We start from the raw sequence: 57,671 nt of genomic DNA on the forward strand, positions 1-57,671 counted from the left end.
CCCCCAGCTTGTCAGCCAGCGCCTCGATGAGAGCAAATTGCTCTTTCGAACCAAGCGCCCTGCCCCCCGAAACCACCACCCGCGCCGCGCCCAGCTCCGGCCTCATCGAGCGCACAGCCCTGCGTTCGATCAGCCGGGTTCGGCACCTGAGCTCGGGTACCGGCACCCGCGCGCAGGGCGCCATGGTCGCACCGCGGATCGCCTTGGCAAACGCCGTCGGCCTGATGGTGAGCACCTTGATGGGCGCCGAGAGCTCGACCCTGGCAATGGCATTGCCCGCATAGATGGGACGCAGGAAGGTGTCGGCACTCTCGATGCCCGTGACCTCCGACAGCATCTCCACCCCGAGCCGGGCCGCCACCCGTGGCAACAGATCCTTGCCATGGCTGCTCGCCGCCATCAGGCAGTGCTGATAGTCCCGTGCCAGCTGACACAGCAGGTTGCCGACACCGTCATTGAGTCCCTCCGCCAGCATGGGGTGCTCGGCCAGCAGCACCCGGTCCACTCCTTGCAGCGCCGCCGCCTGCTCCGCCGCCTCGGTCAATCCCTGGCCCAGAAGGAGCAGGTGCACCTCGCCGCCAAGCTGGCCCGCCGCCGTGACCAGATGGGCGGCGCTGTCGGCCAACTGGCCCTGATGATGTTCGGCAATAACCAGTACGCTCATGGCAACACCTTAGCTTCGTTCGCGATCTGTTTTACTGCGCCAGCGCCACGTCCAAGCCTGGGCCAGCACCCGATATGTTCAACCATCAACAAGGTGCTCATGGCAGCACCTTGGCTTCGTACCTGAGCTTGTCCAGCAGTTCATCCACCGAGCCGACCCTTATCCCTGCGCTGCGCACGGGGGGCGCCATCACCCCGAGCAAGCGGCTCTGACCGGATGCGATCACGCCGAGTGTCGAGAAGGGCTGGCTTTCCAGCGGCTTGCGCTTGGCTTTCATGATGTTGGGCAAGGAGGCAAAGCGGGGCTCGTTCAGGCGCAAGTCCACGGTCACCACCGCGGGCAAGGCCATCCCCAGAGTTTCCAGACCGCCGTCTATCTCCCGGGTCACCTGCAATTCGCCATCGCTCAGCCGAAGCACGGAGGCGAAGGTGGCGAGCGGCCAATCAGTGAGGGCAGAGAGCATCTGGCCGACCTGATTGTTGTCGGAATCGATGGACTGTTTGCCGAGCAGCACCAGATCCGGTTGCTCCTGCTCGCACAACCGTTGCAAGGCGCGGGCCACCGTCAGCGGAGTCAGTTGCTCCTCAGCTGTACTCTTATCCGTGACGTAATGCAGCGCCCGATCCGCCCCCAGCGCCAGGGCATGGCGCAGTTGCTCGGCCGCCGCCTCCGGCCCGAAACTCACCACCACCAGTTCGCTCGCGATGCCGGCTTCGCGCAGCCTCACGCCCTCTTCCAGCGCGATCTCACAAAACGGGTTGATGCCCATCTTCACATTGGCGAGCTCCACATCGGAGCCATCGCTCTTGACCCGGATCTTGACGTTGAAATCAACGACCCGTTTAACCGCGACCAGCAGCTTCATGTCGGTCTTCCTCGTACCGGTTGAGTGAATCCATTTTGCACTCTCACACTTTATATGCTGACAAAACGCTTTACGTTTACGTAAACTACCATCACTACCCTAGGCCAAGTCGAGCGCAGAGGCAAGATGGAACGCGAAGCAATGGAATTTGATGTCATCATCGTCGGTGGCGGCCCGGCAGGCCTCAGCGCCGCCATCGCACTGAAACAACAGCATGCCGATCTCACGGTCTGCGTACTGGAAAAAGGGGCCGAGATTGGCGCCCATTTGCTCTCCGGCGCCCTGCTCGATCCCGTCGCCCTCAAGGAGTTACTGCCAGAACGCTGGCAGCAGGCGCCGCTCGGCGTACCGGTCAGCGACGATCGGGTACATCTGCTGCAAAGCGAGAGCCGCGCCCTGCAACTACCCCACTGGGCAGTGCCGCCGCGCATGCACAACGACGGCTGTCACATCGTCAGCCTCGGCAACCTGTGCCGCTGGCTCGCCCGGGAGGCCGAGTCACTCGGGGTCGAGATCTACCCCGGCTTCACCGCCAGCGAGCTCATCTTGGAGGACGGAAGGGTAAGAGGGGTAATAACGGGAGATCTTGGGCTGGACAAGGATGGAAGTCCCAAGGCGGATCACGTGCCCGGCATGGCGCTTTATGGCCGCTACACCTTGTTTGCCGAGGGCGCCCGTGGCCATCTTGGCAAGCAGTTGATCGCCGAATTCCAGCTGGAAAGCCAGACCCAACCCCAGCATTACGCCATCGGCTTCAAGGAGCTGTGGCAGGTACCCGCCGACCAGTCCCACCCCGGCCTGGTGCTGCATGGCAGCGGCTGGCCCCTCAATGAGGATGGTGGCAACAAGAGCCAGGGGGGCTTTTATCTCTATCATCTGGAAGGCAATCAGGTGGCGGTCGGCCTCATCGTCGACCTCAACTACCAGAATCCCTGGCTCAGCCCGTTCGACGAATTCCAGCGCCTCAAGCATCACCCGCTGATCGCACACACTTTGCAGGGAGGCGAGCGCATCAGTTATGGCGCTCGCGCCATTGCCAAGGGAGGCTGGCATTCACTGCCCTGCATGCACTTTCCCGGCGGCCTGCTCATCGGCTGCGATGCGGGCACCCTGGATTTCTCCCGCATCAAGGGCATTCACTGCGCCATGAAGTCAGCCATGCTGGCGGCGAAAACCGTCGCCATGAGCCTGCGCGGCGGCGATGAGGGAGGTCGGGATCTGGCCGAGTTTCAGGATGAACTGCAACAAAGCTGGCTGGCGCAGGAGCTGATCGCTGCCCGCAACTTCGGCGCGGCGCTGCACCGCTTCGGCCCCTGGCTCGGCGGCGCCTTCAACTGGCTGGAACAGCGACTCTGGGGCAAGGGCTCCCCCGTGACGCTCCTGGACAAGGAGCCGGACTATCGCCAGCTGCGCCTGGCCAGCCGCTGCCCGCCCATCTCCTACCCGAAACCCGATGGCAAGCTCAGCTTCGACAAGCTCTCCTCCGTCTATCTCGCCAACACCAGTCATGACGAGGATCAGCCCTGTCACTTGCGGCTGCAGGACGCGAGCATCCCGGTGGAGGTAAATCTGCCCACCTGGGCCGAGCCAGCCCAGCGTTATTGTCCGGCCGGGGTGTTCGAGATCCTGGAGTCTGAGGGACGGCCAAGGCTGCAGATCAACGCGGCCAACTGCATCCACTGCAAGACCTGCGACATCAAGGATCCCAGCCAGAACATCATCTGGACGCCGCCGCAGGGAGGCTCTGGGCCCAACTACCCCAATATGTGAGATATGAGATATAGGAAAATAAGCGACAGCGAGGCTGCTTCCTCCCCGCATGTCTTCTGAGCCCGGCCCCAAGGTAGTGCCGGGCCAGCGACCCCAAGGCGGAAGCGTCGCAACGCCACCGGATCCCGCCAGCCCGCTCCAGGATCCAGCCCTCGCAGGCTGGGTTCTGACCAGCCAGACAGCTGCTCCGACCTCGCCGCTTTTTTGAGCAAACAGGCTGAACCCCCGATGAATAGGCCCTGACAAGCGCGCCCTGCCCCTGTATAGTTCGCCGCATTCAGGTTGTCCATCGGCCTCGCTACGCTATTTCATGGGATCGCTTTCTGTGCGATCTAGGGCCGCATGAACCTGTGCAACCATCCCTGATGACCCACGACTTTTTAAGGGGGGACAGATGATCACCGCCTACATTCTCAATAACAAGGTGCTGGACATAGTGACGCTCGGGCCGGACGACATAGTCCCCGACAACACTGTCTGGCTGGATGCCTACAAGCCGGACACGGCGGAGCGAGAATGGTTGACGGGCCTGTTCCTGGAGGAGGTACCGGACAAGGAGGAGTTGGACGACATCGAAGCGTCCGCTCGTTTCTACTGGGACACCGATGGCCTGCACATCCACTCCCTGTTCCCCCAGCGGATCGGTCGCGACACCAAGGGTGTCCACGTCTCCTTTACCCTGCGCAACAACCTGTTGATCAGCATCCGTGAGGATGATATCGGCCTGGTTCGCCTGCTGCGCCACTATATGCGCCAGGACCGGCTGGAGGTGGAGAATGCCCTCGATATTCTGCTGGAAGTACAGAATCTGAAGGTGGAATATCTCTCTGATCTCATTGAAGACGGTTATAAAACCCTGGAAAACACCGCGGACCAGATTTTTGAACCGGATCAGATCAACGCCATGCTCAAGGAGCTGATGGCCCAGGAAGAGGCCAACGGCCAGATCCGTCTCTCCCTGCACGATACCCGCCGTGCCCTGCGCTTCCTCAAACGCAGCCTGCGCCAGCGCATGACCGGCGAGCAGAACAAGTGGATCGACGAGATGCTGCACGATGTGGAATCCCTGCTGCCCCACACCCAGTTCCTGTTCGACAAGATCAACTTCCAGCTGGAGGCCTCCATGGGGGTGACCAATCTGGAGCAGAACAAGGTGATCAAGATCTTCTCGGTTGCCGCGGTGATCTTCCTGCCACCGACCCTGATCGCCAGCATCTACGGCATGAACTTCGGCCGCATGCCGGAGCTCGCCTGGGAGTATGGCTATCAAATGTCGCTGGTATTGATGGTGATGTCGTCGCTCGGCACCGGTCTCTTCTTCAAGCGCAAGGGCTGGCTGTAACGAGCATACCGTCATACCAAAAAAGAATGTGGATTGGGGAGCTTGGGTTCCCCGATTAATTTCTGCCCAGCACCCAGCTTGTAAAGCACGACTCACCGCCCCATATCCCCTCTATCTTCAGCGCGATCCGGTTCCAGTAGCAGCCGGTATCAGTACAATCCGGCAACAGATGGGCTCCTATGACCCTTTATCCCGAACATCGATATGACGATCACGGCCAGTTGCGTCCACCGCTCTGGTTCTGGCCCATCGCCCTGCTGCTGACCCGCTCGGTCTGGTTGTTCCTGATGGCGGGAGTGACCCGCGAGAGTGGCAGCGAGATCCTGAGTCTCTTCTATCCGGACAAGATCAGCCTCTATATCAGCCTGCTGACCGACGTGCCCGCCATGTTGGCGCTGCTCGCCTGCGGCGGCACCCATCAGCAGGGCCGAAGCGTTCGCGCCTGGCTCAGACGCCACAGCCGCGGTCTGCTGCTCTGCTCCACCCTGAGCGGCCTGGTGATGCAGTTGCACAGCCTGAATCTGCAGAAGTGGTCGTTCAGCTGGCCCACCGCCCTGGTGCTGATCGGCAGTCTCTGGGCACTCTGGTATCTGCTCAAGAGCCGCCAGATCCGGGAATATGCCGTCGATAAGCCCCACGCCCAGCCTTGATCAACATCATGCCTGAATGCGTGATCATGGCCGCCATCCGGCACTAAGACCCCCTGCCAGCAGCTATTGGCGGCTGACCCGGATCTGCAGCGTCTGTCGCTCGCTGCCACTTGCCTGCCCGAGTTGCGACGGGTTCGAGAGTTGGGCCCCCTGACTGCTCTGGCTGGTGGAGAGCTCCCCCACCGTCAACCATTCACCTGGGGCGCCACTCACCTCGGTGGCGCTCTGGCCGGTCTTGATGTCACCCCGCTCCAGCCGCGCCTGTTCACTGCTGAGCTCTATCTGTACCCGATCGCCTATCAGAGTGGCGGTGGCGTAGAGGCCATTGATCAGCGGCACCATGCCCACCACTCGCCCACCCTGCCAGCGATAGAAGGTGACCGGCTGGTAGGAACCCATCTGCAGCAGCACCGGCCGCCCCGACAGGCCACGCACCTGCCAGTTGTCGTTCTGGCTGCGCTGATAATCTTGCGCCCCGCCTTCAATAAGCCACTGCCGTTTGGCATTGTCATTGCCAACACCGACCCCCAGCTGGCTGTTGCTTGAGGCCCCTTCCACCCGCCACTCGATGAGCAGGCTCTGGGGTGGCTGATTGAGCTGATTCAGGGTGGCCTCGGCCTCTTGCAACTGGGCGGGCGTGCCGCTCAGCACCAGCTGATTGCCCATGGCGCTGACCCCAAGATCCGGGTAGATCTCTTTCAAGGTTTGCACCATGGCTGGCGCCTCAAACACCGGGATCACCTTGACCTCGGCCCGCACGGACAGCGCCCAGAGCAGGCTGCACCACAATATCCAACTCCATCGCCAAACTTTCATCCTCATCTCCCCGCTACAAAACTTGTCTCATGACAGTGTGTCATCATCCCCCATGAATGTGCCATCACCGACGTGGTCCAACATTTCCTCCCTCTCTTTTTGCTGGCTTTTTTCTGGCCATTCTGGCGTTTATCACTCCTCACCAAACAAGACTCATAAGGAAATAAACCAACGCAAATAAAAATGGTTATCATTTGTTGTCACAATAAGATCGCTCGGATACAATTCGGACTCATTTTTTCGAGTCAGCCTCTGATGAAGCCAGATCCTGTCGTCTCCAGCACCCCCGCCACCATCCATCTGGCACTGCTGATCAACATGCTCTCCATGGGCAGCATGATGATGGTGATGCCCCTTGGCCCGGATTTGGTGGTCAACCTCGGCATGCAACCGGAGCAGACCGGTTACTTCAGTGGCGGTGCCACCCTGGGCGCCGCGCTCATGGGCATTATCACGGCGCCCTGGCTCGATCGCTTCAATCGCAAACCCGCCCTGCTGCTGCTGTTGACCCTGCGCTTCCTGTTGCTGATGGCCTGCGCCCTGGTGCAAGACAGTCAGCAACTGCTGGTGCTGTTCATTCTCTCTGGCTGCGTCGCTGGACCGCTCTCCGCCATCCTGATGGCAGCAGTGCTGGATCTGGTGCCACCGGCCGAGCGGGGACGCCGTCTCGCCTATGTGGGCATGGCATTTTCCCTCGCCGCCATCCTGATCGTGCCCGTCGCCCTGACCCTGGCCCAGTGGCTCGGCTGGCAGAGCCCCTTCCTGCTGTTTGGCGCAAGCGGCCTGCTGCTGGCCCTGCTGAGCAGCCGTCTGCTGCCTTCCCTGCCGGTCACTCGCTCCCCGCACGGCAGCGGCCTGCGCCAGTTGCTCGCCTCTCCCCTGTGTCAGGGTGCCCTCGGCATTCTCTGTTTGCAGATGTTCGGCCACTTCCTGCTGATCCCGCACTTTGCGAACTACTTCCAGTTCAACCTCGGCTTCCCCCGTGAGCAGATAGCCGCCCTCTACCTGTGCGGCGGCCTTGCCAGCATGGCCACCATGCGCCTGTGTGGCGGTTGGATTGACAAGGGCCGTGCCCAGGGCGCCATCCTGCTCACCAGCCTGGCGCTGGCGCTGGTCACCCTGCTCGGCTTTGCCCTGCCCGTCGGCATGCCCATCTATTTGCTGTTCACCCTGTTCATGGCGCTGAGTTCGGCCCGCGCCAGTACCACCCTCGCCATCACCGCGGGCATCCCGGCGCCCCATCAGCGCGCCGCCTTCATGTCATTCCAGGGCACGGTCACCAATGTGGCAGCCGGGCTCGGCAGCCTGCTGTCAGCCAGATACCTCGTCTCTGACCAGACCGGCGCCCTGCAGGGTTTCGCCAGTCTGGCCTGGCTCAATATCGCCTGTGGCCTGTTGGCCTGCGGTGGTGTCGGCTTCCTCATCAAGGGGCTGGCGCGGATAAAAAATAACAATAACCCCACGTCTGGCCCGGCCAGACAAGGAAGTCAGTGAGCAGCGGGCCGACAGAGCCCGAACCCATAATTTCGGTTTTTTCATGGAGCTTTAACAATGCAGTTGCAGCACGGCGTATTTAAATTAAACCCCATCCTGCTCTCCCTCGGGCTGATGGCCCTGCCGGGTCTGGCCCAGGCCGAATCGGTCAAGGCCAACGAGACAGTGGTGGTCACCGCCACCCAGACCAAGCACACCGAGTTCACGGCTCCGGCCAGCGTCTCCGTGGTGAGCCGCGCCGATCTGGACAAGATGAACGTCAACAACATCGGCGATGCACTCAAGCATGTGCCGGGCGTCAACATCGTTGCTACCAACCCCACCGGCCGTAACGAGATCAAGATCCGCGGCATGGGCGGCGACTACACCCTGCTGCTGATCAACGGCAAGCGGGTCAATGCCCGTGAGACCCTGGGCAGCGCCTACGGCAACGACTTTGACCTAAGCTCCATCCCCATGGCGGCCATCGAGCGCATCGAAGTGATCCGCGGCCCCGTCTCCTCCCTGTACGGTGCCGATGCCCTGGGCGGCGTGGTCAACGTGATCCTGCGCCAGGCCACCGAGAAGACCGAAGCGGGTGTCGGCTACACCCACAGCATGCCGACCAAGGGTGACGGCGGCGATGCCAACCAGGGCAGCGCCTATGTGTCCGGTGCCCTCATCGACAACAAGCTGCTCGGCAACATCGTGGTCGAAGGCTATCAGCGCGATCGCTGGAAGAGCGAGCAGAGCAACAACCCGGACGCCGATGCGCTGGAAAAACGCGAAGTGGTCAACGTGCTGACCGGCCTGAAGTGGCTGGTGGCCGACAATCAGGACGTCGAATTCGATCTGGGCTACAACCAGAACGACATGGACAGCTACTTCAACAACGTGCCCCGCGCCCCGACCGCGCCGGCCACCCCGCACAACGTGCAGAATCTGGATCGCCTGAGCCTGGGTGTTAGCCACAACGGTCGCTGGGAGCACTTCGACAGCCGGGTGCGTTACTACTTCGAGCAGATCGACCTGATGGACGATTCCCAGCTCAACGGCGGCGCCGCCGATGTTACCCAGACCAACAACACGGTCGACGGTCAGGTCAGTGGCTATCTGGGCGAGCACCTGCTCACCTCCGGTGCCGAGCTGCGCAAGACCGAGCTGGAGCACAGCCGCAACATCACCAATGGCAGCGTGGATGCCTCCCAGAGCGCAGTCTACTTGCAGGACGAATTCAGCTTCGGCGATCTGGCGCTGACCCTCTCCGGCCGTCTGGATCACCACGAGACCTATGGCAACGAGTTCAGCCCCCGTGCCTACGCCCTCTACACCCTGACCGACGAGTGGGTGATCAAAGGCGGCGCCGGCAAGGCGTTCAAGGCACCGACCCTGGCCCAGTCCAGCGAAGGCTTCTCCACCACCGCCTGCCGTGGCGCCTGCCAGGTGATCGGTAACCCGGATCTGAAACCGGAAACCGCCATCAGCTATGAGCTGGGTACCGCCTACGAGAGCGATCGCTTCGGCGCCGGCGTGACCGGTTTCCACAACGACATCGAGGACCTGATCCAGAGCGATCAGTGGGGCCCTGGCTACCGTCCGACCGTGATGACCTACCTCAACGTCAAGAAGGCCCGCATCAAAGGCCTGGAGCTGACCGGCTGGGTCGACGTGCTGGACGGCGTGCAGCTGACCGGTAACTGGACCATGCTCGACTCCGAAGACAAGAGCACGGGTGAAGACCTGGCCAAGACCCCGGATCACACCGGTAACCTCGGCCTGGATTGGCAGGCGACCGACGTGGTCAGCGCCAACTTGGCCTGGCAATACGTTGGCAGCCAGATCATCAAGGTGCCGGCGCGCAACGCCCAGGCGTTCAAGTCCGAGCACTACCAGACCCTGGACGTCAACACCAACTGGAAGGTCACACCAGCCCTGGATTTCAAGCTCGGTATCACCAACCTGACCAACACCCAGCGTGATCAAGTCGCCACCGACGCCGACTTCATCCTGGAAGGTCGTACCGTCTACGCCGGCGTAGATTACAAGCTGTAATATCCCGATCTGGGAGCCCTGGAAACAGGGCTCCCTTTTTGCGTTTCTACTACCCCGAATTGAAAGGAGTCATTGAGTGCTCAGATACCAAGCACAGCTGTTCTGGCTCGGAGTGCTGCTCCTCTTCCTGCTGATTTCGCTGTCACTGGCCACTGGCGCCGGTGTCTATGGTGGCCATGAGGTCGCCGGTTTCCTGCTGGGCGATCCCGTCCTCGTGGCCGATGAAAAGCTCGCCATGATAGTCAATACCTTGCGCGTGCCCCGCACCCTCGCCGCTCTGGTGGTGGGCGTCTGCCTCGCCTTGGCCGCCTCCATGCTGCAAAGTGCCACCCGCAATCCGCTGGCCGAACCCGGCCTGCTCGGGGTCAACGCCGGCGCCGTATTCGCGCTGGTCATCGGCCTCACCTATTTTGGCGTCGAATCCGCCTACGGTTATCTGCTCTGGTCCGGCATGGGCGCCCTGATGGGCAATATCATCGTGCTCGGCCTCGGCCTGATGGTGGGTCGCTCCAACCCGCTCAAGCTCATTCTGGTCGGCGTCGCCCTCTCCGCCACCTTCGGCGGCCTCTCCAATTTCCTGCTGCTCTCCAACAAAGTGGTGCTGGAACAGTTCCGCTTCTGGAACTTGGGGTCGCTCGCCGCCTCCAGCCTCGATGCGGTGCTGACGGTGCTGCCCTTCGCCCTGGCAGGGCTGCTGTTGACCCTGGCGCTCTGTCGCCAGCTCACCCTGATGCAGATGGGGGACAATCAGGCCCAGGCGCTCGGCATCCGACCGACCCGGGTGCGCATCGGGGTGCTCTTGGCCGCAACCCTGTTCACCGCCTGCGCCATCGCCATCGCCGGCCCCATCGGTTTCGTCGGCTTCCTGGCCGCCTACTGCGCTCGCCTGGTGGAGCCGGTGCGCCTGTCCATCCAGGTACGTTTCTCCGCCCTGTTCGGGGTGCTGTTCCTGCTCGGCGCCGACATACTGGCGCGCTGGCTGCTGCAACCGTTCGAGCTGCCCAATGGGGTGATCCTGGCGCTGATCGGTGCCCCCGTACTCATCCTGGTGGTGCGCAGCGGCGGTTTCCGCTCCCTGCTGGCCGTGAAATAAGGGCATCTCATGACACATGCAATCAACAAGACTCCCTCGCCCACCCTGCCAACCGGCACCTTCTGCCTGCGGATAGGCAAGCGGACCCTGCTGCTCGAGCGCCGCGCCTGGTTCATTACTCTCGCGCTGATGCTCGCTCTGGTGCTGCTCTCCCTGCTGGCGCTGACACTCGGCTCGGGCAAGATCACCATGCTGGGGGTCATCCAGACCCTGATGGGGGAAGGAAGTCGCCTCAGCGAGGTGACGGTATTCAAGATTAGGCTGCCGCGCATCGTCGCCGTGCTGGTGGCGGGCGCCGCCATGGGCCTCTCCGGCTGCCTGGTGCAGACCCTCATTCGCAACCGCCTCGCCACCCCGGACATGATAGGGGTCAACGAGGGGGCCTCCCTTGCCATCATCATCTTCTCCCTCTACCTCACTCTCGGCAGCTGGCCCTGGTGGGCGGCGCCGCTCGGTGCCCTGTTCGCCGCGGCCGTGCTCTACGCCCTGTGCAACAAGCCGGGTGAGCAGGGTTATCTGTTCGTGGTGATCGGCATCGGCGTCTCCGAGCTGATGAACGCCATCGGCCAGTTCGCCATGTCCACCCAGTCCCTGGTGCACCTCACCAGCCTCTACCTTTGGAACATGGGCAACTTCGTCGGCCAGGGCTACGCCACCGTGCTGCCGGTGGGCCTGCTGATCCTTCTGGTCTGCCCCTGGATAATCTATCTCTCCCGCGCCCTCGGCGTGCTGCGTCTGGGGCCCGTCACCGCCCAGAACCTCGGGGTGAACGTGAATCGGGTGCAGCTCGGGGTACTGGCCCAGGCCATCGTGGTCGCGGCGCTCGGCACCGCCATCGGCGGCCCCGTGGTGTTCATCGCCATGGCCGCCCCCATCCTCGCCTCCTGGCTCTCTCGGGATCGCATAGTGCCGCTCTGGATAGCGGCGCTGTCCGGCGCCCTGCTGCTGCTCGCGAGCGATACCCTGGTGCGGGTGCTGGCCAGCCCCCACGAGGTCGCCACCGGCATTATGACCCGTATTCTTGGCGGCATGCTGCTGCTGTTCGTGCTCATCAAAGACAGACAGAAGGCCGACTGACGATGCTTTTTATCCTTTTCACCTTCAGACAAGGGGCCGTTTGATGACGCTCACCGTAAACCGCCTTCGTTTCGGCTATCAGCACAAGCCCGTCTTCGATGACGTCTCCTTCACCATCCCCAAGGGCAAGCTGGTGGGGATTGTAGGCCCGAATGGCGGTGGCAAATCCACCCTGCTCAAGTTGCTGGCAGGCCAGGAGCAGCCCCAGAGCGGGGAGATTTTACTCAAGGGCAAGCCGCTGGCGAACTACGGCATGAAGGCGTTGGCCCGAGAACTCGCCTACCTGCCCCAGCGACCGCTGGTGCCCGCCGGCATCCGGGTCGAACAGCTGGTGCAATATGGCCGCCATCCCCACCAGGGCTGGTTCAATCAGTGGAGCGAGGAGGATGCGCGCATGGTGCACTGGGCCTGTGAGCGGATGCAGCTGGGCGCCATCTGGCAGCAAAGCGCCAGCTCCCTCTCCGGCGGTCAGGCACAGCGAGTCTGGCTCGCCATGGTGCTGGCTCAGGATGCGGACATCATCTTGCTGGACGAGCCCACCAGCGCGCTCGACATCGGTCACCAGACCGAGGTGATGGAGGCCATCCACCAGATCACCGCCGCCGGCAAGACGGTGCTTATCGTCATCCACGATCTAGCCACCGCCGCCCGCTACTGTGACGAGCTGATTGCGCTTGGCGATGGCGGCGTGCAGGCCATTGGGCCGGCGCGGGAGGTGGTGACCAAGCCGCTCATCGACCGCCTCTACCAGACCGACGTCGATATCCTGCACGCCCCCGGCGACGGCGCCCCGGTGATAGTACCGCGCAGGCGCACCGAGGCGGATTCGCAAACGGATAACCCTGTGGCCAGACAGCAGGCCTGAATGAAAAAACCGCCCATCCGGCGGTTTTTTACTGTCTCATCCCTTAGTCCGTCAAAGTGCCAGCAGGGTGAGCAGGCCCCCAGGCAGCCGCTGCCAGTGCAGGGTGCAGTGCCAGCCGGCGGGCAAGTCAGGGGCAAGCGCCGTCTTCAAGCTCAGGCTGAGAGTTTCGGCCCCCATGGCCGACCAGCGGGCGTCGAGAAAATCGAAATAGCGCCCGACCCTGGGGTAGAGCGACTTGAACAGGCTCTCCTTGGCGGAGAACACCAGGGTCAGCCCCTCTGCCACGCTCAGATCGGCGGCGGTGGCGCTCTCTGCCAGTCGTTCCCACTCCTCCTTATCGACGATGCCGGGCCAGAGCTGCGCCGCCTGGTCGGCATCGAGCCAGGCCTCCAGATCCAGCCCCAGCCCACCTTCTCTCGGGCGCACCGCGCACAGGGCCACCCCCTTCCCCAGTAACTGGCTGTGGCTGATACTGCCCTCCATGCCAGCTGGCCAACATGGCTCCCGGTGCTGGCCTATGGCTACTGTCTGCGCTCCCAAACCGAAGGGGCCAAGGGCATGACGGGCCGCCAGCCGTCCCGCCAGAAACTCCCCCTGACGTTTGGCCACGGCCCCGCGCAGATTGGCGGGAAGGCTGATGCCATGGCCATCCAGGCTGGCCGAGGTGAAGGCGGCAGGATCGAAACAGACCCGGTGAATGGGCAACTGCGCCAGCCCTGCCAACGTCAGCACGTCGGTTTGCAGTATGAAGTCCGTGGCGGGGGAAATCGGGGAGAGGGGCGCTGGCATCAGAAAATCTCGCAATGGGGAGCCCATGGTAACAAAGCGCCGCCCTGGCACAAATACAAATGACAACGTTTCTCACTTAACTTGTGATAGCATAGCCCCGCCCATTTGGGGCCGATAGCAGACAGATCATTCAGGCAACGCGCGTTGGCAGTCAATCATGCCCGTAAACAGCGCCGCCGATTTCACCCATAAGGATGTAACGATGACGATCCCCTCCCCCTTGGTAGCCGCGCTGGTGCTGGCTAGTCTGGTCGGCTTTCAGGCCCAAGCCCGGACTGACACCCGTCAGGTGACCGATGCCGACGGCAAGACCCTGAGCGTGCCCGCCCACCCCAAGCGGGTGGTGGTGCTGAGTGAAATCGATCTCGACACCGCCCTGACTCTGGGCGTGCAACCGATCGGTACCGTCAACGGTCGCGGCCAGGCCACCCTGCCCCGCTACCTGCTGGACAAGGCGGGCAAAGACATCGCCATCGTCGGGGATCTTGACAATCCCAACCTGGAGCGGTTGATCGATCTGGAGCCGGATCTCATCCTGACCAATCAGACCAAGCCCGAGCTACTGACCCTGCTCAAGGAAATCGCCCCCACCGTGGTCACCGGCAACTGGGGCCAGCCCTGGAAAGAGGTGTTCAGCCGCAGCGCGGCGGTGCTGAACAAGGAAGCCGAAGGCAAGGCCTTCCTCGCCCAGTATGATGCCCGCCTGCAAGAGGCCCGCAGCCGGCTTGCCAAGCATCAGGGCGAGCAGCTCAGCATAGTGCGCTGGAATCCGAAGGGACCGAGCTACATGCACGGCGGCACCTTCGCCAGCAGCGTGGTGATGGAGATGGGGCTGGCGCGCCCGTCGCACCAGATGGGTGACAAGAGCCCCCACTCCCCGGCCCTGAGCCTGGAGTCCCTCAACCTGCTGGACGGTGACTGGCTGGTGATCGGCACCCTGAGCGCCAGCGGCGATGCGGTGGATGCCATGAAGCAGGCCGAGCAGACCCCCGCCTTCCAGCAACTGAATGCCATCAAGGCCAAGCGCTTCGGCGCGGTGGACGGGTCGCTGTGGACCTCCACCGGCGGGCCTCAGGCCGCCCTCAAGGTGATCGACGATGTGGAGCAGCTGATGAGCAAGCCAGATGCGGCCCCCCTCACCCGCTGAGTTCCCTTGTTCACCCGAATAGCAAAAGCCCGCAGGATGCGGGCTTTTTTATTGGCGGGAATTGACGGGATCATCTCCTGGCAAAGGAATAACGGGCCGAGATCCCGTTATCCACAGACGAAACAAGCCAAAACGGAATGATTAACCACTAAGTTTCGAACAATCAGCGTAATTAAGCTGAAAAATACATTAAAACCAGATTAACTATTCACCGCATTTTACTCAGGCAGTGGCAACGCCTTTCTGTCGAGTTTGCCGCTGCCGGTCTTGGGCAGGGCGTCGAGCAGCAGGATCCGCGCCGGCACCATGTAGTGGGGCAGGCTGGCCTGCAGGCCCTTGCGCAGGGCAAGCCGATTGAGGACCACCCCGGCTTTGGCCTCCACATAGCCCACCAGCATGGCATCGTCCCCCTCGCCGATGAGGCGCACCGCCGCCTCCTGCACCCCGGGCTGGCGGCGAAGGCCCGCCTCGACTTCGCCGAGTTCGATGCGAAAACCGCGCAGCTTTATCTGATCGTCGCGCCGCCCCAGGTAGAGGAAGCTGTCGCTGCCAAGCTTGCGTACCCGATCGCCAGTGCGATAGAGGCGGTGGTTATCGAGGCGCAGGAAGGCCGCCGTGGTGAGGGCAGGTTTGCGCCAGTAACCCTCGCACAGGGCCGGGCTCTCGATGCAAAGCTCCCCCTCTTCCCCTTCGCCCACCGATTGCCCCGCCGCGTCCAGCACCCAGTGCCGGTAGCCGGGCAGGCTGTTACCGACGGTGATGCGCCCCCCGGCCGGCGGCATGCGCACCTCGCTCACCAGCGACCAGACGGTGGCCTCGGTCGGACCGTAACAGTTCCACAGCCGCTGGGTGCGGTTGCACAGCTGCTCGGCCAGCCCCAGATCCAGAGCCTCGCCGCCGCACAGGGCGGTGAGGCTGTCATCCCCCTGCCAACCCGCTTTGAGCAACATGCGCCAGCAGGCCGGGGTCGCCTGCAGCCAGTTAATCGTCCTGTCCGCCGCCAGCAGCGCCATCATCCCCAGCGGATCCTTGTTGTGCTGATTGCCAGCCACCGTCAGGCGGCCCCCGCTCCAGAGCGGCCCCAGCATCTCCAGCAGGGAGATGTCGAAGGCCGGGGTGGTGATAAACAGCCAGTGGCAACCCGGGGTCAGCCCGAGCCGCTCGCGGATCCCGTCGAGGAAGCAGAGCAGGGCGCGCCGACTGATGACCACCCCCTTGGGCTCACCGGTGGAGCCCGAGGTAAACATCATGTAGGCCGCCAGGGCATCGTCCACCAAGGGGTAGGACGGCGCCCCGCGGCGCACGCCGCCAGGCTCAGACTCGGCCAGCTCGGCGAGGGCCCGCCGCGGGCAGCCAAAGTCAGGCACATCCGATCCGCGATCGCAGAGCACCGCCGAAAGCCGCGCCTGACGGGCGATGCCCTGCAGCCGCTCCACCGGGAAGTCCGGCTCCAGTGGCACGAAGGTCAGGCCGAGGCGCAGACAGGCGAGCAGGCTGGCCACCAGATCCGGCGTGCGATCCAGATAGAGTCCAACCCGCTCCCCCACCGCCAGCCCTTGCAGGCTGGCGGCAATCTGGTCGACCCGGCCGTGCAACTCGCCATAGGTCAACCAACCACCATCCATGCCGATGGCGGGCGCCAGCGGTGTGCCGCCGAGCAGGCTGGCCAGGCGAGTGCCCAGCCCCACCTTCTGCGCCAAGTGAGACGGGGAAACCCCCGCCTCCTTGACTGCGACCTGGGTTGCGACAGGAGTTGAAGCCGTCATGACACCTCCTCGGGCAGGCGTACCAGCCAGTGATTAAAGAGTGCGCAAGGTACTCCGTGCGCCTTGAGATCCCGCAGGGTCAGCGGGCGGTGATCCGCCCCGAACGCCTGATTCAGGGTCGCCAGCAGGGCAAGCTGTTGCACCGAATCCACCCCGAGCGCGGTCAGACTCTGCTGCCAGCTCGCGGCCTCACCACAGTGCTGCTGCCACAGGGCCAGCAGGCGACGAGCCTGGGGATCCGCCGGGCACGCCTCGGGCTGCGCAGGGGCCAACCCCGGAGCCGCGACGCGGACCGTCTCGACCCCACTCAGACGGGCCGGCTCGGCAAGGGAGGCCTGCGCCAACCATTCAAGCTCCGCCAGCCACTGCGCCAATACCGCCTCGGCACGAGGGCGCGCGATCAGCTCACCATCGTACTCAAAGCGCAGGCTGAGCTGGCCGCCACGCGCATTCACCACCAGCGAGAGCGGCAGCTCCACCTTCTCGACCACGTTGCCAAAGCGCGGCATCAGCTGATGAGGCTCGAGGGTTTGGGGCGGCGCCGGCATAGGATAGTTCTCGAACACGAACAGGCTCTGGAACAGACGGGCGCGCCCTCGGGTCAGGGCCGCAAGGGACTGGGTACCGTGCTGATTGAGCGCCATCAGATCCCCCTGCAGCTGGTTGATATGCTGCTCCAGAGTCGCCTCGGTGCGCCAATCCAGGGCGAGTGGCAGGCTGTTGATATAGAGCCCGACGCTGTCGGTGATCCCCTCGACGGGGAAGTCCCGACCCGGCGTCACGTTGCCCACCTGGGTCACAGGGTCGCCGCAATGACGGGCCAGCAATCGATGCCAGGCGTACTGGGCCAAGAGGCCCGCGGTCACACCGAGCTCGCGGGCCCGACTCTCCAGCTGGAAAGAGACGTCTGACGCCAGCGTCTGGCCGCAGACCTCGGGTCTGTGCTGGGTCAGGTGCGGCTCGAGCGCCACCCCGAACAGGCCGGAGAGATCGTTTGGCCGTGCCAGCAAGTCGGCGCGTCCCTGCCAATAGGCGGCAGTGGTGTCCGATCCGCTGGCGATATGGCGACCGAAGGCGAGCCAGGCGGTATCCGGTGTCACTTCTGGTGCCTGACCCTGCATCAGCGCTTGGTAGTGTCTATGCAGGGAGCCCAGCAGCACAGGGCCGCTCCAGCCATCGAGCACGGCGTGATGGGCGCTCAGGATCACCTTGTGGTGATCGGGGGCCAATTTGAAGCAGGCGATGCGCAGCAGCGGCGCCTTGTCCAGCGCGATGGGATAGGCCAAATCCTGCTGGCGGTAGGTCGCGACACGCGCCTCCGCCTGCGGGTCGCCGGACAGGTCCTCATAGTGGAACGGCAACTCGGCCTCATGCAGTATGCGCTGCAGGGCGACGCCCTCTTCCACCAGCAGGGCGGCGCGCAGCACCGGCCAGCGGGCGATCTGCGCCTGCCAGGCGCCGCGATACACGGCCACGTCCAACGCCTGGCGATAGTCCATCTCGGTCTGCAGATGGTAGGCGCTATCTCTGGGAGCCAGCGCCCTGTGATAGAGCATGCTCTGCTGCAAGGAGGTCATGGGCAGCAGGGTCTCGACCTCGCCCCCCGCCAGCCGCGGATCCAGCACCCGATCCAGCGCAGCCTGAGAGAGCGGCAGCCCCGGGAAGTCGCTCGGGGTGTGGCGCGGTGGCTGCACCGCGCAGCAAGCCTCGACCAGCGCCGTCAGATTGGCCGCCAGGGCCGTCATCAGGGCGTCGCTCGCCGCTTGGTTGAGGGCACCGACCTGACGCAGGGTGAGGCAGCCGCCGTAGACGCCGCCGTGCAGGCTGATGAGCTCGCGCGGCAGGTTCTCGGGCGCCGAGGGTTGACCCGGCGCGATGGGCAATGGCTGCCAGGGGGCCGGCGTGCCTCGGTGGGAGACCCCCAGGTAGTTGAAGACGATGGCGGAGTGGGGCAACCCCTGACCACGGGGATGGTGCACGCGCAGGGCGTTGAAGCCCACCCCCTTGTCCGGCACCGCTCGCAGCCGCTCCTTGGTGTCGCACACCAGATCGCTCCACGACTCACTATCGGCCAGCACCAGCGGATAGGTACTGGTGAACCAGCCGAGGGTGCGGCTCACATCCAGTTGCGGATCGATAGCTTCACGGCCGTGCCCTTCCAGCATCACGCACTGTTTGGCGCCGTAACCGAGCTCGCTCAGGGTGCGGGTCAGGGCGGCCAGCAGCAAGTCCGGCACCTGGGTGAAGTGCGCCTGATTGGCCTCATCGATGAGGCGAGCCGTGATCTTCTCATCCAGACGCAGCAGACTGGCGGCGGCGCGGCCATCCGGGGCGCGCTGCGCCTCCAGCAGCCGTTGATCCAGGCCTTCCCCTTGCCCCTGCCAGAATGCCAGTTGCGCGGCCTCACGGGCCGCATAAGCGGCAAGCCCCTCACCCCACTGGCGGTAGCTGCTGCCCTTGGCCGGCAGCCCCTTGCCCTCGGCGAGACGGACCAGATCTTCGGCCAGGATCCGCCAGGAGACGGCATCGATGACCAGATGGTGGAAGGCGATAAAGAGCCCTTCAACCGGCGCTGCGTCCACCTCGCTGGCGAGGTTGCAGAGCCGCGCCCAGGCCAGGGTCTGGCCCTGCTCTGGCGCAAAATCGCCCTGCCACTGGGTCAGGCGAGCCTGTAACGCGGTCTCATCCAGCCCGGTCGCATCCAGCACATGCAAGGGTGGCAGGGCCAGCGCGGGCAGATAGCGTTGGCCGGTCTCGGTCACTGCCAGACGCAGGGCGTCGTGGTGACCGAGCAGGGTATTCATCCAGCCGCTCAGGGCGGCGTCGTCGATACCGGCGGGCAGACGCAGGATCACCCCCTGGTTCCAGTGACCTGACTTGGCAAAGCCCTGCTCGAAGAACCAGTGCTGAATGGGGTGCAATGGGAACTCGCCCTCGAGCACGCCCTGCTCCGTTTTATGGCTGACCGCCTGCTGCTGGCCGAGCTGGCGACAGAGACGGCGCACCGTCTTGGCCTCGAACACGTCCTTCACGCTGCAGTGCAGCCCGGCGTCTCGCAGTCGGGTGGTGAGCTGGATGCTGAGGATGGAATCTCCCCCTAGGCGGAAGAAGTCATCTTCGACCCCGAGCGGCTGCTTGAGCACCCCTTGCCAGATGGCGAGCACCCGCTGCTCCAGCTCCCCTTGTGGCTCGGCCTTGCTCTCCTGCCAGTCGATGGCCGGCAAACGGCGCAAGTCCAGCTTGCCATTGGGGGTGAGCGGCATCTCGGGCAACCAACACAGCCGCACCGGCACCATGTATTCCGGCAGCTGTTCGCCGGCCCGTTGCAGCAGTGCCTCGCTATCGGGCTGCGTTGCCCCAGACTGCAGGCAGGCATAGGCCAGCAAGCGGCCCTCTTGCACCACCACCTTGATCTGGCGGATGGCTGGGCACAGCGCCGCAATCTGGGTCTCAATCTCGCCGGGTTCGATGCGATAGCCGCGCAGTTTTATCTGCTCATCGAGGCGGCCCAGGTAGTTGATGTTGCCGTCACGGCGCAGCAGCGCCCGATCGCCGGTGCGATAGAGGCGATAAGTGCGGCCAGCAAGGCTGCGCTCGACGAAGGCCTCTTGGGTGCGCTCCGGCAGATTGAGGTAGCCACGGGCCAGGCCGAGACCGGCCAGGCAGAGTTCTCCCGGTACCCCCACCGGGCAGGGGTTACCCGCCTCGTCCAGGATCAGCGCCTTCAGATTGTTGATGGGCTGGCCTATGGTGATGGGCGCGCCCGGCACCAGCCGCGCGCACAGCGCCGTCACCGTGCACTCGGTCGGGCCATACATGTTATAGAGTGCGACCCGGTTGCCCCAACGCTCCACCAGGCTGCTCGGGCAGGCTTCGCCGCCAAAACCTATGGCCTTGAGAGAGCCGAGATCCGCCGGCGGCAGCAGGTTGGCCAGCAGGGCGGTCGGTAAGATCATATGGCTGGCGCCGCGAGCCATGGCGGCGGCAATCACCCCCTCCCCCGGCTCGCAAAAATGCAGGGCTGCGCCGCACGAGAGTGGCAGCAAGGTCGTCATGTTGCCCGCATCGAACGACAGAGACATGCAGTTGAACATGGCGCCACTGTGAGCAAGGGCGATACGCGCCCCGTGATCCGCCATCAGATTGACCAGGCTGCCCTGCTCCACCATGACCCCCTTGGGCAAGCCTGTGCTGCCCGAGGTGTAGATGATCTGGGCCAGCATGGCGGGCTCGCGAGCCAAGGCCGGTGCTTGCGATGGCAGGCCCTCCAGAACAAGCTGATGCAGGTTCTGATAACGGGCCTGCGTGCCGGATGCCGCCAGCGGCAAGGCCTCGGCCAGGCGTTCGTCCTGCTCTCCGCCCAGCACCAGGCTGATGCTGGCGTCGGTGAGGATATGGGCTAGCCGCTCGGCGGGATAAGCGGGATCGAGCGGCACATAGGCCGCCCCCGCCTTCCAGCAGGCCAAGAGGCCAATGACGAAGGCGACGTCCCGTTTGGCCTGAATGCCGACGGCGGCGCCCGGGGTCACCCCTTGCGCCAGCAGCCAGTGGGCCAGCCGGTTGGCACGGGCCTCCAGCTCGCCGTAGCTCAGGGCGCGCTCATCATCGCTCACCGCAAGGGCTGCCGGATGAGTCGCCGCCTGGCGCTCGAACTGGCAGATCAAAGTATCCTGGCTTGGATACTGCGTCGGAAGCGCGGCGAGCTCGGCCGCCAGCGCGGCCTCATCCATTCCCGCCTCCAGCGGCAGCTGCCAGATGTCCGTCTCGGGGGCGGCCACCACGGCGCGCATCAGGTGCAACAGGCGATCCGCATAGCCTTCGATGGTGGCCCGCTCGAACAGGGCGGTGGCAAACAGCCAGTCCACCCGCACCGAGTCCATCAACTCGGTCACCTTGACCGAGATGTCGGTCTTGGCGGGCAACACCGGCGAAGTCTCCTCCACCAGCTGACAGCCGGGGATGAGATCGTTGAAATCCACCTTGGCCTGATACACCAGCATGATCTGGAAGATGGGGTTGATGGCGGTAGTGCGATCTGCGCCTATGGCCTCAGCCAGCGCCTCAAACCGATAGAGTTGATGGTCAAAGGCAGCTAGATCTTCTTCCCGGCACTGCTGCAGGTAGTCCACGAAGCTCGGTCGCCCCGCCAGCTGAGTTCTCAGCACCAGGGTATTGACGAAGAAGCCCACCAGGGACTCAATCTCGTGGCGCTCGCGGTAGGCGAGCGGGGTGCCGATGACCACTTCCTTCTCCCCGCTCTGGCGCACCATCAGCAGGGCAAACAGGGCGTGCAGACCGATGAAGTTGGAGGTGTTGTGGCGCTGGCACAGCCGCTTGAAGCTGTCCCACAGGGCGTTGTCTATGGTGGAGAATACCAGCTCGCCGCCGCTGGTCTGATGGGCCGGGCGCGGCTTGTCGAGCGGCAAACCATGCACTTCGGGGCTACCGCTGAGGCGGTCCACCCAGAACGGTTTGAACTCGGCGTGATAGTCGAGGAAGCGCGGGGAGTTGAACCAGTGGGCATAGTCGAGATAGGTGAGCGGTAGCTCAGCCACGTTCAGAGGCTCGCGGTTCTGGTGGGCCAGGAAAGCGCGTTTGAGATCGGCGAACATGTTCTTGACCGACCAGCCGTCAGAGATGATGTGATGCTGGGTGATCAGCAGCACATGCTCATGGCTGCCAAGCCGGATGAGGTGCACCCGGCTCAAGTCCCCTTTGGTCAGGGAGAAGGGGCGGCCTATCTCTTCGCGCACCCGGCGGGCCACATAGGCCTCGCGCTCGGCATCAGGCGCTGCGCTCACATCCTCTATCTGCAGCCTGAACGGCTGGTGGGGCAGGATCTCCTGCGCCCCCCTGCCCGCCTCGTCCTTGACGAAACGGGTGCGCATACTGGGGTGGCGGGCAAACAGGTGATCGAAGGCAAATTCCAGGGCCGCGGTATCCAACTCGCCGCGCACCCGGAAATAGACCGGCATGTTGTAGAGGTGGGAGGCCTCCTCGTACTGCTCGATAAACCAGAGCCCGCTCTGGGAAGAGGAGAGCGGCCCCTGCAGGGCACCCCGGGCGGCTATGGGAGCCTCGAAGGCGGCGCGCGCGCCAAGGCAGCGCACCAGCTCGTCCTTGTGCGCCTTGATGAGGGCGCCGATGGCCGGGGTCACCGCCTCCTTGCTCGATTGGGAGATGAGCTGACCCTTGTCGTTCAGGGCCAGCTTGACCCCCTGGCGCTCCAGTTGCTGGAGCAACCTAATCATGTTGTTCATAAATGACCTCAGGCACTCAAGGTGGCGCCGCCGTCGACGACCAGATCCTGCATTGTGATGTGACTGGCCAAGTCAGAGGCCAGGAAGAGGACGGTATTAGCAATCTCGCGCGGGGTGGCGATCTTGTTGAGCGGAATACCGAGCTTGAACTGGGCCGGCAGCCCGGCAATGGTGCGGGCCAGCGCAGCCTCATCCGGCAGCATGCCGCGCAGCATCTCGGTGTCCGTCGAGCCCGGCGACACCAGGTTGACCCGCACACCAGAGGTAGCCAACTCCAGCCCGACCGTCTGGGTCAGGCTGGTGACCGCCGCCTTGGAGGCGCAGTAAGCCGCCATCTGCATGCGCGGCACATGGGCGGCGTTGGAGCCGATGGTGACGATGGCGCCGCGCTGCTGCGCCTTGAAATGGGGCACCAGGGCCCGCAGCAGGTAGAAGACGCCGCTGGCGTTGACCGCCAGGCAGTCATCCCAATCGCTGTCGCTCAAGGCCTCGGTGGGGCCGAGGCGCAATACCCCGGCCCCGTTGACCAGCACATCCAGTCCTCCATCCGCCAGCAGCCGTTCACAGCCGTCATTGACCGCCCCCGAGTCGCGAATATCCAGCACCCTGGTAGAGTAGGAGTACGTTTCATGGGGGAAATTGCAGTCCAGCCCCACCACCTCGGCGCCGGCGGCGACGAACAATTCGGCCACCTCATGCCCGATGCCACGCCCGGCCCCGGTGACCCAGACCCGTTTACCGCTGAAATTCCAATTCATCTGTTGCATCTTCATCGTCTCCGTTACCACACCAACTCCACGCTCTCTTCGTCCTCGACCAGCTTGCCGTCGAGGAAGCGGCAGAAGTCGTCGAGGCGCGGGTGATCGAACACATCGGAGACCTTGACCTGCACCCCGAACTCGGCGCCGAGCCGGTTCACTATCTGGATGGTTTGCAGTGACTGGCCGCCCAGCTCGAAGAAGTTGTCTGCCGGTCCCATGGTGGCCAGCCCCAGGATCTGCTGCCAGATGGCGCCGACCCGGTTCTCGGTCTCGCTGCCGAGGGTCAGCGCCTCGTCGGTGGCCTGGTACTGGGCCAGCAGGCCCTTGCGATCCAGCTTGTTGGAGCCGGTACGGGGCAGTTGATCAAAGTGGCGATAGTCGGTGGGGATCATGGCAGCAGGCAGCACCTTGGCGAGCTGCGCCTTGATGACCCGGCTGTCGCGCTCGGCCCCGGCCACGAAGGCCACCAGCCGGCGCACGCTGCCGATGCTCACCCCCTGCACGCAGGCCTCATCCACTCCGGGCAGGGCCAACAACTGGGCCTCGACCTCACCGGGCTGAATGCGATAGCCGCTGATCTTGAACTCGTTGTCGCGACGGCCGAGGTAAACCAGCCGACCGGCGACCCAGCGCACCCGATCGCCGGTGCGATAGACGGCCAGCTCCTGCTCGCCAACCCGCAGGGTGCCAAAGCTGCCCTGCACGCCGCCCACATAACCGTTGGCGAGTTGCGGGCCGAGCAGCACCAGCTCCCCTTCCTCGGCGGGTTGTTCCCCCGCCCCCAGGATCAACGCCTGCATGCCGGGCAGCGGCAGGCCGATGGGCAACTGGGCCTGCGCCGGGTCTTCCCCTTGCAGCTCCTGAGTGGTAACCACCACAGTGGTCTCGGTGGGGCCATAGGTGTTGAACAGCCGCACGTCGGTGCGCCCCTGACGCTGCCACTGGGCGAGCTGCTCCGGGTAAACCGCCTCACCGCCGATGATGACGGTGGCCAGACTAGCTGGAATATGGGCCTGGCCTGCACCCAAGGACACTACCCACTCATTCCAGAAGGCAGTAGGCAGGTCCAGGTGGGTGATCCCCATCTCCTCCACCCCGGTGACGAAGGCAGGGATAGATTCGAGCAGGGCGTCGGTGCGCAGCACCAGGGTGGCGCCGGCGCTCAGGGTGGCGAACACCTCCTCGATACTGGCGTCGAAGTTGAAGGGGGCGAACTGCAACATCCGCGCCTCTTCATCCAGGTGATAACGGCTGCGGGCGGCTGCGGCGAAGTGATCCAGCGCGCCGTGGCTGATGGCCACCCCCTTGGGCAGACCGGTGGAGCCGGAGGTGAACATCAGATAGGCCAGGGCGGCGCCGCTGGCGGGCTGGCAGAGGCGATCCCCACTCACCAGATCCCCGGTCAACAGGGTACGGCCCTCAAACAGGCTGGCCAGCTTGTGGCGATACTCGGCCTGGGTGATGAGCGTCTTGACCTCGCCAAGACGCAGGATATGGCCCTGGCGCTCCAGCGGCTGCTCCGGGTCGAGCGGCACATAGACGGCACCGGCCAGGAGCACCGCCAGCTGGGCGAAGATGGCCTGGGGGGAACGAGACAGCATGACGCCAACCCGCTCACCTGGCTGCACGCCAGCGCCTTGCAGGGCCGCAGCCATCTGCTCGGCGCGGGTCAGCAGCGCCTCATAGCTAAAGCGGGCTTCCCCTTGCTCCAGCGCTATCTTGTCCGGGGTCTGGGCCGCGAAGTGGCAGAGTGCATCCAGCACAGGGCGCACCTTGATCACCTCATGGGCCGGACCCGCGATCAGGGACTTGGCCCGCTGCTCGGCCAGCCAGCCTTGTTTCAACTCGCCCAGCGTCAACGCAGGCTGGGCCAGCCAGCGACCCAGCAAGGCAAACAGGGTATCGGCGATGCGCGCCAGATCCGCGGCCTGATAGCAGCCTGGGTTGGCGTCCAGATCCAGTCTGGGCTGGCCATCGACACCGACCTGGATCTCGATGGTGAGATCCTCCACCGGGCCGGCGCTGATGTTGAGGATATGGGCACTAAGAGGCCCGAAGCGACGGGCGTGGTCGAACGGCATGATGTTGACCAAGGGGCCAAACAGGCGCTTGTCGCCCCCCACCAGCCCAAGATCGCGGCGCAGCAACTCGTAGCGATAGTGTTGATGCTTGCGCACCCCGCGCTTGGCCTTGGCCACGGAACCGGCGGCGCCCGCCAGATCCAGGGCATCCCCGAGATCCAGCGCCAGCGGGGTGATGTTCATCTGCATGCAGGGCACGGTGAGGGACGCGGAGCCGATGCGGTTCATCATCATCAGGCCGAGCAGCGTCTTCTCCTGGCCGCTCGCCAGGGAGAGCTGGGCCGAGAGACCGGCCAGCAGCAGATCCGGCCAGCTCAGCTTGTTGTCATCGGCAAAGCCCACCAGCGTCTGCCAAAGATCGGCCGGCAGCGGACGGCTCTCACGAATGAATTCGGCGGCGATGGGCGCGCGGGACTCGCTAAAGGATTTTACCTCGGGCCACTCTTGCAGCTGTTCCTGCCAGAAGGCGCGAGCGGCGGCGTTCTTGCCGCTCTCTTCCCGGGTCAGCTCCTCGGCCAGCACTTCATCCAGCAGGCCAAAGGGGGATGGCGACAACCCAGCTCCATTTGCCAAGCCAGGGCCCTCCAGCCCTTCCCCGTACAGCTCGGCGATACGCTGGAACAGCAAGGTGGTGCCAAAGCCATCGAGGGCGATGTGGTGCACGCAGCTGTAGAGATAATCTCGCTCCAGCCCGCGCAGCAGGGCGAAACGGCAGGGGGGTTCCGCGGTGAGCGCGAACGGGCGGCGTAGATCCGCCCAGGCCCAGGCACGGGCGGCCGCCTCGTTACCCGCGTCCAGCACCAGCTCGCGATAGGCCAGTGGCGCCGGATGGGAGACGAAACAGACCGGCTCGCCGGAGGCATCGAAGCGACCCTGCAGCGCCTCGCACTCGCTCACCGCCTGACTGAGAGCGGCCAGCAGCACGGCGCCATCGATCTTGCCATCGAAGGCGATGCACTCGGCGGTGTTGAACATCGCCTTGTCGTCGTTGAGCAGATGACCGGACCAGAGCCCCTGCTGGGGAATGGTGAGGGGGAAGCGACTCATTGCGCCACCTCCAGCACCTTCTGCTCCGCCAGCTTGGCTTCCACCAACCGCCACCAGCCATTGAGAGTCGGCGTCTTGGCCAAGTCCACGAAGCCCAGCTCCACCCCGGCGGCGCGCCATTCGGTGAGCAGGGACATGATGCGCACCGAGTCGAGACCGTAGTCGATGAGGTTCTCGTCCGCGTCGAACTCTTCTTCATCCTCGTCGATATGGCTCAGCAGCCTGGCCTTGAGCCCTTCATAGCTCAGCAAGGGGTTCTGCCCTTCTGCTTGAGCCGCCTTGGCCGCTGGTGCTATGGCCAGCACCTCCTCGCAAAGCACTACCTTGCCGCAGCGGGTCGCCACGTAGTCCAGCGCCATCTGGTGATCGGCCAGGGAGAAGTCCGCGATCCCGTCCGCCAGGAAGAAGGGCTGGATGTCGCGCATGAAGGCGTCGCAGGCGGTCATCATGCAGCCGATGTGACCATAGATGCCGCCGATGATCAGCTGATCCCGGCCCTGCTCTTTGAGCATCTGCTCGAGCTCGGAGCGCTGGAAGGCGCTGTAGCGCCACTTGACCAGCACAACATCGTCGCTCTCGGGACGCAGGGGGGAGACCACCTGTTGCAGCTCAGGGCTCTTGTTCAGACCCGGGCCCCACATGTCGTTGAGCAAGGCGCGGTCCTCGGGGGATTGATCCTTGGGCTGGGCCGTGTAGTAAACCGGAATGCCGAGGGCCTTGCAGTGACTGCGCACCGCGGCGAGCCGTTCGGTGAGATCGCGGATGAGCGGGCTATTCTCGCCGTAGAAGGCGGTGAAATATTCCTGCATGTCGTGGATGAGCAGGGCGGCACGCTTGGGCTCCAGGGCCCAGCTGACCTTGTTGGCCTTCCATTGGCTGGGCATGGCGTAGTTGTTCAGAGTGGGGATAGCCATAACGTCATGATTCCTTTTAGTTTTAAACTTTGAATGTGCTGTCTGCAGTGCTGCTGGCAAGAGATTGGGCGATACACTCACGCAGGCCCTTCTTGTCAATCTTGCCCACCGCCGTCATGGGCAGGGCCGCGAGGATCTCGAAGCGGTCCGGCAATTTGAATTCGGCCACGCCGCGCGAGCGCAGGAACTTGCGCAAAATAAGCGCCTTGAGGCCCGGCTCGGTGGTGACGATGAAGGCGCAGCTCTTTTCCCCCATGGTGCTGTCCGGCATGGAGACCAGCGCCGCATGGGTGATGGCCGGGTGGTGCAGCAACTGGTTCTCCACCTCTTCCGCCGCTATCTTCTCGCCGCCGCGGTTGATCTGATCCTTCTGCCGACCCACCACTGTCAGGTAGCCATCCTGGTCTTGCACCACCAGATCGCCGGAGCAGTAGAAACCTTCGCTATCAAACACCCGGGCGTTGTGAGCCGGGCTCTGGTAATAGCCGCGGAAGGTATAGGGGCCGCGGGTGTGCAGGGCGCCGGGCTGGCCTTGGGCAACCGGGTTGCCCTCCTCGTCCAGCACGCGCACCTCGTCATCCGGGCTCATGGGATGGCCTTGGGTGTGAATGACCTTGTCGTCCGGGTCATCCAACCGGGTGTAGTTCACCAGTCCTTCCGCCATGCCAAACACCTGTTGCAGCTGGCAACCGAGTAGCGGGGTGATTTTTTTGGCTACCGCCTCGGCCAGCTTGGCGCCGCCCACTTGCAACAGGACGAGGCTCTCGAGCTGGGCCCGCGCGGCAGGGTCTGCCTCGGCCGCCTGCAGCCAGAGGGAGACCGCCGGCGGCACCAGGGAGGTCAGGTTGACCCCGTGACGGGCGATAAGCGGGAAACAGCTCATGGGGCTGGGATCGGGCGCCAGCACCACGGCGCCACCGGCATCGAACACGCCCAGCGCCCCAGGGGAGCTCAAGGGGAAGTTGTGGGGCGCCGGCAGGGCGCACAGGTAACGGGTATGAGGCCCAAGGGCGCAGATCTCGTTGCTGCGGCGCACGCTGTAGTAGTAGTCATCGTGGGTGCGAGGAATGAGTTTGGGGGTGCCGGTGCTGCCACCGGAGAGCTGGAAGAAGGCCACCTCATCCGCCGGGCTTGGGCCATGGCTCGGAGATGTGCCTTGCCACACGGGGTTAGCACTCTCGTCTTCCCCCAGCCAATGGGCCAGGTCCAGCTCACCCTCTTCACCATCCAGCAGCACCAGCTCGGCGCCCATCTCCTTTAGCAGCTCGCTGTGACGAGCCCCTTCGGCAAAGAGTGGATGCGCGGTGGAGCCGACAAAGAGCCTGGGGGCTATCTGCTCGGCATAGGAGGCCAGCTCCAGCCGGTTGTGGCTAAACAGCGCGTTGACCGGGGCGATCCCGACTTTGAGCAGGGCGAAGAACACCTGATAGAACTCGGCCACGTTGGGCAGTTGCACCAGGGCGGTATCACCGACCCTGAAACCATGGTGGGCGAGCCGCGCGGCCAGCCGGGTCGAACTTGTATCGAGCTCACGGTAGCTGACGCTGCGCTCGCCGCAGAGGATGGCGGTGGCATCCGGTGCCACTTCGCACTGGCGACTCAACATGGCGGTCAGAGGCTCACCACGCCAATAACCTTTGGCACGATATTGGGCAGCCACCTCGGCGGGCCAGCGGGTGTAGGGCAGGAAGCGGTTGGATTGGCTCATAGCGCCACCTCGGTGCCAAGGCCCAGGGCTTTGAGCATGGTGCCGAGCTTGGTACCGGTCTCGGCCCACTCCATGGCCGGATCCGAGCCCGCGACGATGCCAGCACCGGCGAACAGCTCCACGTGGTGGCCATCGAGCACACCACAGCGGATCACCACGGCCCACTCACCGTTGCCCTGGCTATCGCACCAGCCGACGATGCCGCTGAACAAGGCGCGCTGGAAGGGCTCCTGCTCGCGAATGAACTGACGCGCCAGATCCGTGGGATAACCGCACAGGGCCGGCGTGGGATGCAACTGGCAAGCGAGCGAGAGCACCGAGGCCTCTCCCGCATGCAGCTGGCCCGCGATGGGCGTGCCCAGATGCCAGAGGGTGTCCGTGCTCATCAGGGAGGGCTCTGCCGGAATGGCCAGCTCACGGCAATGGGGTGCCAGCACGCGCCGGATCTCGTCGATCACCAGCTTGTGCTCATGCTGATCCTTGTGGGAGGCCAGCAGCTTGCGTGCCACCGCCTTGTCCTGCTCGGGCTCGCCACCGCGCTTGGCCGAGCCGGCAAGCGGATGCGTGAAGACAGCGCCCTCGCTGACCCGCAGCAGCAGTTCGGGACTGGCACCGAGCAGGCGACGGCCCTGACCCAGTGGCAATGAGAAGTGGAAGGCGTTGGGATTCTGGGTCATCAGCCGGGCCAGCACCTGTTCGGGATCGGCCGGTTTGCTCAGTTGCAGCTTGAGTTTGCGCGACAACACCACCTTGGCGAGGGTGCCTTGCGCAAAGGCATCGAGCGCCGAGCTCACCGAGGCCTGAAACTCGGCGGCGGCGGGTGTGCTGTTGACCGAGATCACCTGATTGGTCACCGAACTGGTCGCCGGGGGCGCGGTGCGCGCTCCCCGCTCATAACGGCTCGGGACATAGAGGCAAGAGGCTTCGGCAGGATCGAAGGCAAAGGCGCCGATCAGCAGCGGATTGGCCTGACCTGCGGCCTCTGCAGCAGCCAGCGCCTGGACTATCTGCCGCTCGAGCAGAGACCATTCACAGGCGGGGGTGCTGATGGGCTGGCCCAGGCCATAGGCGCGAATACAACCCTGGCCTGAGGTAAACAAGAAATCGGGCGGCGATCCCGCCTCGGCAGGTGTGCCATTTTCCATTACAAGAGTATTCACGTTACACCCTCAAAAAAGATTCAAAATGATAATGATTATCAATTTGATTTTGTGCGGCGGTAAAATACTCGCTTTGAAATCACCCGGTCAATGGGATTTTTTGCCTGTAAAACTGGAGCTTATCTGTGGGTATTGGGCCGATGACGCCAGCGCTGGCCTGCTGGCACATGGATTGACGACGCTACTCGAATGAACACAAATATCCATCCCCATATGGGTGATGCGACAGAAACCGGATGACGAGGCCCAGGCTGGCGGCAAACCCGCTTTGCCCCTAAGATGGCGCCATATCCTGTTGTTACCTGTCGAGATGGAACCCTCCATGTTAAAACACCTGCTTCTGCTTCCCCTCTGCCTGCTGTTGGCAGCCTGCTCGCTCACCCAATACAACGTCAGCGAGAGCGAGATAAACCAATACCTGAAAGACAAGGTCGCCTTCGAGAAAGAGATCGGGATCCCGGGTATCATGTCGAGCAAGATCCGGTTAGACGACCTGCAGAGCCGCATCGGTCGCAGCCGGGCCGATCGGGTCGAGCTGGATGCAGCCGGCGATCTGCAGGTGGCGAGCCCGCTCGGCAGCCAGCAGATGAAGATCCGTCTCTCCCTCAGCGCCCGCCCCGATTATGTGGCCGAGCAGGGTGCCATCTACCTACGCGATCTGGAGCTTATCTCGGTCAAGACCGAACCGACCGACGTGGGCGCAGCCCTCACCCCGCTGTTGCCGACCTTCAACCAATCGCTCTCTGTGTTCCTCTCCCAGACCCCGGTCTACCGACTCGACAGCAATCGCAAGAACGAGGCCAGGATCAAGGACAAGGTCGAGGCGCTCAAGGTGGAGCCGGGCCGTCTGGTGATCCCCTTCAAACTGATGTAAAACTCATCGCCGCGCCTTCCCTCTCCCCAGCAACCCAGGCGCGGCTTTTTTCTTCTCAAGCCCGCCCCTTTGCCCCATAATGCACACCATTCTCATTTAGGTTTTGAGAAGCGTCATAATAAAATCAAACATATGGGTGAAAAGGACATGAGAAAAACCGTACTGGTGCAGGCGATTGCCTGCGCACTGCTCAGCAGCGCCGCGCACGCCGCCGTCAAGGTCGAGGACAAGACCTTCAACACCGCCGCCAGCATGCTGGCCTATACCGAATTCGAGCTCTCCGGCGAGCCGCTGGCCGAGGCCCTTGGCCTGGATCTGGACGTGCTGGATGCCAACCGCGCCGATGAGCCAACCCCGTTCGATTTCGCCGCCGGCATCGAATCCTATGAATACTCCGAAGAAGCCATGTATGCCCTGAACTACCAGTCAGGCATGGGTCCTCACTTGGTGAACGGACCGCAGAACCTGGCCCGTGGCGGCACCCTGGCCGATCTCGGCAAGCGAGTGCTGGCCATGGCCGAGGCCGTTGGCTTCCCGGCAGATGAAGTGCCACAAGGCATGTACCCCCTCTCCCTGCCCTACGCTTCCGCCAATCCCGAGTTTGCCCAAGCGGTGAACACCACCCCGGTCAACGGCGATCAGGTCACCATCAAGACTGCCAAAGGCGTCGAGAAATCCGTCAAGACCCAGGTTCCCGCCTACTTCCGTGACTACGCCACCCTGCGCTGGAGCGGTAGCGACAACCTGCTGAACCCGGCCGCCGTGGGCGGCATCCTGCTCAAGGAAGTGATGTGGTCCCAAGACTTCCTCGGCGGCATGCACGTCGCCGAGAGTGATGAAGAGGTCGAAGCTGCCTCCTCCACCATGGATCAGGATGGCAAGCACAAGCTGGGCGTCTCCGCCGCGGATGGCTTCAACGGCATGATGCTGACCGAGCAGTCCATCGACAAGCTGGCCATACTGCAGGGCCAGCTCGGCTTTGATGGCAAGCAGCTCGGCGCCAAGATAAGCCCGCAATACGATCCGGCCAAGGGCGTGGTCTACTTCCCCCATCAGGTGAAAGTGACCGAAACCACCAAGAACGAGGTGGGCGCCATCGGCAAACTGGAGGTCGTGGATGGCTCTGCCCAGTTGCGCGATGCCTGGATGCTGCTGTGGCCGCTGTCCGAGTTTTACGCCTTCAGCGATCAGCGCAGCGCCAACACCAACCAGAACCCGGCCTTCCACGCCGTGTTTGACGGTACTCCCTTCGCCGCCGCTCCGGCCGCCAACAAGGGTAGCGATGCTGCCAAGCTGGTAGCAGGGGAAGACGCCTTCTCCCTAGCGCAGAACCTCTCTGGCATGGTGTTCAAGAACCTCAACGCCCTGCATTTTGACGCCAAGGCCGGCACCCTGGTGGACAGCTGGCAGGCAGGCAAACAGGGCAAGCACGTCACCACCTTCGACGCCGCTTACGCCCTGGTCGCCCTGCAGATCTTCCAGCGCGCCCAAGATGCGTTGCCGGTCGGCTACGCTGCCGGTGACAATGGCGAGCTGAACCTCAAGACCGCCCAGGGCCAGCAGGCACTGGTGCTGGTTCGCCAACAGGCGGACTTCATCCTCGGCAAGCTCAAGGGTAAGAATGGTCTGGTGCACGACGGCCTGACCCTGGGTGGCAAACCGGATGCGGGCCAATCCATCGAGGCGCAATTCGCCGCCATCCGTGGTCTGACCGCCGCCTTCCTGGCAACCTCAGATGCCAAGTACCGCACCGCCGCGCGCGAGTTGTTCATCGCCACCGACAAGGCCTTCTTCAATGCCAAGGCCGGTACCTGGCTGGCTGGCAAACAGGGTGAATACACCCCCTGGACCCAGGCTGCCATCTCCGGCGCTCTGCGCTCTGCCATGCTGAACCTGCGCAACGAAGGCGCCGAGAAGGCACCGGCACTCGAGCTGGCCCACCTCACCCAGCGTTATGTGAGCTGGTTCCGTGGCACCGTCAACGGCGGCATGCAGATGGCCGAGTGGATCGGTGATTCCGGTGAGAACGTCATCGAAGGCGCTAGTCACGACACCGACGAAGACGGCGTGCCGCAAGTCACCGCCGCCGGTGGCAAGCATGGCACCGCCATGGTGATGGCCGGCAAGGCCGTCGTGAGCGAGAAGTAAATCGGCAAATGGGTCAGCTGATGACCCACGAAAAAGGGAGCCCTTGCGGCTCCCTTTCTTTTTCTATCTCAGGCCATCATTTCAGCTTGACCAGCATCTCCTTGGTCACCAGCACTATGCCTTGCTCGGAGCGGTAGAAGCGGCGGCTATCCTCGTCCGCATTCTCCCCCACCACCAGGCCATCAGGAAGTTTGCAGCCCTTGTCCACCACCACCCGACGCAGGCGACAGCCGGCCCCTATCTCGACCCCGGGGAAGATGATCGCTTGATCCAAAGTGCAGAAGGAGTGCACCCGCACGTGGGTGAACAGCACAGAGTTCAGCACGAAGGAGCCGCTGACGATGGATCCCCCCGCGAACATGGAGTTGATGGTCATGCCGTGCTGGCCATTTCTGTCCTGCACGAACTTGGCCGGTGGCGTCATGGTCTGACTGGTCCAGATGGGCCAGTTTTCGTCATAGATGTCGAGCTCGGGCACCACGGAGGCGAGATCCATGTTCGCCTCCCAGAACGAATCCAGGGTACCCACATCGCGCCAGTAGGGCTTCACTCCCTCCTTGGCCCCCACGCAGGACATGGTGAAGGGGTGCGCGAACGCCTTGCCCTCCCCCACGATGCGCGGGATCACGTCCATGCCAAAGTCATGCTTTGACTCCAGATTGTTGATGTCCTCCTCCAGCAACTGATAGAGATAATCCGCCTCAAAGATGTAGATCCCCATGGAAGCCAGGGAGACCTGATCATTGCCCGGCATGGCGGGCGGATTGGCGGGCTTCTCCACAAAGGCGCGGATCTTGCGCTGATCGTCGATGTCCATGACCCCGAAGGCGGACGCCTCCGCGCGCGGCACCTCGATGCAGGCCACCGTCACCTTGGCACCGAGGCGCACGTGATCGAGCAGCATGGCGGCGTAGTCCATCTTGTAGATGTGATCGCCCGCCAGCACCACTACGTATTTGGGGCCGTAATCACGGATGATGTCGACGTTCTGGTAGATGGCATCGGCGGTACCACGGTACCACTGCACTTCGTCCACCCGTTGCTGGGCGGGCAGCAGGTCGATGAACTCGTTCATCTGGTAGCGCAGGAAGGACCAGCCCGATTGGAGGTGGCGCAGCAAGCTGTGGGATTTGTACTGGGTGACCACCCCCACGCGGCGAATGCCGGAGTTGATGCAGTTGGAGAGCACAAAATCGATGATGCGGAATTTTCCGCCAAAATGGACCGCTGGCTTGGCACGGTTGTCGGTCAACTGCTTCAAGCGGCTACCGCGTCCCCCCGCCAGCACCAAGGCCATACTCTGGTTCAACAACTGCCGTGCTTTGGCAGTATTTTCAGGTTCTAGCAACATAATCACCTCGGCCTTGTTGGAGCTGTTTTCAACCCATCTTCACCTTTTTCGCACGCCATGAAAGTGTTTTCACTCACATTTAGTCGTATTCCCTCACCCCTTTTTGTGGAGTTGCGTGAGTACGCATGCGTTGTGCCGCCAGCTTGGTTAGAATTTATACATCATAGACATCATCAAGGATGACGCGATGTTGAAAAAGTTAGAGGGGAACCTGCTGCTGGTCAGCGCCATGATCTGTATTCCCCTGCTCCTGCTGCAAGGGATCTGGCTAGCGCCGCCCGCCCCGCCCCATACCCTGTTGCTGGTCATGATGACCACCATAGCGGGCTTCGCCGTGCTGTTGTGGTTCACGCTGGGCGTTCACAAGGCGGAGCGGCGCAGACTGGAGCAGCGCTGGATGCAGGCGCTGCAGCACAGGGATCCGGCCAAACTCGATAGCCCGCAGGCACAGGCCGTGTTGCGCCAGCTGCTTGTCTCGTTCAATACCTCCGACATGGATGCCCGTCGCCAGATCTCCGAGCTGCATCATCAGGCCCATCTAGACGAACTGACCCGCCTGCGCAATCGTCACGGTTTTCAGCGCGACATGTCGGTGTTTCTGCAACAGGAGGAGACCCACAGCGCCTTCCTGATCCTGATCCGGGCCAGCAAGCTGGCGACCATCAACGATCAACGCGGCGCCCTCGCCGGCGACACCTACCTCAAGGAGCTGACCGAGCTCATCAGTCAGGTGGTCAGCCATGTTCCCGGCCATCAGATCTACCGTATTTCCGGTGCCGATTTTGCGGTACTGCTGCAACCGGCCGACGACATCCAGCCCCATCTGCTGGGGCAGGGGCTCAAGCTTGCTTTTGATCAATACCAACAACAGCATGGCCTGGCCGGCACGGCCTACTCAGGGCTTACCCCCTTGAGCAGCGGGCAGAAGATTGAAGCCATTCTGGCCCGCGCCGATCTGGCGCTGGCCCGCGCCCAGACCGGTATCACCAATGGCTGGGCCATCCAGCAATATGACTCCTCACTGGATCTGCATGGACAGCAGCACTGGAAGAAGGTGTTGGATGAGCTACTGGAGCAGGAGCGAGTCAGCTTCCACAGCCAACCCATCCAGGTGTTGAATCAGGACATAGTGCCCTATCAGGAGATCTACGCGCGTTTCAACAGCGGCGAGGGCACTGTGCTGCCCATGGATACCCTGTTCGCCATGGCCCAGCGGCTGGACATGGTGATGCGGCTTGAACAGATGCTCATCCGCCACCTCATGCGCCAGCACAGAACCTTTGGCAGCCACCACGGCCGCTGGGGCTTGCGCCTCTCGGGCAGTGCCTTGCAAAACAGTACCTTCCTCATCTGGCTCGATCAGCAACTGAGCAAGGATCCCGACACCGCCGCCCATCTGGTGTTCGAGCTCAATGAGGAGCAACTAGAGAGAAATCCGACCGCCGCCAAGCGTCTGTTCGATCAGCTCAGGCGCCAGGGCAGCCGCTCTGCCATCTGCAACTTCGGCAAGGGCATCGACTCTTTTGCGCTGCTGCGCGAACTCAAACCGGATTACGTCAAACTGGACTCGGCACTGATCACCGCGCTTGAGCAGGATCCTGCCAACCAGCAATTCGTGCAGATGGTGGTCGACGTGTCCCATCGCATGGGTTGCCTGGTGATCGCGGAAGGGGTGGAGGAGCCCGATCAGAAGCAACTGTTGCAAGGGATGTATGTGGATGGGCTGCAGGGTTATCTCATCGCCAGGCCCCAAGAGCTGAGGCCTGACATTCCCCTTCAGGGGCCCTTTACTGGGGGCGCTTCAACTTCAGCAGGGTCAGTATGATGTCGTTGAGCTGGCGATAACGCTCCAGCTCCTTCTGATCGTAGCGCGTCGCCAGCATGGTCGGATTGTGGCGATTCTTGAGATAACGGTTGATCTGCAACCGGTTGAAACCGGCCACCTTGTAGACCTGACCCAACAGGGCGTTGAGTTCCTCGTCATCCAGCCCGGCTTTGGCCAGGTAGTCGTCCTGAACCGGACTCTCCAGCTGGCAGCTCTGCTTGTCGATATGGCCCGTCTCCTGCAGATAGGCGAGCCACTGCTCCACATAGAGCGGTTTGCAACCGGCCAGCAAATTGAAGAAGCCCACCGCATCGCAGCGGCAGCCGCCAAGCAGCACCAGCGCCAGCTCATCACTGTCACAACTGAAGGTGACAGGCCCGCTCTGGCTCCAGTCCAGCGCCTGCACCCGGATCTCGGCTTTCGCCCCCGCTCGTCCGGTCACGTCGAATACAAACATGGCACCTCCCGCTCGGCAAAGGGTTGATGATGGCCCATCCCACCGCCAGCGCCAAGCCAAATCGCCTTTTCATTCAGTATTCTGCCCGTGGGCCATAAAAAAACCGACAGCCTCGCGGCTGTCGGTCTTGATGCATCCAGGGTCCCCTCGGGGGCCATCAATGCAGAACTGTTCAGGCGTCCAGTTCGACCAGTGCCTTGGCCAGCTCGATGGGCTCGAGCTCCTGACCTTCCAGATCGGCGTTCCAGTTCGGACCAACCAGCACGTCGTCTTCGTCCAGATCGTTGATCCAGATGTCGAGGAACTCTTCCAGCTCGATCACTTCCGGTTCGTAGTCCGCCCACTCGTCCACGCAGTGCAGGCGGGCATCGGCTTCACCGGACCAGAGCGGCATGACATCGGCGTCTTCGAACTCGGCAGAGCGGCACACCACCCAGTCTTCACCGTAGCGCAGACCCCACACCTGACCCGACTCGCGGACTTCTTCGATAAACAGCTGGAAATTGGCATCAAGGTTGTCAGTTAGTTTGCTCATGGGAGTCTCTCTCTTGCAGACGGTGGCCACGCTGGCCAAGAATGGGGCTGATGGTGTCCCAAAAGCCCCCCAGACTCAAGTCAAATCCCCAAAAAGCAGGGGATAAGACCCATCAGGTGCGATATTGGGCGACCAGTGCCCCCAACTCGTCGCAGGAGTGAGCCAGATTGCCCGCCGCCTGCCCGGTCAGTTGGTTCTGGGCCAGCGCCTCCGCCACCAATTGGGTGATGGCCACCAACCGCTGGTTGATCTCCTCGGCCGCCCGGCTCTGCTCGGTGGCGGCGGTGGCAATCTGACTATTCATGGCAGTTATGGTGTGCACGGATCCATTGATGGCATTGATGGCGCCATCGGCCTCACCCGCCTTGTCGGCGGTGCTGCGAGAGAGTTGCTGCAACTGGGTAATCCCGTTCACCACCTTGCCCGCCCCCGTTTGCAGCCGCTGGATCATCTGCCGGATCTCGTCGGTAGAGCTATGAGTGCGGGTGGCCAGGGTGCGCACTTCATCAGCTACCACCGCAAAGCCACGGCCCTGCTCGCCGGCTCTGGCTGCCTCAATGGCCGCATTCAAGGCCAGCAGGTTAGTCTGCTCGGCCACCCCCCGGATCACATCCAGTACCGAGCCAATCTGTTGGGTCTCCTGCTCAAGCTGACTCACTGCCTGCACCGTCTGGGCCATCTCATCGGACAGCTGGTCGATGGTGAGGATGGTCTGAGCCACCACCTCGCGCCCCTGCTGGGCCAGGTTAAGCGCGGCATCCGCGGCATCGGCCGCCTGGGCGGCGTGCTGACCCACCTCGCGACTGCTCACCGTCATCTGCTCCATGGCACTGGCGACCCGCAGGGTATCCTGCTCCTGGCCGGTGAAAATGGCGCCGGTGCGATCGACAATCTGCTCCAGCTGATGGGCCTGCTCCCGGTTCTGGGCGGCGATCTGCTGGCTACGGCCCACCAGCTGCGCCATCTGGCTGGCAAACTGGTTGAAGTTCACCGACAGCTGACTCAGCTCATCCCGGCCCGTTTCCGGCAAGCGAAAACGCAGATCCCCCTCTCCCCTGGCGATATTGCCAAGGGCCGACACCGATTGGGACAGCGGTACCACTATGCTGCGCACGATGAGGCCGACCACCAGGAACAGCAAGACGGCCAGCACGGCGCCAATCCCGAGCAGGGTAAACAGCACCTCCCGATACTGGGCCTCGACATCGTCCACATAGACACCGGTGCCGATGATCCAGTCCCAGGGGGCGAAGCGCTTGACGTAGGAGATCTTGCGCACCGGCTCCGCCACCCCGGGTTTGGGCCAGTAGTAGGCAACCTCCCCCGCCCCTTGCGCCTTGGCAAGCTCAGCAAAAGCGACGAACAGCTTGAGCCCCTGCTTGTCTTCCACCCCGGAGAGATCCTGGCCATCCAGCTCCGGCTTCATGGGGTGCATCACCATGCTGGGGTGACTGTCATTGATCCAGAAGTAGTCGTTCTGGCCATAGCGCAGTCCCTTGAGCAGAACCAGCGCCTGGGCCTTGGCATCCGTCTCGCTGAGCTCACCCCGCTGCACCCGCGCCTCAAACTCACTCACCAGGCTGTAGGCGGTCTCGACCTGCGCCCGGGTCTGGCGGCTCTTCTCCGCCATCAGCCCCTGCTGGTAGATCTGCAGACAGGAAAACAGCAAGAGCCCGAGCAGGGCCAGCACCATCAGGGTCACCAACGCCAGGCGCCGGCCGATACTCCATTGTCTCAACATAACCTCATCCCTCAACGGCTACATGTTGTTAACAAGGTATGCCGCGCCGGCTCGGGCTGTCCACGACGGTGGCCGACGCGCTGCCAGAAATATGATCCAGCCCTAAAATGCACGAAGGCGCCCGCAGGCGCCTTCGTCTTTTAGTCTAAGAAATCCTGTGAGATCAACGCTCCCAGTACACCTCTTCCAGGCTGTCTTCCTTCTCCGGCAGACCGCGAGAGAGACGCGGGCTGCTCTGGGCCAGCACCTCGTAGCTGACCCGGTTGGCGTATTTGCACACCTGGGCCAGGGAGGAGTAGGTCAGGAACTCGGACATGTGCTTGGCAGAGTTCGGTACATTCATGCGGTGATAGGCATTGGCCACCATGTCATGCAGCACCGCAGACAGGGCACCATCCCCGGCGCCGTTGGTGTTCTTGATCTTCTCCGGTCCGCCCATGTAGGGGGAGATGTGGGAGTAGATGCGTGCCGGCTTGCGGCACTTGGCGCGGGCCATGGGGCGGCTGAACTCATACATGTTGAACTCGGGGATGACGCCGGGCAACAGGGTATGCGTAGTCTCGCGCTTGTAATCTTCCTCGGTGTAGCTCGCCATGTAGAGGCCGATGGGGCCGGCGGTGCAGAGCACCATGTCGGCCCAGTCCAGCGCCTTGTCGGCGGCGCCGAGGGGGTCTTTTATTCCGGTCAGGGCTTCGGCCTCGTCCTCGTTCATCGCAAGCACTGTTACGTTCTCGGCGATGAAGTCGCGCCACCACTGGGGATTCTCATCGATGACGAAACGGGTGCCGAGGGTCAGCACCACGGGCACGCCGGCCTCGCGGGCATAGCGCACGGCGGTCATGGCCGCGTCCTTCATGGGGGTGCCATCAGCGCCGCGCACCAGATAGGCGGTGATCACCAGGGCGGAGGCCTCCTTGATGATGGCCTCGGGGATGTGCGCCACATCCAGGTGATCCATCTTGCCGGCGTTGATGCCAAAGCTGCGCTCGCCCCCTTCGGTGATGAAGGTGAAGCAGCGGCCGACCGGCCCGTCTACCGGCTGCAGGTAGTCGAGGTTGACCCGCGACGAGGTGTTGCACAGATAGCGGTAGGCGTAGCTGCCGATGCGGATGTCCTGGCTCATGACGCCAAGCAGGATGGAGTGGGAGTCCGCCAGCACCGAGTAGTTGTGCATGGTGTTGCCGATGGTGCCACCGGCAAACTCGCTCACCACCATGTTGTTGCTCTTGAGCTCCTCATAGACCCGCTCGGCCACATCGTCGGAGATGAGCATGGAGTGACCCTTGCTCAGGCCGTACCGGTTCAGGAAGTCCTCATCCACGTGGGCTTCGATGTCCACCAGAGTCTGATCGATACCCACCACATAGGCTTTGCCCAGTTCGGTGAGCAGGGGATTTTGCGGGATCAGGGGATCACGCCTGTCGACCGGGAAGTAGTGTTTGGACTTGCGCTGACCGGGAAATTTCATGGCAATGTGCTGTGCTCTGGGGGAAAGAGGGGCGGGATTTTAACACAATCCGCCGTGCCGAAAAGTCGCCCGATTAAAATATGGGGTCAGTATAGGCAAGGGCTGAAGAGGAAAACGTTTGATCTTGCGGCCATAAAAAAACCACCTCGAGGTGAGGTGGCTTTTTACAAATCGGCGGGTCAATCATCCACCAAACGACAGCCCCTGCACCAGGGCCAGCACCGAGAACAGGCCGAGGGATAGCCAGAAGAACAGGGTGCCAAACAGCCGTGGCTTGTTGGGGGCCTTGGGGATCTGGATACCGATGGCATGCAGGATACGCCCCACCAGCAACAACAGGCCGCCGAGGTGCAGCCAGAGGGCGCCGACCCCGGCCAGCTCACACAGTGCCATCAGCAGCAGGGTGAGCGGCACGTACTCGGCGAAGTTGGCGTGGGCACGAATAGCGGAGCGCATCTCAGGCGCCTCCCCTTCCCCTATCATCACCTTGAACTCGGCCCGGCGCTTGACCACCCAGAAGGAGAGCAGCAGGAACAGGAGCCCCAACAGGCCGGCGTAAATCAATGTGATATGCATCATCAAGACAATCCTTATCGCTGAAGGTTGAAACCCGACTCAATTTCACGCCTGCGTGCGGCGGATGATTGAAAAATACCATCCCGGCGCGGGCATCATCATGCCAATTCGCGGCAGATAAGCGACACCATCATGCGGATGTGCGCCTGATCGCTGTTGAGAGCCGGGATATAATGGAACTGCTCTCCCCCCGCCTCGAGGAAGACGGCGCGGTTCTCGACCTGGATCTCCTCCAGGGTCTCGAGGCAATCGGCCGAGAAGGCCGGGCAGATCACATCGAGCCGCTTGATCCCCTGCCCCGCCAGCTCGGTGATGGTGGCATCGGTGTAAGGCTTGAGCCACTCCTGCTTGCCAAAACGGGACTGGAAGCTGGCGCTCCACTGCTCTGGCGCAAGGCCCAGGGCCTCGGCCAGCAGGCTCGCGGTGCGGCGACACTGGTGACCATAGGGATCGCCCTCGTCTTCGCAGCGCTGGGGAATGCCGTGGAATGACATCAGCAGGTGTTCACCCTGACCTTGCTGCTCCCACTGGCGGCGCACGCTCATGGCCAGCGCCTGAATGTATTCGGGATGATTGTGATAATCGCGGATGAGGCGCATCACCGGCAGGTGACGCTCGCTCTTCATGACCTGGGCCCAGCCATCGAACACGGCGGCCGTGGTGCTGGCGGCATATTGGGGATAGAGCGGCAGCAAGATGACCCGGTTGACCCCTTGCGCCTTGAGCGCCTGCCAACCATCGCTCAAAGAGGGGCTGCCATAGGTCATGGCGAGCACCACGGGCACATCGACCCCTTCGCGCTTGAGCTCTTGCTCCAGTGCCGCTCGTTGGCGCTGGCTGATGGCCATCAGTGGCGAGCCCTGCTCGGTCCAGATCTGCTGGTAGAGCTTGGCCACCCTGGGGGCACGAAACGGCAATATGACGCAGTTGAGCAAGGGCGACCACAGCAGGCGTGGTATCTCGACCACCCGCGGGTCCTGCAGGAACTGGCTGAGAAAGGCCCTGACGGCCGCCGAGGTAGGTGCGGTGGGTGTCCCCAGATTGACGAGCAAGATCCCGGTTTTGGTGGTCACGTTTGCTTCCTGTCGTTCTATTTTGTCATTCTTGTTTTAATGCAATAAAGGGCCCTGTATGGACCCTTGACTCACATTTTATGGTCAAACCGCGTCGGCTTAGCCCAGGATGGCTGCCAGTTGCTTGCTGACCTGATCCACTGGCTGGGTGCCGTCGATCTTGACGTAACGGGTGTTGCCCGCTTCCGCTTCTTTGCCGTAGAAACCGATCAGCGGTGCAGTCTGCTGATGGTACACATCCAGACGCTTGCGCACTGTGGTCTCTTCGTCGTCGGCACGGATCACCAGATCCTCACCGGTCACATCATCCTTGCCTTCCACTTTCGGCGGGTTGAACACCACGTGGTAGGTACGGCCGGAGCCGGAGTGAACGCGGCGGCCGCTCATGCGCTTGACGATCTCTTCGTCCGGCACAGCAAATTCCAGTACGAAGTCCACCACCACACCGGCTTCCTTCATGGCTTGCGCCTGGGGAATGGTGCGGGGGAAGCCGTCCAGCAAGAAGCCGTTGACGCAATCCGGTTGGGCAATACGCTCTTTGACCAGGCCAATGATGATGTCGTCGGAGACGAGCTGACCTGCGTCCATCACGGCCTTGGCCTTGAGGCCCAGCTCGGTGCCCGCTTTGATCGCCGCACGCAGCATGTCGCCGGTGGAGATCTGCGGAATACCGTGTTTTTCCATGATGAACTGAGCCTGGGTACCCTTGCCAGCACCCGGTGCTCCCAACAGAACAATGCGCATACACGCTCCTATTGATTGGTTATTCAATTCTTGAGAAGGCAAAAAACTACACGGTTTCGCCCATTTTAACAAGCTTGCCCCGTGTGAGTGGCCACATTATCACCATGTGTCGACGCAATCGATGCGACTTAAGGCGCAGAGTCATGAGGCAAAAAGTGAGTGAAAATGCAGCAAGCCTGGTAACTGATGAGACCTGCCCAACCTGAGCCGGTCTCCATAAAAAAGGCCCACTGTATCAGTGGGCCACAACTATCACGCCTGGAGTAACAGACGGTTGATACGGGCGACGAAGCTCGCCGGATCATTGAGGCCACCCTGTTCGGCCAACTGGGCCTGTTCGTGCAAGAGATTCACCCACTCGCCAAACAGGTTCTCGTCTTCGATGGTGTCGAGTTTCTTCACCAGCGCGTGCTCAGGGTTGAGCTCCAGGATGTACTTCTGCTCCGGCACCGGCTGGCCGGCGGCACGCATCAGCTTGATCATCTGGGTGCTCATGCCGTGATCGTCGGTGACGATGCAAGAGGGAGAGTCGGTCAGGCGATGGGTGACGCGCACCTCTTTGATTGTGTCCCCCAGGCTCTGCTTGACCCGCTCCACCAGACCGGCGTTGGCTTTCTCGGCCTCCTCCTGCGCCTGCTTGGAGGCCTCGTCTTCCAGCTCGCCCAAGTCCAGCTCGCCACGGGTGACGGAGACCAGCTGCTTGCCATCGAACTCGGTGAGGTGGCTCATCAGCCACTCGTCGACGCGCTCCCACATCAGCAGCACTTCGACGCCCTTCTTGCGGAAGATCTCGAGGTGCGGGCTGTTCTTGGCGGCGGCGAAGCTGTCGGCGGTGATGTAGTAAATCTTCTGCTGACCTTCCTTCATGCGGCCAACGTACTCTTCCAGGGAGACGGTCTGGGCTTCCCCCTCGCCGGCTGTGCTGGCAAAGCGCAAGAGCTTGGCGATCTCTTCGCGGTTCGCGTAATCCTCGGCCGGACCTTCTTTCAAGACGTTGCCGAACTCGCTCCAGAACTTGGCGTACTTCTCGCCATCGTCCTTGGCTAGCTTGTTCAGCATGGTCAGCACGCGCTTGGAGCAGGCCTTGCGCAGGGAGGCGGTGACCTTGTTGTCTTGCAAAATTTCACGGCTGACGTTGAGCGGCAGATCGTTGGAGTCCAACACCCCTTTCACGAAGCGCAGGTAGGTCGGCATAAACTGCTCGGCGTCATCCATGATGAAGACGCGCTGCACGTAGAGTTTCAGGCCGTGCTTCTGATCGCGGTTGTAGAGATCAAAGGGCGCACGAGCCGGGATATAGAGCAGGCTGGTGTACTCCTGCGCCCCTTCCACCCGGTTGTGACCCCACAAGAGCGGATCTTCGAAATCGTGGGCGACGTGCTTGTAGAACTCCTGATACTCCTCGTCCTTGATGTCTTTCGGATTACGAGTCCAGAGTGCGGTGGCGCGGTTGACCTGCTCCCACTCGCCCGGGGTACCGACGATGGTCTCACCGTCTTCTTCCCGATCCGGGGTGCCCTCTTTGTACATCTCGACCGGCACCGAGATGTGGTCGGAATACTTGGCCACCACGGCGCGCAGGCGCCAGTCGTCCAGGAACTCTTCTTCCTCGGCGCGCAGGTGCAAGATGACGTCGGTACCGCGACCCTCTTTGGTCACATCGGCCACGGTGAAGGAGCCTTCCCCTTCGGATTCCCACTGCACGCCCTGGCTCGGCTCTGTGCCGGCGGCACGAGAGATCACGGTCACCTTGTCGGCGACGATGAAGGCGGAGTAGAAGCCGACCCCAAACTGACCGATCAGCTGGGAGTCTTTGCCCTGATCGCCGGACAGGTGCTTGAAGAAGTCGGCGGTACCGGATTTGGCGATGGTGCCCAGGTGCTCAATCACCTGATCACGGGTCATGCCGATGCCGTTATCCGAGATGGTCAGGGTCTTGTTCTCTTTGTCCACCACCAGGCGCACGCGCAGCTGGCCGTCGTTTTCGAACAAAGAGGCATCGGAAAGCGCCTTGAAGCGCAGCTTGTCCGCCGCATCGGAGGCGTTGGAAATAAGCTCGCGCAGGAATACTTCTTTGTTGGAGTAGAGGCTGTGAGCCATCAGGCTCAGCAGTTGTTTGACTTCGGTTTGAAAGCCGTGGGTTTCGGCGTGAACACTTTGGGTCATCGACCAGTCCTCAAAACGTCGGGTTGAACATATTCCCAACCTAGATGGGGCTGGCCGCCCAAATATCAAGGGGCGAGTGTGCAAACTTGCTCACTCACCCCTCATTCAGGGCTCAGATGCCCATTTCTTGTACCGCCGCGACTAAATGCGTTGGCGCCCCATCAGGGAGTGCGACAGGGTAGTGCCATCCACCAGCTCCAGCTCGCCCCCCACCGGCACCCCGTGGGCGATGCGGCTCACCTCGACCCCGGCGGCGCGCGCCATGTCGGCGATATACCAGGCGGTGGCGTCCCCCTCGATGGTGGGATTGGTGGCGAGGATCAGCTCCTTGATGGATTCATCCTTCAAACGCCGCTCCAAAATCTCCAGCCCCAGCTCTTCCGGGCCTATGCCGTCGAGCGGTGACAGGTGCCCCATCAACACGAAGTAGCGGCCAGAGAACTGGCCGGTGTGCTCGATGGCCGCCACGTCCGCCGGGCTCTCCACCACGCATAGCAGGCCGCTCTCTTCCCGCTTGGGGTTCGCGCAGATCTCGCAGCGATCGTTCTCGGTGAAGGTGCGGCAGTGGCTGCAGTGACCTATCTCGGTCAGCGCCCGATTGAGCAGGGAGGCCAGACGCAGGCCGCCGCTGCGCTCGCGCTCGAGCAGGGTGAACGCCATGCGCTGGGCCGACTTGGGGCCGACGCCCGGCAGCACCTGCAGCGCCTTCATCATCTCATCGAGCAGGGGACTGAATTTCATGGGGATATCCTTTAAAGCCGCGCCAGAGGGAGAAGCCGGGCGCGTGGCCAGGGCTTATCCATCCAAACCTATCTTGTTGGCGCAGGACTATACCCGAGCCGGCCCCGAGCGCCAATGATCGGCGCCTCTCCGGGTGAGGCGAGACGGTGGAGCCCGGGCGCGCTTATTCCAGCAGGATACGCTGGCGGCCGCTGTAGATCTCGGCCCGACCCGGGCGGCAGAAGCCCACCAGGGTGAGGCCGGTCTGCTCGGCCCGCTCCACCGCGAGCCCGGTGGCTGCCGAGATGGCGAGCAGGATCTCGACCCCGGCGCTGGCGCACTTTTGCACCATCTCGAAGCTGGCGCGGCTGGTCACCAGGATGGCGCCATCGCGCCGACCGCTGCGGCAAAGATGCCCCACCAACTTGTCGAGCGCGATATGACGGCCCACGTCCTCGCGAATGGCGAGGATGTTGCCCGCCCCGTCTACATGCACGGCGGCATGGGTGGCCCCCGTGCTCTGCCCCAGCAGTTGCAGCGGGCGCAGCGCGTCCAGCACCTTGTCGATCAGGGTCACCTCGAAGCGCTGGCTGTCGGGCAGGGAGGGCAAGGTGCGCACCACCTGCTCCAGGCTCTCGCTGCCACAGATGCCGCAGCCTGTGCGCCCGGCCAGGGTGCGCTTCTTCTCTTTCAGGCGATGGACACAGCGGTTGGCCAGGGTGATCTGCAGCTCGATGCCCTGGCAGCCATCGACTCGCTCTATGTCGTGGATGTCGTGCAGGCCGTCGATGATCCCCTCGGACAGCGAGAAGCCGATGGCAAAATCCTCCAGATCCGCGGCCGAGCACATCATGACGCCGTGGGCGATGCCGTTGTAGACCAGCGCCACCGGGGTCTCGGCGGGCAACAGCATGGCGCTGTCGGTGCGACTTCCCTCTCTGTGGTAGTGCACCACCTCGCGGGGGGCGCACAGGCCGTGCAGGGGGGATGCCCCTTCGTTCTCTGACAACATCTGCGCCGTCCTTAGTCGAGGGTCTCGGGGGCTTTCGCCGAGATACCGAGCCGCTTCATCCTGGAGAGCAGGGTGGTGCGCTTCATGCCGAGCCGGTTGGCGGCCCCCCGCTCGCCGGCGACGATGCCGTTGCAGGCCCGCAAGGCGGCGATGATGGCCTCGCGCTCGCCCTCCCCCTGCACGCCGTCGCGCTCCCGCCCGGCTTGGGTTCTGTCTCCATGACTGCCCTCGCCGCCGAACAGCCCCTGGGAGGGCTCGTCATAGACCAGGGTCTCAATCTTGTGAAAGCCCTTGAGGGGCAAGAGCTCGTCCGGGGAGAGGTTCAGCACCTGGCCGCGGGTCATCACCACGGCCCGCTCTATGATGTTCTCCAGCTCGCGGATGTTGCCGTACCAAGGGAGCGACACCAGCATCTTCATGGCATCGGCCGGGATGGCGGTGATGTTGCGCCGCATCCGCTTGGCAATCTTCTTGATGAAGAAGTTGACCAACAGCGGTATGTCCTCGCGCCGCTCGCGCAGGGGCGGCAGCTCGATGGGGAAGACGTTGAGGCGGTAGTAGAGATCGCTGCGAAAGCGCTTGTTCTTGACCATGGAGAGCAGATCGCAGTTGGTGGCCGCCACCAGCCGCACGTCGATGGGGATGGGAGTGCTGTTGCCGACCCGTTCCAGCTCGTGCTCCTGCAACACCCGCAAGAGCTTGGGTTGCAGATCCAGGGGCATGTCCCCCACTTCGTCGAGGAACAGGGTGCCCTTGTGGGCCCGTTCGAAGCGGCCGATGCGCTGGCTCAGGGCGCCGGTGAAGGCCCCCTTCTCGTGGCCAAACAGGTCGCTCTCGATGAGGCCGGTGGGGATGGCGGCGCAGTTCACCTTCACCATCTCCTGCTCGCGGCGCTGACTCAAGCCGTGAATGGCCTGGGCGATCAGCTCCTTGCCGGTGCCCGTCTCCCCCAGGATGAGCACCGAGCAGTCGCTCTGGGCCACCAGCCTCACCTTCTCCAGCACGCTCTGCATCGCGGCGCTCTGATGGATGATGTTGGCAAAGTCGGCGTCGGGCTGGCTGTCGGCCACCCTGATGGTCTTCTCGCGGGCGCCGTTGGTGTTGGAGATCTCCTGCTGCGCCTGCACGTTGTTCATGGCGATCGCCGTGCGGGCCGCGACCTGCTCCAAGAGGGAGAGGTCGATGTCGGCAAAGAAGTCGGCCGCCGGGTGGGAGAGGATCAGCACCCCCAGCAGGTTGCCGCGATAGCGCAGGGGCAAAATGCAGGAGCTGTTCGCCTCGGGAGGCAGGATCTGGGCGCTGAAGCGGCAGCCGGAGTTGCAGCCGTGGCCCTGCTCGCGGTAGACGAAGAAGGGCTCGCTCTGGATGAGCGCCCCCTGCAGGCAGTGTTTCTCGAAGCAGGAGTGGTTGATGATGCCGGGTTGATCGCTCTCGCGCGGGTTCACCAGATAACTCTTGAAGCTGTCGGAGGTGGCGTTGTATTCCGCCAGGCAGAGGCTGCCGATGGCGAAATGGTGCTGCAAGATGGCGAACAGGCTCTTGGGGAGCTCGGCGATGCGCACTAATTTAATCACCGCATTGGTCACGTCCACCAGGATCTTGCAGCTGTCGCGCTCCAGGCGCAGGGAGTGGGCCTGCTCCAGGGTGCGCTCCTTGTCCTGCACGCTTTCCAGTGCAATGGCGACGATGGCGGCGAGCTGGGTCAGCTTGGCCAGGGTTTCCATCGGGAAGGCATTGGGCTGGGAGCTGATAAACTCGACCCCACCCAGGTGGCTGCGAGCCGTGGTGATGGGCAACTGGCAGTAAGATTGCAGACCGTCATAGACCGGGGTGCTGGCAAGCTTGGCGCAGCGGTTCACGAAGCGGGCCGCCGGCAGGACGATGGCCTGCTCCGAGTGGGCGGAGAAGTGCAGATCCCCCTTGCGACAGACGAGGTGCTGCGGGCCCTGCTCTCCCATGAAGCAGACCACCGCCTCCTCTCCCCCCAGGTTGAGGATGAGGTTGACCCGGGTCACGCCACCGAAACAGGCCTCGATCCGGTTCAGCTTCTCGATGAAGTCGTCCAGGGTCACGGCGGAGAGCAGGGTCTTGGAGAGGGAGAGAAAGCCGTCATCCCAGATGGGGGAAATATCGGTCAACGGAATGGCACTCAGATTCAGCATTCTGGCCTCGCATTATATCTGTGTGGGGAAATTGCAGGCACATTGCAATCAGCAACGACGATAAACGATGCCTCAGCCAATTCCGTCAGATGTTATAATTAAGACTTAACAAATTAACACTTAATTATAAAAACAAACATCCATTGAAATAGCATCGTGCTGGTGCGTCGCATCATAGAGTAGGCCCAATGGCATTACAACCGCGCCCGTCCGCCTATTATTCATAAGCAGGGCATGTTTATTCCTCCCGCTGGAAATATACCGCCGCTCCCGCCGATATTCGGTGCGCCATCTTTGGCCACCGGCCCCTGTGACTCGCCCAGGCGCGCTCAGCCCCGTCTCAGGATACATGCAGATCATGGCGATAGAGCTTGAGGCCGCCGAAGATGAAGCCGGCCGAGAGCAGCTGAAATGCCACCAATAACCAACTGATATTCTGTGATATTTCAACGGAGATCGCCTGATGGGTCAGGTAGATGACCAGGGCAGAGAGGCCCAGCAGAAGGCAGTTGACCAGGGTGGTGGAGAGGAAGGCGACGAGCCAGGCCAGCTGCACGCTCAGGGCCGCCAGCACGGCGCCCATGGCGATCCTTGCGGCGATAAAACAGCCGAAGAAACCAAAGCCCAGCAGGAATATCAATTCGTCATACCAGAGGTAACACCCCATGCCCAATAACATTGCCAGCAAATAGGCTGAAACATAAAAGATCCCGAACGAGATAGTTAATTCACTTCTCATGATGGTGCCTGCCTATTGAAAAAAGGATGAGGGGATCCGGGCCCTGCGAACAGAGCCTGGATCCACTTTATTTAACGAGACTTACCCCTTGGCGGCGCTGCGCAATTTCGCCTTGAGCGCACTGTATTCGGTCTGGACATAATTCTCCGCCTCAGACTGATTATCAATTCGCTCTATTTTCACCGCGCAGTATTTGTACTCGGGGGTGTAGGAGACGGGATCCACGTGCTCTATGGTGAGCTCGTTGCAGGCCCCTATCCACCACTGGTAGGTCATGTAGACCACACCAGCGTTCACCCGCTCGTTGTAGTTGGCGCGGGTGATCACCTTGCCACGGCGAGACGAGATCCAGACCAGCGCCTGATCCTTGACCCCGAGCTGTTGCGCATCCTTCGGGTGGATCTGCACATAGCCGGGCTCATCGGCGAGGGTCTGCAGCGCCGAGCAGTTGCCGGTCATGGAGCGGCAGGAGTAGTGACCCACCTCCCGCACGGTGGAGAGCACCAGCGGGTAGTTTTCGTCGGGCTGCTCCAGGGGTGGCCTCCACTCGGAGGCAATCAACTGACCCTTGCCGCTCGGGGTGGTGAACACATTGCCCTCGAACAGGGTGCTGGTGCCCGGGTGATCCTCGGTCGGGCAAGGCCACTGCACACTCTTGAGATCCGCCATCTTGTCGTAGCTGACCCCGGCGTAGAGTGGGCAGAGCGCCCGCATCTCATCCCAGATCTGGTTTGTATCCCGGTATTCCATGGGATAACCCATAGTGGTCGCCATCAGGGAGAAGATGGCCCAGTCCGGTTTGACATTGTCCGGCGGGGTCACCGCCTTGTAGAAGCGCTGGAAGCCGCGATCCGCCGAGCTGTAGACCCCCTCGTGCTCGCCCCAACTGGTGGCGGGCAAGATGACATCCGCCATCTCGGCGGTCTGGGTCATGAAGATGTCCTGGACGATCACCAGCTCCATGCCCCCCAGGGTGCGCCTGAACTGGGCCAGGTCCGCTTCCGTCTGGGCCGGATCTTCCCCGAAGATGTAGAAGGCCTTGCACTTGCCCTCCTCCACCTTGTGGCTGAGCTCGGTCAGGCGATAACCCGGTTTCTGGGACAGCGACTCCACGCCCCAGGCCTTGGCAAACTTGGCGCTGATGGCGGGATCGGCCACGGACTGATAGCCCGGGAACTGGTGGGGCAGCATCCCCATGTCGCAGGTGCCCTGCACGTTGTTCTGACCGCGCACCGGGCCGCAGCCGGTGCCGCGCCGGCCGAAGTTGCCGGTGAGCAGCGCAAGCCCCGCGAGGCCCTTCACGACGTCCACTGCCTGACCGTACTGGGTCACCCCCATGCCCCACAGGATCATGGAGGCCGGTGCCGCCGCATAGGTGCGGATGGCCGCGCGGATATCCGCCGCCTTGAGGCCGGTGATCCCCTCTACGTATTCCGGGGTGTACTTGGCTACCAGCGCCTTGTAGGTCTCAAAGCCCTCGGTGTAGTTGGCGACGAACGCCTTGTCATAAAGGTTCTCGGCGATCAGCACGTTGCCGAAGGCATTGACCAGCGCCATGTTGGAGCCGTTTTTGAGCGGCAGCCACTGATCGGCGATGCGGGCGGTTTCCACCATGCGCGGATCGCAGACGATCACCTTGGCTCCGTTCGCCTTCGCCTTGAGGATGTGGCGCGCCACTATGGGGTGGGAGTCGGCCGCATTGTAACCAAACACCAGCAGGCACTTGGTTTCTTGAATTTCGGGAATGGCGTTGCTCATGGCGCCGTTGCCTACTGTTGTCTCCAGACCGGAGACTGAGGGTGCGTGTCACACCCTCGCGCAGTGATCGACGTTGTTCGTCCCCAGCACGGCGCGGGCAAATTTTTGCATCACATAGTTGGCTTCGTTGCCGGGGCCGCGGGCCGAGCCCGTGGTCATGATGGCGTCGGCGCCGTATTTCGCCTTGATAGCCGACAAGCGGCTGCTGGCAAAGCCGATGGCCTCGTCCCAGGAGACGGCTTCGAGCTTGCCACCGCGCTCGCGGCGGATCATCGGGCTTTTCAGACGCGGGGTCAGCAGGTTGGTGTCGTTCAAGAAATCCCAACCGTAGTAGCCCTTGAGGCAGAGCTGCCCCTCGTTGGTCCGGCCGTGGGCACCCTCGGCCCCCACCACCTTGTCGTTATCAACCAGCAGGTTGATCTTGCAACCGGTGCCGCAATAGGGGCAGACGGTGATGACTTTTTTCATGACTCAGTCTCTTGTTGGTTAACGATAAATGGTTGGATTGATGAGGTGATGGCTCTCTGGCAGTGCATTCGACAGGTAAAAAACACTCAAAGCAGAAAGACGCACTGCACCATCCAGAGCCCATCCGGCTTGTCGGCCTGGTCGGCGGCGCCGGGACTGCGGCTCACGCTCAATGCCATAGACCCGCGCTGACACGCCGACACCCGCATCGCCATCAAAGGCGCGACCTAACCCGCCGGCATCGCCTCGGCGCTGGCCAGCTGTTTCTGCCGGTTCAGGGTCGCCAGACTCTGTGGGGTTACCAGGCGCAGCGCCTGGGTCGGGCACACCTCGACGCAGGCCGGGCCCGCCTCACGGTGGCGGCAGAGATCGCACTTCAGGGCCTGGGCCTTGGTCTGCGGGCGCTTGAACAGCGCATCGGCGGCCGGGGCCACCTCCTGCACCACCACCGCCATGGCGCCATAGGGGCAAGCCACCACACAGGATTTGCAGCCGATGCAGCGCGCCTGATAGACCTTGACGCAACCATCCTCGGTGACGATGGCGTTATTGGGGCAGGCCATGGCGCAGGGCTTGTCTTCACACTGACGGCACAGCACGGGGGTGGTCACCTTGCTGCCGACGATGACTTTCAGGCGCGGCTGAAAATAGCTGTCCTTGGAGACCAGATGCCCATCCTCGATGGCGAGATGCAGGCCGCCCTCCCGCGCCAGGGTCCCGCCGCAGGACGCTGACTGGTGTGACACGGCGCAGGCCACCTCACAGGTACGACACCCAATGCAGAGACTGGGATCGGCAATCACGAAGCTGTTCATAAAAAGAGGGATCCTAAATGGTTCGTTGCACCGGCCGCCGGGCTGAATACAAGCAACGACGCAGCCGGTCACCCCACTAGGCATTAATCAGACCAAACCGGCCCCCGCTTGCGATAAAAATCACAAGACACTGAAAATAAAGGGGTAATCAGGGATCTGAGCGGCTGCTCTCAGGCGAGTGACGATGACGAGCGAGGCGGGACGCCGGGCTCGACACGACAAAAGTGACGAGCTCGACACCCCATGTGACAAGCCCTGCCCCATTGGATGGGCCGACCTTTCGGCGACATGTCGATAGCATGGCAGCAAAAGGGTTCAAGGCAGCACCGACAGGCACTGGAGGGGAAAATTGGGGGCAAAGTTGTTTAGTTTCTCTATTTGAAATGTACAAGTCGTAAAGAAAAACAGAACAAAAAAGCCCCCTATTGACTCATTTGTTGAGCAAGATCCGGTTTCCAACGCCTCCCGCTTCTGTTTTTTATCCAGCCCGATAACATGTCCCAGATGGCAACCTGCTCCGTTGAGATCATTTCCATGCAGATAAACAACACAACAGTACTGGTTAAAGGCAGCGAACTGAGGGGCGGTAGCGTTTGATCTAAACAGGATTTATTAAGACAATTTTGTTAGCCAAGGCAAACACTTAAGATTATCAACAGACAAACAACTCCATCAAAGGTTGATGATGAGTGAATTAAAGACACATACGGATTTAACTTCTGCTGAGACCAAGTCTATAGGCTTTGATTTCCAATATTATTTTTTTCTTTGGAAGTTATTATCCTTACGAAAAGGGCAAAGCGTTGGCTTAGAGGTAAAGGATGATGTCCATTGTGACTTGAATAATGATGAACAAATTCTTTATCAATTAAAGCACACTGTTCAAACAAGCAAAGATGGTAGCCCTAAAAATCTCACAACATTAGACAATGATCTATGGAAAACATTATCAAATTGGTCAAAGGTGATTTCTGACGAAAAAGACAATAGAACAGATGATAATGCGCAGCTAGCTTTTATAAAGAAAACCAGCTTTGTTTTAGCATCAAACAAATCTGAAACTAAAAATAGATTTCAAGATATCATAGAAAAAATCAAGTCTGATAATGATATTACGACAGCTAGAAATGAAATAAATTGTCTATTAAAAATGACTGAAGATAGTAAGAAAAAAGAATATATATCTTCAATTCTAGCCCTATCTGATGATGTTTTATTGCAATTTTTATACAAAATTCATTTTGAATTAAATTTAGGTGACATTATAAGTAAGTGCAAAGATGCAATAAGATCAGACAAAATTTTAGAAAACAAGATTGATTCAGTATTTATGTCAATAGATTCATCCATCAGGCTTGATAATTTCATTAAGGTGAAGGATGGAGAGAAGCTTACAATTTCATTTGAAGAATTCTATACAAAATATAGACGCCTCTACGATGTAGCTAGAAATGATGATTTAATATTTTCAAGTATCGATGAACCATGTTTATATTCTGATGATCTAGAATCTCAAACATTCATAATGCAGTTAATTGAAATAGGTGATATTGATATAGATGATCTCCCATCCATTGCCAACTACTCAAAACAAAAGCTAAAAATACAGAGTAGCTTTGAAGCGTGGCTACAAACCGGTGAGTTAACTAAAATTGAAGCAATTAGCTTTCAAGAAGATGCAATCCAAAAGTGGTCACACATTCATAAAGCAGCATTTCGAGGAGTCACTTTTGACACTCAAGATAATTTAAATGCATTTAAAGTATTGGATAACATCCGTAATTGCGACCTAACTCTATTGGCCCAACCATTTAATAGTGTGAACAGCAATGGTTATTTCTATTCTTTGTCTGACCATCCATATATTGGGTGGAGAAAAGATTGGGAAAAATATAAATCATGAATATCAGCAACTACAATAACTTAGGTATTTATTCACTTGCAATAAGTGCTGTACTAGAACATAAAAAAGAAATGACCATTGCAGAAACTCTATTAGTGGCACCACTAATAACACATAATGAGCTTCTAAATCATTTAGCAAGAAAAACCACAAACATATATAGTGCAGATGATCTGCTTTTGTCTAAAACATCTTTCTTCTCAAACTTCAGTTATAGATTTAGTGATTCGTTAGTAACATCCTTGAATGCTATTCAATTTCTTCAAGATATGAACTACATCTCCTATAAAGAGGGGAAATTAAAAATATCTGAACTAACACCCTATCACTCTGACATGGGGAAAAGAGCAAAAAAAATATATCAAGCATCAAAAAACATTGCTGCTTTTCTTACGACACCAACTGAATATCTATATTTAAATTTACGAGTAGAACTATGAAATTCAATATAAACAAAATCATTCTTTGGCTTAACAATGGAAAAATCCGAGAATTAACCTTTGAAAAAAACAAAGTTAATGTCATTACTGGTGGCAGTAGTACAGGTAAAAGTGAAATTATTGACATAATTGATTACTGTTTTTTTTCTAGTGAATCGAACATATCTGAAAGCATTATAAATGAGAATGTAGCATGGTATGGGATTCGATTTTCTATTGATGACCAGACTTATACAATAGCTCGAGCAGCTGCTATTGGAAACAAAGTTTCCTATCATTATTATTTTTCTCCCAAAGGGGAAATACCTAACTCTGCATTTTTCAATGCCAAGGAAGAAAATTTAAAACTATTAATGGAGACTGCATTCAGCATTAATAAAAAAATATCTATCTCTTACGGTGCAGACTCCATAAGATTAGGAAGCAAGATCTCATTTAGATATTTTCTTATGTTCAATACCATATCAGTTAACATAATTGAAAATGACTCTGGTGTTTTTTTTGACAAACAAAATATTGCTCGCTACAGAGAGGCTTTACCAAGAATATTTGATTTGGCTGTTGGAATTCAGACAATTGAAAACATTTTAAAAAAGGAAAAGAAAGAAGCACTTGAAAATCAACGATTGAGAATTGAGAAAAAAAACGAGTTTTTGTCAAAAAAATCATCTTTGTTTAAGTCTGAACAAGAAGCTATTGTTAAACAGGCCAAGACTTACAATATTATTGATAGCAACCTTGATCTTGAAAGCTCCTTACTATCGTTAGATAGCCTATTATTTAATAAACAGGAAAATCAAGATAATAAGACTACTTATGAACTAGATATTGAGAACATAGCTCTAACAGAAAGAAAAATATATAATTTAAAACGATTCTCTATCGCATATGAAAACTATAAAAAAACATTACAAACAACGGCTGACAGTTTAAGACCCATAGCATATTTGCAAAAACATAATGCCGATATAGTAAAAACATCAATATATGGTGATGTTTTTAACCACTTGTCTGACCAACTACGAAAAATAAAACTAGCATGTGCTACTAACACCCCAATTAACAAACAAGTTGATGATACTATTACAACTTTAGAGCAGACTCTCAAAGAATTAAAAGATAAACAATCCATAACACCTGAACATTACCAATCTCTGCACACAGAAAAAGAAAAATATATGTTTTTAGGTGAGGTTAAAGCAAAGTTGGAGATTTATAACCACCAGGATAAATCTAGACTTGAACTTAATAAGGAAGAAATAGCAGAGCTAAATTCTAGAATATCAAAAATAAAGGTTGATGATATAGAAAACAGCAAAGAACTGGCCATTAAGATCATAGAGGAAATAATTTCAGAATATATTGAAACTGTTGGTTCAGCCTTAGTTAACTATGAATCTTACCTGCCAGTTTTTGACTATAAAACCAAGTCACTTTCTTTAAGAAGACCTCATTCATCTAACATTGAAAAAATTGGTAGCAGTTCCAATCACATGTTTCTCCATCTATTTTTCTCTCTTGCTATGCAAGAGATCTCCTTTATTAATAAATCCCCGTTTGTTGCACCACTACTAATAATAGACCAGCCTAGCAGGCCTTATTGGGGAGGAAATGAATCAAGCAAAGCAAAAACTCCTCGATACCGACGAGTTTAAAATAAAAAAAGCCTTTCAACTTCTAGACTCATATATTGATAAAAGAAATAAAAATGATGGAGAGTTTCAAATGATCGTATTTGAGCATGTACCTCCCTCTCTTTTTGCTGGCTTAGATAATTTTCATCTTGTGGAAGAATTTGACAATGGAGGGAATGCATTAATTCCTGCATGGTTACTTAACACATAAAATACCACAGGGTGTAATAACTACATTCCTTTACACCCTATTTATGCCTCTCTTTTTTTGCTTGATGGTAGCTGCTTTTAAGGCGGGTACTTTCTTTCCTCATACATCCCTTCTTTCTAACCAAATAAAAGACTCCATCGCCTCCCAATTTCGACCTCTTTGCAATACAGACAGGTAATTTATTGGCCAGCATTTTATCGTTTATTTTTCAGTCAGATTGACAGGAAACGCTGGGTAAAATAGAACCCCAGCTAAAACAAGCACTTGCTCACCGTCCGTCTCTGCATTTCAATCAATGAACAATTAATAATTTCACTCAACATGGTCCTTTGATTATTTATACCAGCATCGATTCCCACAGACTCTGTGTCATCATGAGCTGAATCGCAGATGAACAGACTGTGTCCCATGATGAGCCTATTTCTATCCAGCTAACGCCCTTTCCCATTGCAATCCTTGAATACCCTCCCGAATAACGATCCCGGTTTTCCGATCGCTCGGGACCCCTGTGTTGGCGACTGCGCCACCGGCAATCTGACAAGATAACTCAT

At 60.6% G+C, this 57,671-nt stretch carries 41 protein-coding genes and 2 pseudogenes (1 of these 43 only partly in view); 17 read left to right on the top strand and 26 right to left on the bottom strand.

Annotated elements, in window-relative coordinates:
• Together BN1137_RS18700 and BN1137_RS18705 are read right to left on the bottom strand one after the other, a co-directional pair.
• Positions 1 to 664: pseudogene (locus tag BN1137_RS18700) on the bottom strand (electron transfer flavoprotein subunit alpha/FixB family protein); the annotation flags it as partial.
• A 97-nt stretch (positions 665 to 761) separates the two neighbouring features.
• Positions 762 to 1,529, bottom strand: coding sequence for an electron transfer flavoprotein subunit beta/FixA family protein (locus tag BN1137_RS18705; RefSeq protein ID WP_050720041.1), 768 nt, complete (start codon positions 1,527 to 1,529; stop codon positions 762 to 764).
• Between the two features lie 126 nt (positions 1,530 to 1,655).
• Between BN1137_RS18705 and BN1137_RS18710 the strand changes: the two genes are divergently transcribed.
• The 3 genes from BN1137_RS18710 (at position 1,656) to BN1137_RS18720 (ending at position 5,291) form a co-directional block, all read left to right on the top strand.
• Positions 1,656 to 3,299 (top strand): electron transfer flavoprotein-ubiquinone oxidoreductase, encoded by a 1,644-nt coding sequence (locus tag BN1137_RS18710; protein WP_050720042.1) that lies wholly within the window; start codon positions 1,656 to 1,658, stop codon positions 3,297 to 3,299.
• Positions 3,300 to 3,693: 394 nt separating this feature from the next.
• Entirely contained in the window at positions 3,694 to 4,641 is a 948-nt protein-coding gene (gene corA / locus BN1137_RS18715; protein ID WP_042653558.1) for a magnesium/cobalt transporter CorA, read from the top strand.
• A gap of 179 nt (positions 4,642 to 4,820) precedes the next feature.
• Positions 4,821 to 5,291, top strand: coding sequence for a DUF2919 domain-containing protein (locus tag BN1137_RS18720; RefSeq protein WP_050720043.1), 471 nt, complete (start codon positions 4,821 to 4,823; stop codon positions 5,289 to 5,291).
• Between the two features lie 63 nt (positions 5,292 to 5,354).
• Here BN1137_RS18720 and BN1137_RS18725 read toward each other — a convergent pair whose 3' ends face one another.
• Positions 5,355 to 6,107, bottom strand: coding sequence for a hypothetical protein (locus BN1137_RS18725; protein WP_050720044.1), 753 nt, complete (start codon positions 6,105 to 6,107; stop codon positions 5,355 to 5,357).
• A 255-nt stretch (positions 6,108 to 6,362) separates the two neighbouring features.
• Between BN1137_RS18725 and BN1137_RS18730 the strand changes: the two genes are divergently transcribed.
• The 5 genes from BN1137_RS18730 (at position 6,363) to BN1137_RS18750 (ending at position 12,667) form a co-directional block, all read left to right on the top strand.
• The gene (locus BN1137_RS18730; RefSeq protein WP_050720045.1) at positions 6,363 to 7,601 is read left to right on the top strand and encodes an MFS transporter; all 1,239 of its coding nucleotides are present in this window, start codon (positions 6,363 to 6,365) and stop codon (positions 7,599 to 7,601) included.
• Positions 7,602 to 7,658: 57 nt separating this feature from the next.
• Positions 7,659 to 9,632 carry a siderophore amonabactin TonB-dependent receptor gene (locus BN1137_RS18735; RefSeq protein WP_050720046.1) on the top strand — a complete coding sequence of 658 codons (1,974 nt, stop codon included), beginning with the start codon at positions 7,659 to 7,661 and terminating at the stop codon, positions 9,630 to 9,632.
• Positions 9,633 to 9,708: 76 nt separating this feature from the next.
• Positions 9,709 to 10,725, top strand: a complete 1,017-nt coding sequence (locus BN1137_RS18740) for an amonabactin ABC transporter permease subunit 2 (RefSeq protein ID WP_050720047.1) — start codon at positions 9,709 to 9,711, stop codon at positions 10,723 to 10,725.
• A gap of 9 nt (positions 10,726 to 10,734) precedes the next feature.
• Positions 10,735 to 11,802 (top strand): amonabactin ABC transporter permease subunit 1, encoded by a 1,068-nt coding sequence (locus tag BN1137_RS18745; protein ID WP_050720048.1) that lies wholly within the window; start codon positions 10,735 to 10,737, stop codon positions 11,800 to 11,802.
• A 43-nt stretch (positions 11,803 to 11,845) separates the two neighbouring features.
• Complete coding sequence (locus tag BN1137_RS18750; RefSeq protein ID WP_050720049.1) at positions 11,846 to 12,667, top strand: amonabactin ABC transporter ATP-binding protein; 822 nt, start codon at positions 11,846 to 11,848, stop codon at positions 12,665 to 12,667.
• 51 nt (positions 12,668 to 12,718) lie between these two features.
• Here the strand turns inward: BN1137_RS18750 and BN1137_RS18755 are convergent, their stop codons facing one another.
• Complete coding sequence (locus BN1137_RS18755) at positions 12,719 to 13,456, bottom strand: 4'-phosphopantetheinyl transferase family protein (protein ID WP_050720050.1); 738 nt, start codon at positions 13,454 to 13,456, stop codon at positions 12,719 to 12,721.
• 202 nt (positions 13,457 to 13,658) lie between these two features.
• Between BN1137_RS18755 and BN1137_RS18760 the strand changes: the two genes are divergently transcribed.
• A complete protein-coding gene (locus BN1137_RS18760) occupies positions 13,659 to 14,603 on the top strand; it encodes an ABC transporter substrate-binding protein (RefSeq protein WP_050720051.1) in 945 nt (314 codons plus the stop codon).
• A gap of 218 nt (positions 14,604 to 14,821) precedes the next feature.
• Here the strand turns inward: BN1137_RS18760 and BN1137_RS18765 are convergent, their stop codons facing one another.
• The 7 genes from BN1137_RS18765 to BN1137_RS18795 are packed head-to-tail and all read right to left on the bottom strand — an operon-like array spanning position 14,822 to position 30,300.
• A complete protein-coding gene (locus BN1137_RS18765) occupies positions 14,822 to 16,369 on the bottom strand; it encodes an amino acid adenylation domain-containing protein (protein WP_050720052.1) in 1,548 nt (515 codons plus the stop codon).
• Entirely contained in the window at positions 16,366 to 22,629 is a 6,264-nt protein-coding gene (locus tag BN1137_RS18770) for a non-ribosomal peptide synthetase (protein ID WP_050720053.1), read from the bottom strand. Before BN1137_RS18770 ends, BN1137_RS18765 begins: the two co-directional genes overlap by 4 nt.
• Before the next feature lie 8 nt (positions 22,630 to 22,637).
• A complete protein-coding gene (dhbA, locus tag BN1137_RS18775; protein WP_050720121.1) occupies positions 22,638 to 23,387 on the bottom strand; it encodes a 2,3-dihydro-2,3-dihydroxybenzoate dehydrogenase in 750 nt (249 codons plus the stop codon).
• Positions 23,388 to 23,410: 23 nt separating this feature from the next.
• Positions 23,411 to 26,518 carry an amonabactin biosynthesis non-ribosomal peptide synthetase AmoF gene (gene amoF / locus BN1137_RS18780; protein WP_050720054.1) on the bottom strand — a complete coding sequence of 1,036 codons (3,108 nt, stop codon included), beginning with the start codon at positions 26,516 to 26,518 and terminating at the stop codon, positions 23,411 to 23,413.
• On the bottom strand, positions 26,515 to 27,432 hold the full coding sequence (locus BN1137_RS18785) for an isochorismatase family protein (RefSeq protein WP_050720055.1): 918 nt from the start codon (positions 27,430 to 27,432) through the stop codon (positions 26,515 to 26,517). The genes amoF and BN1137_RS18785 overlap by 4 nt, the downstream gene beginning before the upstream one ends.
• A 22-nt stretch (positions 27,433 to 27,454) precedes the next feature.
• Complete coding sequence (locus tag BN1137_RS18790) at positions 27,455 to 29,140, bottom strand: (2,3-dihydroxybenzoyl)adenylate synthase (protein WP_050720056.1); 1,686 nt, start codon at positions 29,138 to 29,140, stop codon at positions 27,455 to 27,457.
• The gene (locus BN1137_RS18795; protein WP_050720057.1) at positions 29,137 to 30,300 is read right to left on the bottom strand and encodes an isochorismate synthase; all 1,164 of its coding nucleotides are present in this window, start codon (positions 30,298 to 30,300) and stop codon (positions 29,137 to 29,139) included. Before BN1137_RS18795 ends, BN1137_RS18790 begins: the two co-directional genes overlap by 4 nt.
• A 25-nt stretch (positions 30,301 to 30,325) precedes the next feature.
• On the opposite strand from BN1137_RS18795, the gene BN1137_RS22595 reads away from it, so the two are divergent.
• From BN1137_RS22595 to BN1137_RS18805, 3 genes are all read left to right on the top strand, one after another.
• Positions 30,326 to 30,493 (top strand): hypothetical protein, encoded by a 168-nt coding sequence (locus tag BN1137_RS22595; protein ID WP_157433838.1) that lies wholly within the window; start codon positions 30,326 to 30,328, stop codon positions 30,491 to 30,493.
• A 129-nt stretch (positions 30,494 to 30,622) separates the two neighbouring features.
• Positions 30,623 to 31,174: a lipoprotein gene (locus tag BN1137_RS18800; RefSeq protein WP_050720058.1), complete on the top strand. Its 552-nt coding sequence runs from the start codon at positions 30,623 to 30,625 to the stop codon at positions 31,172 to 31,174.
• Positions 31,175 to 31,321: 147 nt separating this feature from the next.
• Positions 31,322 to 33,322, top strand: coding sequence for a hypothetical protein (locus tag BN1137_RS18805; RefSeq protein WP_050720122.1), 2,001 nt, complete (start codon positions 31,322 to 31,324; stop codon positions 33,320 to 33,322).
• Positions 33,323 to 33,398: 76 nt separating this feature from the next.
• Here BN1137_RS18805 and glgC read toward each other — a convergent pair whose 3' ends face one another.
• Positions 33,399 to 34,673 carry a glucose-1-phosphate adenylyltransferase gene (glgC, locus tag BN1137_RS18810; RefSeq protein ID WP_050720059.1) on the bottom strand — a complete coding sequence of 425 codons (1,275 nt, stop codon included), beginning with the start codon at positions 34,671 to 34,673 and terminating at the stop codon, positions 33,399 to 33,401.
• A 187-nt stretch (positions 34,674 to 34,860) separates the two neighbouring features.
• Here glgC and BN1137_RS18815 point away from each other — a divergent pair, with 187 nt between their 5' ends.
• The gene (locus BN1137_RS18815; RefSeq protein ID WP_050720060.1) at positions 34,861 to 36,498 is read left to right on the top strand and encodes an EAL domain-containing protein; all 1,638 of its coding nucleotides are present in this window, start codon (positions 34,861 to 34,863) and stop codon (positions 36,496 to 36,498) included.
• On the opposite strand, the gene BN1137_RS18820 is transcribed toward BN1137_RS18815, so the two are convergent.
• From BN1137_RS18820 to BN1137_RS18890, 14 genes are all read right to left on the bottom strand, one after another.
• Positions 36,461 to 36,955: a hypothetical protein gene (locus tag BN1137_RS18820; protein WP_050720061.1), complete on the bottom strand. Its 495-nt coding sequence runs from the start codon at positions 36,953 to 36,955 to the stop codon at positions 36,461 to 36,463. The genes BN1137_RS18815 and BN1137_RS18820 overlap by 38 nt on opposite strands.
• A 172-nt stretch (positions 36,956 to 37,127) precedes the next feature.
• Complete coding sequence (locus tag BN1137_RS18825; RefSeq protein ID WP_050720062.1) at positions 37,128 to 37,490, bottom strand: DUF2750 domain-containing protein; 363 nt, start codon at positions 37,488 to 37,490, stop codon at positions 37,128 to 37,130.
• 112 nt (positions 37,491 to 37,602) lie between these two features.
• Entirely contained in the window at positions 37,603 to 39,231 is a 1,629-nt protein-coding gene (locus BN1137_RS18830; RefSeq protein WP_050720063.1) for a methyl-accepting chemotaxis protein, read from the bottom strand.
• 163 nt (positions 39,232 to 39,394) lie between these two features.
• The gene (locus BN1137_RS18835) at positions 39,395 to 40,699 is read right to left on the bottom strand and encodes an inosine/guanosine kinase (RefSeq protein ID WP_050720064.1); all 1,305 of its coding nucleotides are present in this window, start codon (positions 40,697 to 40,699) and stop codon (positions 39,395 to 39,397) included.
• A 183-nt stretch (positions 40,700 to 40,882) separates the two neighbouring features.
• The gene (locus BN1137_RS18840; RefSeq protein ID WP_050720065.1) at positions 40,883 to 41,278 is read right to left on the bottom strand and encodes an MAPEG family protein; all 396 of its coding nucleotides are present in this window, start codon (positions 41,276 to 41,278) and stop codon (positions 40,883 to 40,885) included.
• Between the two features lie 95 nt (positions 41,279 to 41,373).
• Complete coding sequence (gene hemH / locus BN1137_RS18845; protein ID WP_050720066.1) at positions 41,374 to 42,348, bottom strand: ferrochelatase; 975 nt, start codon at positions 42,346 to 42,348, stop codon at positions 41,374 to 41,376.
• Positions 42,349 to 42,447: 99 nt separating this feature from the next.
• The gene (gene adk, locus BN1137_RS18850; protein WP_050720067.1) at positions 42,448 to 43,092 is read right to left on the bottom strand and encodes an adenylate kinase; all 645 of its coding nucleotides are present in this window, start codon (positions 43,090 to 43,092) and stop codon (positions 42,448 to 42,450) included.
• Positions 43,093 to 43,344: 252 nt separating this feature from the next.
• The gene (htpG, locus tag BN1137_RS18855) at positions 43,345 to 45,258 is read right to left on the bottom strand and encodes a molecular chaperone HtpG (protein ID WP_050720068.1); all 1,914 of its coding nucleotides are present in this window, start codon (positions 45,256 to 45,258) and stop codon (positions 43,345 to 43,347) included.
• 141 nt (positions 45,259 to 45,399) lie between these two features.
• Entirely contained in the window at positions 45,400 to 45,999 is a 600-nt protein-coding gene (recR, locus tag BN1137_RS18860) for a recombination mediator RecR (protein ID WP_042638869.1), read from the bottom strand.
• Between the two features lie 163 nt (positions 46,000 to 46,162).
• Positions 46,163 to 46,990, bottom strand: a complete 828-nt coding sequence (gene fdhD / locus BN1137_RS18865) for a formate dehydrogenase accessory sulfurtransferase FdhD (RefSeq protein ID WP_033130252.1) — start codon at positions 46,988 to 46,990, stop codon at positions 46,163 to 46,165.
• Positions 46,991 to 47,001: 11 nt separating this feature from the next.
• Positions 47,002 to 49,152: a sigma 54-interacting transcriptional regulator gene (locus BN1137_RS18870; protein ID WP_050720069.1), complete on the bottom strand. Its 2,151-nt coding sequence runs from the start codon at positions 49,150 to 49,152 to the stop codon at positions 47,002 to 47,004.
• 340 nt (positions 49,153 to 49,492) lie between these two features.
• Positions 49,493 to 49,891 carry a hypothetical protein gene (locus tag BN1137_RS18875; protein ID WP_050720070.1) on the bottom strand — a complete coding sequence of 133 codons (399 nt, stop codon included), beginning with the start codon at positions 49,889 to 49,891 and terminating at the stop codon, positions 49,493 to 49,495.
• An 81-nt stretch (positions 49,892 to 49,972) separates the two neighbouring features.
• A complete protein-coding gene (gene fdhF, locus BN1137_RS18880) occupies positions 49,973 to 52,117 on the bottom strand; it encodes a formate dehydrogenase subunit alpha (RefSeq protein ID WP_082041403.1) in 2,145 nt (714 codons plus the stop codon).
• Positions 52,118 to 52,344: 227 nt separating this feature from the next.
• On the bottom strand, positions 52,345 to 52,932 hold the full coding sequence (locus BN1137_RS18890) for a 4Fe-4S dicluster domain-containing protein (protein WP_042638881.1): 588 nt from the start codon (positions 52,930 to 52,932) through the stop codon (positions 52,345 to 52,347).
• A gap of 685 nt (positions 52,933 to 53,617) precedes the next feature.
• Here BN1137_RS18890 and BN1137_RS22600 point away from each other — a divergent pair.
• From BN1137_RS22600 to kup, 4 genes and pseudogenes are all read left to right on the top strand, one after another.
• Positions 53,618 to 54,835: a hypothetical protein gene (locus BN1137_RS22600; protein ID WP_157433839.1), complete on the top strand. Its 1,218-nt coding sequence runs from the start codon at positions 53,618 to 53,620 to the stop codon at positions 54,833 to 54,835.
• Positions 54,832 to 55,275, top strand: a complete 444-nt coding sequence (locus BN1137_RS22605; protein WP_157433840.1) for a three component ABC system middle component — start codon at positions 54,832 to 54,834, stop codon at positions 55,273 to 55,275. Before BN1137_RS22600 ends, BN1137_RS22605 begins: the two co-directional genes overlap by 4 nt.
• Positions 55,276 to 56,453: 1,178 nt before the next feature.
• A pseudogene (locus tag BN1137_RS22920) lies at positions 56,454 to 57,120 on the top strand (DUF3732 domain-containing protein).
• A gap of 549 nt (positions 57,121 to 57,669) precedes the next feature.
• Positions 57,670 to 57,671 carry a 2-nt sliver of a low affinity potassium transporter Kup gene (kup, locus tag BN1137_RS18895; RefSeq protein ID WP_050720071.1) on the top strand. The gene runs 1,867 nt beyond the window's last position, so just 2 of its 1,869 coding nucleotides fall inside the window; the start codon is cut by the window's right edge — 2 of its three bases fall inside, at positions 57,670 to 57,671; the stop codon falls past the right edge of the window.

Origin of the sequence: Aeromonas tecta, assembly GCF_000820185.1 — a bacterium.
GTDB classification, from domain to species: domain Bacteria; phylum Pseudomonadota; class Gammaproteobacteria; order Enterobacterales; family Aeromonadaceae; genus Aeromonas; species Aeromonas tecta.

Excerpts from the sequence above, each read along its gene's own strand:
- BN1137_RS18705 (WP_050720041.1), bottom strand. The coding sequence starts at position 1,529 with ATGAAGCTGCTGGTCGCGGTTAAACGGGTCGTTGATTTCAACGTCAAG.
- BN1137_RS18710 (WP_050720042.1), top strand. The coding sequence starts at position 1,656 with ATGGAACGCGAAGCAATGGAATTTGATGTCATCATCGTCGGTGGCGGC.
- corA (WP_042653558.1), top strand. The coding sequence starts at position 3,694 with ATGATCACCGCCTACATTCTCAATAACAAGGTGCTGGACATAGTGACG.
- BN1137_RS18720 (WP_050720043.1), top strand. The coding sequence starts at position 4,821 with ATGACCCTTTATCCCGAACATCGATATGACGATCACGGCCAGTTGCGT.
- BN1137_RS18725 (WP_050720044.1), bottom strand. The coding sequence starts at position 6,107 with ATGAAAGTTTGGCGATGGAGTTGGATATTGTGGTGCAGCCTGCTCTGG.
- BN1137_RS18730 (WP_050720045.1), top strand. The coding sequence starts at position 6,363 with ATGAAGCCAGATCCTGTCGTCTCCAGCACCCCCGCCACCATCCATCTG.
- BN1137_RS18735 (WP_050720046.1), top strand. The coding sequence starts at position 7,659 with ATGCAGTTGCAGCACGGCGTATTTAAATTAAACCCCATCCTGCTCTCC.
- BN1137_RS18745 (WP_050720048.1), top strand. The coding sequence starts at position 10,735 with ATGACACATGCAATCAACAAGACTCCCTCGCCCACCCTGCCAACCGGC.
- BN1137_RS18750 (WP_050720049.1), top strand. The coding sequence starts at position 11,846 with ATGACGCTCACCGTAAACCGCCTTCGTTTCGGCTATCAGCACAAGCCC.
- BN1137_RS18755 (WP_050720050.1), bottom strand. The coding sequence starts at position 13,456 with ATGCCAGCGCCCCTCTCCCCGATTTCCCCCGCCACGGACTTCATACTG.
- BN1137_RS18760 (WP_050720051.1), top strand. The coding sequence starts at position 13,659 with ATGACGATCCCCTCCCCCTTGGTAGCCGCGCTGGTGCTGGCTAGTCTG.
- BN1137_RS18765 (WP_050720052.1), bottom strand. The coding sequence starts at position 16,369 with ATGACGGCTTCAACTCCTGTCGCAACCCAGGTCGCAGTCAAGGAGGCG.
- BN1137_RS18770 (WP_050720053.1), bottom strand. The coding sequence starts at position 22,629 with ATGAACAACATGATTAGGTTGCTCCAGCAACTGGAGCGCCAGGGGGTC.
- dhbA (WP_050720121.1), bottom strand. The coding sequence starts at position 23,387 with ATGAATTGGAATTTCAGCGGTAAACGGGTCTGGGTCACCGGGGCCGGG.
- amoF (WP_050720054.1), bottom strand. The coding sequence starts at position 26,518 with ATGAGTCGCTTCCCCCTCACCATTCCCCAGCAGGGGCTCTGGTCCGGT.
- BN1137_RS18785 (WP_050720055.1), bottom strand. The coding sequence starts at position 27,432 with ATGGCTATCCCCACTCTGAACAACTACGCCATGCCCAGCCAATGGAAG.
- BN1137_RS18790 (WP_050720056.1), bottom strand. The coding sequence starts at position 29,140 with ATGAGCCAATCCAACCGCTTCCTGCCCTACACCCGCTGGCCCGCCGAG.
- BN1137_RS22595 (WP_157433838.1), top strand. The coding sequence starts at position 30,326 with ATGATAATGATTATCAATTTGATTTTGTGCGGCGGTAAAATACTCGCT.
- BN1137_RS18800 (WP_050720058.1), top strand. The coding sequence starts at position 30,623 with ATGTTAAAACACCTGCTTCTGCTTCCCCTCTGCCTGCTGTTGGCAGCC.
- BN1137_RS18805 (WP_050720122.1), top strand. The coding sequence starts at position 31,322 with ATGAGAAAAACCGTACTGGTGCAGGCGATTGCCTGCGCACTGCTCAGC.
- glgC (WP_050720059.1), bottom strand. The coding sequence starts at position 34,673 with ATGTTGCTAGAACCTGAAAATACTGCCAAAGCACGGCAGTTGTTGAAC.
- BN1137_RS18815 (WP_050720060.1), top strand. The coding sequence starts at position 34,861 with ATGTTGAAAAAGTTAGAGGGGAACCTGCTGCTGGTCAGCGCCATGATC.
- BN1137_RS18820 (WP_050720061.1), bottom strand. The coding sequence starts at position 36,955 with ATGTTTGTATTCGACGTGACCGGACGAGCGGGGGCGAAAGCCGAGATC.
- BN1137_RS18825 (WP_050720062.1), bottom strand. The coding sequence starts at position 37,490 with ATGAGCAAACTAACTGACAACCTTGATGCCAATTTCCAGCTGTTTATC.
- BN1137_RS18830 (WP_050720063.1), bottom strand. The coding sequence starts at position 39,231 with ATGTTGAGACAATGGAGTATCGGCCGGCGCCTGGCGTTGGTGACCCTG.
- BN1137_RS18835 (WP_050720064.1), bottom strand. The coding sequence starts at position 40,699 with ATGAAATTTCCCGGTCAGCGCAAGTCCAAACACTACTTCCCGGTCGAC.
- BN1137_RS18840 (WP_050720065.1), bottom strand. The coding sequence starts at position 41,278 with ATGATGCATATCACATTGATTTACGCCGGCCTGTTGGGGCTCCTGTTC.
- adk (WP_050720067.1), bottom strand. The coding sequence starts at position 43,092 with ATGCGCATTGTTCTGTTGGGAGCACCGGGTGCTGGCAAGGGTACCCAG.
- htpG (WP_050720068.1), bottom strand. The coding sequence starts at position 45,258 with ATGACCCAAAGTGTTCACGCCGAAACCCACGGCTTTCAAACCGAAGTC.
- recR (WP_042638869.1), bottom strand. The coding sequence starts at position 45,999 with ATGAAATTCAGTCCCCTGCTCGATGAGATGATGAAGGCGCTGCAGGTG.
- fdhD (WP_033130252.1), bottom strand. The coding sequence starts at position 46,990 with ATGTTGTCAGAGAACGAAGGGGCATCCCCCCTGCACGGCCTGTGCGCC.
- BN1137_RS18870 (WP_050720069.1), bottom strand. The coding sequence starts at position 49,152 with ATGCTGAATCTGAGTGCCATTCCGTTGACCGATATTTCCCCCATCTGG.
- BN1137_RS18875 (WP_050720070.1), bottom strand. The coding sequence starts at position 49,891 with ATGAGAAGTGAATTAACTATCTCGTTCGGGATCTTTTATGTTTCAGCC.
- BN1137_RS18890 (WP_042638881.1), bottom strand. The coding sequence starts at position 52,932 with ATGAACAGCTTCGTGATTGCCGATCCCAGTCTCTGCATTGGGTGTCGT.
- BN1137_RS22600 (WP_157433839.1), top strand. The coding sequence starts at position 53,618 with ATGAGTGAATTAAAGACACATACGGATTTAACTTCTGCTGAGACCAAG.
- BN1137_RS22605 (WP_157433840.1), top strand. The coding sequence starts at position 54,832 with ATGAATATCAGCAACTACAATAACTTAGGTATTTATTCACTTGCAATA.